This is a genomic window from Pseudomonas sp. PB101 (assembly GCF_009764265.1).
GTDB lineage: Bacteria > Pseudomonadota > Gammaproteobacteria > Pseudomonadales > Pseudomonadaceae > Aquipseudomonas.
The window spans coordinates 1-57671 of the sequence record NZ_RWIR01000020.1 but is presented as its reverse complement, the minus strand read 5'-3'; the positions used below and the strand labels follow the sequence as shown (position 1 = coordinate 57671).

The window sequence follows — 57671 nt, the reverse complement described above, 5'->3', positions numbered from 1 at the left end:
TCGAGGCTTTGGCCGACCGACCGGAATTGACCGACGTCGCCAGCGACTTGCAGGACAAGGGCTTGCAGGTCTATCTGGTGATCGACCGCGATGCGGCGTCGCGGGTCGGTGTGTCGGTGTCGAACATCACCGATGCACTGTATGACGCCTTCGGCCAGCGGCAGATTTCCACGATCTACACCCAGGCGAGCCAATACCGCGTGGTCCTGCAATCACAGTCCGGAGAGAAATTCGGCCCGGATGCGTTGAACCAGATTCACGTCAAGACCACCGATGGCGGGCAAGTGCGCCTGTCCAGCCTGGCACGCATCGAAGAGCGTCAGGCGCAACTGGCGATTACCCATATCGGCCAGTTCCCGGCGGTGATGATGTCTTTCAACCTGGCGCCCGGCGTGGCGCTGGGGCATGCAGTCGAGCTGATCGAGCAGGTGCAGAAGGACATCGGCATGCCGATTGGCGTGCAGACCCAGTTCCAGGGCGCCGCCGAGGCTTTCCAGGCATCGTTGTCGAGCACGCTGCTGCTGATCCTGGCGGCGGTGGTGACCATGTACATCGTGCTGGGCGTGCTCTACGAGAGCTACATCCATCCGATCACCATTCTTTCGACATTGCCGTCGGCGGCGGTGGGCGCCTTGCTGGCGTTGATCCTGAGCGGCAATGACCTGGGCATGATCGCGATCATCGGCATCATTCTGCTGATCGGTATCGTCAAGAAGAACGCGATCATGATGATCGACTTTGCCCTCGACGCCGAACGCAATCAGGGCATGGACCCGCAAACGGCAATCTATCAGGCGGCGCTGCTGCGTTTCCGGCCGATCCTGATGACCACCCTGGCGGCGCTCTTCGGTGCCGTGCCGTTGATGCTGGCCTCCGGTTCCGGTGCGGAACTGCGCCAGCCGCTGGGTCTGGTGATGGTTGGCGGTTTGCTGCTGAGCCAGGTGCTGACGCTGTTCACCACGCCGGTGATCTACCTGTATTTCGACCGTCTCGGTCGGCGCTGGGGTCGCAAGCCTGAGTCCGTGGAAGCGGTAGAGCAGCCATGAACCTTTCGGGACCTTTCATCAAGCGCCCGGTCGCGACCATGCTGCTGAGCTTGGCGATCATGCTGCTGGGCGGCGTGAGCTTCGGTTTGTTGCCGGTGTCGCCGCTGCCGCAAATGGACTTTCCGGTGATCGTGGTCCAGGCCAGCCTGCCCGGGGCCAGCCCCGAGGTCATGGCGTCGACCGTGGCCACGCCGCTGGAACGCTCCTTCGGCAGCATTGCCGGGGTCAACACCATGAGCAGCCGCTCCAGCCAGGGTTCGACCCGGGTGATCCTGCAATTCGACCTGGACCGCGACATCAACGGTGCGGCGCGGGAAGTGCAGGCGGCCATCAACGCTTCGCGCACCCTGCTGCCGAGCGGGATGCGCAGCATGCCGACCTACAAGAAGGTCAACCCGTCCCAGGCGCCGATCATGGTGCTGTCGCTGACCTCGGATGTGCTGGAAAAAGGCCAGCTCTATGACCTGGCCTCGACGATCCTGTCCCAGAGCCTGTCCCAGGTACAGGGCGTAGGCGAGGTGCAGATCGGCGGCAGTTCGCTGCCGGCGGTGCGTATCGAGCTCGAACCGCAGTCGCTGAACCAGTACGGCGTGGCCCTGGACGATGTGCGCAACACTATCGCCAATGCCAACGTGCGCCGGCCCAAGGGCTCGGTCGAAGATGACCAGCGGCTGTGGCAGGTCCAGGCCAACGACCAGTTGGAAAAAGCCAAGGACTACGAGTCGCTGATCATCCACTACAACGGCGGCGCGGCTCTGCGCCTGAAGGATGTGGCCAAGGTCAGCGACGGCGTCGAGGACCGCTACAACAGCGGTTTCTTCAACGACGACGCGGCGGTGCTGCTGGTGATCAACCGCCAGGCCGGTGCCAACATCATCGAGACGGTCAACGAGATCAAGGCACAGTTGCCGGCGTTGCAGGCGGTGCTGCCGGCCAGCGTCAAGCTCAACCTGGCCATGGACCGCTCGCCGGTGATCAAGGCCACGCTGCACGAGGCGGAAATGACCCTGCTGATCGCCGTGGCGCTGGTGATCCTGGTGGTGTTCCTGTTCCTTGGTAACTTCCGCGCTTCGCTGATCCCGACCCTGGCGGTGCCGGTGTCGCTGGTCGGCACCTTTGCCGTGATGTACCTCTACGGCTTTTCGCTGAACAACCTGTCGCTGATGGCGCTGATCCTGGCCACCGGGCTGGTGGTGGACGATGCCATCGTGGTGCTGGAGAACATTTCCCGGCACATCGACGCAGGCGTGCGCCCGATGAAGGCCGCGTACCTCGGCGCCGAGGAAGTCGGCTTTACCTTGCTGTCGATGAACGTGTCGCTGGTGGCGGTGTTCCTGTCGATCCTGTTCATGGGCGGGATCATCGAAAGCCTGTTCCGCGAATTCTCGATCACCCTGGCGGCGGCCATCGTGGTTTCGCTGGTAGTGTCGCTGACCCTGACCCCGATGCTTTGCGCCCGCTGGCTCAAGCCGCATACGCCGGGTCAGGAGAACCGCCTGCAACGCTGGAGCCAGCGGGCCAACGAATGGATGGTCGGCAAATATGCCACCAGCCTCGACTGGGTGCTGCGCCACAAGCGTCTGACGTTGCTCAGCCTATTCGTGACAATTGGCATTAACATTGCGCTGTATATTGTTGTTCCTAAAACATTTTTGCCTCAGCAGGATACGGGGCAGCTGATCGGTTTCGTACGTGGCGACGACGGTCTGTCGTTCAGTGTGATGCAGCCGAAGATGGAAATTTTCCGCCGCGCAGTGTTGAAGGACGAGGCGGTGGAAAGCGTCGCCGGCTTCATCGGCGGCAACAACGGCACCAACAACGCCTTCATGCTGGTGCGCCTCAAGCCAATCAAGGAACGCAGCCTTTCCGCGCAGAAAGTCATCGAGCGCCTGCGCAAGGAAATGCCCAAGGTTCCCGGGGCACAATTGATGCTCATGGCGGACCAGGACCTGCAGTTCGGTGGCGGCCGCGAGCAGACCACCTCGCAATATTCGTACATCCTGCAAAGCGGCGATCTGGGGGCGTTGCGCGAGTGGTATCCGAAAGTCGTCACCGCGCTCAAGGCCTTGCCGGAACTGACGGCGATCGACGCGCGCGAAGGCCGGGGCGCGCGGCAAGTGACCCTGATCGTCGACCGTGACCAGGCCAAGCGCCTGGGTGTCGACATGGACATGGTCACGGCGGTGCTGAACAACGCCTACAGCCAGCGGCAGATATCGACCATCTACGACAGCCTCAACCAGTATCAGGTGGTGATGGAGGTCAATCCGAAATACGCCCAGGACCCGATCACCCTCAAGCAGGTCCAGGTGATCACCGCCGATGGCGCGCGGATCCCGCTGTCGACCATCGCCCATTACGAAAACAGCCTGGAAAACGACCGGGTCAGCCACGAAGGCCAGTTCGCCTCGGAAAGCATTGCCTTCGACATGGCCGAAGGCGTGACCGTGGAGCAGGGTGGTGCCGCCATCGAGCGGGCGATTGCCAAGGTCGGCCTGCCGGAAGACGTGATCGCGAAAATGGCCGGCACAGCCGACGCTTTTGCGGCGACTCAAAAAAGTCAGCCGTGGATGATTCTGGGGGCGCTGGTGGCGGTGTATCTGGTGCTCGGCGTGTTGTACGAAAGCTACATTCACCCGCTGACGATTCTCTCGACCTTGCCGTCGGCCGGGGTCGGCGCGTTACTGTCGATCTATGCGCTTGGCGGAGAATTCAGCCTGATTTCGTTGCTGGGGCTGTTTCTGCTGATCGGCGTGGTGAAGAAAAACGCCATCCTGATGATCGACCTGGCGTTGCAGCTGGAGCGACATCAGGGCATGGCGCCGCTGGAATCGATTCGCAGTGCCTGCCTGCAGCGTTTGCGACCTATCCTGATGACCACGCTGGCGGCGATCCTCGGTGCCTTGCCGTTGCTGCTCAGTCGCGCCGAAGGGGCGGAAATGCGCCAGCCGCTGGGCCTGACCATCATCGGCGGACTGATCTTCAGCCAGGTGCTGACGCTTTACACCACCCCGGTGGTTTACCTCTATCTCGACAAACTGCGCCATCGCTTCAATAAATGGCGTGGGGTGCGTACCGATGCCGCTCTGGAAACTCCGCTATGACTGAACGTTCGCTTTTCAACCTGGCTGCACCGCTGATCACGGCTCGAGGCTCGTGTCTGTTGAGCCTGTCTCTGTGCGTGGCGATGCTCAGTGCCTGCGCCGTCGGCCCGGATTACCAGCGCCCGCAAACCGCCGAGCCTGTGCAGTACAAGGCCGCAGAAGGCTGGCGTCAGGCCAACCCGAGCGACGCCCTGGCACGCGGCGCATGGTGGGAGTTGTACGGTGACCGACAGCTCAATGGCCTGATCGACAAACTCAACAGCTCCAACCAGACCGTGGCCCAGTCCGAGGCCCAGTACCGTCAGGCCCAGGCCTTGGTGCGCAGTGCCCGTGGGGCGTTCTTTCCGACGGTCGACCTGACGGCCGGCAAGACCCGCTCCAGCCAAGGCACTGGCAGCAGCAGCTCCAGCCTCAGCAGCTCTTCCAGTGGTATCCGCGACACCTATACCGCCCAGGCCGGCGTCAGTTGGGAGGCCGACATCTGGGGCAAACTGCGGCGTGGCCTCGAAGCCGATACGGCCAATGCCCAGGCGAGCTTTGCCGACCTGGCGGCCATGCGCCTGAGCCAACAGTCGGAACTGGTGCAGAACTACCTGCAATTGCGGGTGATCGATGGCCAGAAGCGCTTGCTCCAGGACACGGTCGAGGCGTATCGGCGTTCGTTGAAGATGACCGAGAACCAGTACCGCGCAGGAGTCTCGGGCAAGGATGCTGTAGCCCAGGCCCAGACCCAGCTCAAAAGCACCGAAGCCGACATGATCGACCTGATCTGGCAACGTGCGCAGTTCGAGAACGCCATTGCCGTGCTGATCGGCCTGCCACCAGCCGAGTTCAGCCTGGCGGAAAGCACCGACATTCCGCAGTTGCCGCAAGTACCGCTGGCACTGCCGTCGCAGTTGCTGGAACGTCGCCCGGACATCGCTTCGGCCGAACGCTCGGTGATCGCCGCCAACGCCAACATCGGTGTGGCCAAGGCTGCCTATTACCCGGACCTGACCCTGAGTCTGAACGGTGGTTACAGCAGCAGTACCTCGAAAGACTTGTTCAGCCTGCCGAACCGCTTCTGGTCGGTCGGGCCGCAATTGGCCATGACCCTGTTCGACGGCGGCCAGCGCTCGGCGGAAGTCGACCGCAGTGAAGCGGCCTACGACGAAACGGTGGCCAAGTACCGCCAGACCGTGCTGGACGGATTCCGCGAAGTGGAAAACTTCCTGGTGCAGCTCAAGGTGCTCGAGGACGAAGCCGTCGTGCGCCAACAGGCACTGGACGCCGCCCGCGAATCGTTGCGCCTGACCCAGAACCAATACAAGGCCGGTTTGATCGCGTACATCGATGTGGTGGTGACCCAGGCGGCGGCGCTGAACAATGAACGCAGTAACCTTGACCTGTTGCAAAGCCGCCTGATCGCCAGCGTGCAGTTGATCGCCGCGCTGGGCGGTGGCTGGGACGGGCAGCTCGAGGTGAGCGAAAACCAGTAGCGCAATCTAACGCACGCTGCCATCCCAGTGGGAGCGAGCTTGCTCGCGATAGCGGTGGGTCAGGCAACATCTATGCTGAATGTGACGCAGCCATCGCGAGCAAGCTCGCTCCCACAGGTTTTGTGGCGCCAGCAGCTTGAAGCGAGTTAATGTAAAACCTTAAAACAGGCGTTTCATCGGCCTGATGGCCTTTTGCTCATTTTGTGAGTGCGTTCTCATTTGGAATCAGTACAATCCCCGCATTTGCCCCCCAGCGAGAATCAATACCATTAACAGGGGCATTCGCGAGAAGTCCCCATGCTCATCGGTAGCTATTCCCCCACCCTGGTTATCATTTCGCTCTGCGTAGCGATTCTCGCCTCATACACTGCACTCGACCTGACCGGACGCATTGCCACCGCCAAGGGCCGCGCCGTGCATTTGTGGACCGCGGGCGGGGCCATCGCCATGGGCGTCGGCATCTGGTCGATGCACTTTATCGGCATGCTTGCGTTCAAGCTGCCGATCGACCTGGGCTACGACGGCGCAATCACCCTGTTATCGCTGCTGATCGGCGTGCTCTCCAGCGGTTTTGCCCTGTGGCTGGTCAGCCAACCGCAACTGCCGGCCTGGCAACTGGCCTTTGGCGCGCTGGTCATGGGCGCCGGTATCAGCGCGATGCATTATACCGGCATGGCCGCCATGCGCATGCAACCGGGCATCGACTACGACCCGACGCTGTTCGGCGCTTCGCTGATGATCGCGGTCGGTGCATCGGGTGCGGCATTGTGGATCGCTTTCCATCTGCGCCAGCACACGCCTTATGTTCGTCTGATCCGTGGCGGTGCCGCGGTGATCATGGGCATCGCCATCGTCGGCATGCACTACACCGGCATGGCCGCCGCACGTTTTGCCGATGGCAGTTTTTGCGGTGCGGCGCTCGATGGCCTGAGCGGCAAGGGCCTGGACAACCTCGTTCTGATCACCACGCTGGCGGTGCTGAGCATCGCCTTGCTGACCTCTGTGCTCGATGCCCGCATGGAGGCCCGCACCGCGAGCCTGGCGCATTCGCTGACCGAGGCCAACCGTGAACTCACCCAACTGGCCCTGCATGACACCCTGACCGGGCTGCCGAACCGGACGCTGCTCGCCGATCGAATCGATCAGGCCATGTCGCGCGTCCGGGAAGAGGGGGGCTGCTTTGCCCTGATGTTCATCGACCTGGACGGCTTCAAACCGGTCAACGATGCCTTCGGCCACCACATGGGTGATCTGCTGTTGCGCGAAGTCGCCCAGCGTCTGCGCGAAGACCTGCGCAGCCAGGACACCCTCGCGCGGATCGGCGGCGATGAGTTCGTGTTGCTGGTGCAATTGAGCGAACAGAACGACGCCTTGAACCTCGCGGCCCGTCAGGTCGGGCTGATCGCGCGGGCGTTCCGGGTGACCGAACATGATTTGCACATTTCCGCCAGCGTCGGCATCGCGCTCTACCCGGGTAACGGCCAGTCCGCCCAGGAATTGCTGATGAACGCCGACGCGGCGATGTACCACGCCAAGGGCGCGGGTAAAAACGGCTACAGCTTTTTCGATGCCTCGATGAACAGCAACGCGCGCAAACAGCTGCAATTGCTCCAGGACCTGCGCAATGCCGTGGAGCATCAGGAATTCAGCCTGTATTACCAGCCCAAGTTCGACGCCGCCAATGGCCGGCCTGTGGGCGCCGAGGCCTTGTTACGCTGGGAACACCCGACGCAGGGAATGCTGCTGCCGGACAAATTCATCGAACTGGCGGAAAAGACCGGCCTGATCATTCCGATCGGCGAGTGGGTGCTCAACGAAGCATGCCGTCAGATGCGCGAGTGGTACGTGCTGGGCTACACCGATTGGCGCATCGCGGTGAACCTGTCGGCCATTCAGTTTTGCCATGCCGGACTGGTCCAGAGCGTCGCCAAGGCCTTGGCCACTCACCATCTTCCGGCCAACAGCCTGACCCTGGAAATCACCGAAACCACGGCCATGAGCGACGCCGATGCGAGCATGACGGTGCTTCAGGAACTCTCGGAAATGGGCGTCGACCTGTCCATCGACGATTTTGGCACCGGCTATTCGAGCCTGATGTACCTCAAGCGCCTGCCGGCCAACGAACTGAAGATCGATCGCGGTTTTGTCCGCGACCTGGAGCGCGACAGCGATGACGCCGCCATCGTTTCGGCCATCGTTGCCCTCGGCCAGGCGTTGGGGTTGCGCATCGTTGCCGAAGGCGTGGAGACGGACTCGCAGCAAGACTTCCTGACTCAACTCGGTTGCGACTCGTTGCAGGGTTACTTGCTGGGGCATCCGCTGCCGGCCGCAGGCTTCATGGTGGAGATCCATCGCGGTGAGCAATTGCTCGAGGAGTTGAAAGCCGGTGCCGGGCGCGAAATGTCGATGACATGACAGTTGATGTGAGTCCATGCAAAAACCGCCAATGACGGTTATTCTTGCCCCCGACCGCTTAAGCTTTGATTGGGGGAAAGCTCGCATGGACAAAGTCATCGTCATCACCGGCGGCAGCCGTGGCATTGGGGCCGCCACCGCGTTGTTGGCCGCCGCACAGGGCTATCGGATCTGCATCAACTTCCAGGCCGACGAACAGGCGGCGCTCGGCGTGCTGGAGCAAGTCCGCGCCCTCGGTGCGCAGGCCATTGCGGTACGCGCCGACGTCAGCATCGAAGACGAAGTCATCGCGCTGTTCCATCGGGTAGACAGTGAACTGGGCCGGGTCACTGCGCTGGTGAACAACGCCGGCACAGTCGGGCAAAAGTCCCGGGTCGACGAGATGTCCGAGTTCCGCATCCTCAAAATCATGAAAACCAACGTCCTGGCGCCGATCCTCTGCGCCAAGCACGCGATCCTGCGCATGTCGCCCAAACACGGCGGGCAGGGCGGCAGCATCGTCAACGTGTCGTCGGTGGCCTCCCGCTTGGGCTCGCCCAACGAATACGTCGACTACGCGGCCTCCAAAGGCGCGCTGGACTCGTTCACCATCGGCCTGTCCAAGGAAGTGGCGGGCGAGGGGATTCGGGTCAATGCGGTGCGCCCGGGCTACATCTACACCGATTTCCACGCCTTGAGCGGTGACCCGGACCGGGTCAGCAAACTGGAGTCGGCGATCCCGATGGCCCGTGGCGGGCGGCCGGATGAAGTGGCGGAGGCGATTGTCTGGTTGCTGTCGGACAAGGCTTCTTATGCGACGGGGACGTTTGTTGATCTTGGTGGTGGTCGCTAGGAAGAATACGTGGGTTGTCTACTGTCATTCCTGACAGTAGACGTTCGTTCCGGGAAGCGCCTAAATTCGCGGTAGTCTTTAAAGGGCCGCCTCGACTTGAACGCGCACACGCCATCGATCAGTGTTGTTGACCCACGCGGTTTAGCCGTTCGTGCGGTGGCGTATTTTCGGCAGGCGGTGGCTGAACCGGTTACGGCGCGAGTCACGCATCAGGTTTTCGATCCGCTTGGCCGCCTGGTTCAACAGCGCGATCCGCGATTGTTTGCCTTGCGTCAGAACGATGTCCAGGTGCCGGCGAACCTGACCACGATCCATAACCTGACGGGGCAGGCGCTGTGCAGCGACAGCGTCGATGCCGGTTGGCAACTCGGGTTGCCGGGTGCGGCGGGGCAGGCGCTTGAGGCATGGGACCAACGTGGCTGGCATCGTCGCAGCGAGCATGATCCATTGCTGCGGCCTGTTGCGGTGCATGAGCAGGTTTTGGATGAACCCGAGCGCTGCGTCGAGCGCATGACGTTCGGGGGCGTTTCGGACGATCACGCCCGGCATAACCTCTGTGGCCAACCCATCCACCAGGACGACCCGGCGGGTACTCGCTTGCTCAGTGACTACGGACTGTCGGCCGCGATCCTGGGCGATGTCCGGCATTTTCTGAGTGATCTCGATCCGGTCGACTGGCCCGTCGTTGAAGCTGCCCGTGACCAATTGCTGGAACCGGGTAATGGCGCCCAGACGTGGTGGACCTATGCGCCGTCGGGCGAACTGATCACGCAAACCGACACCAAAGGTCATCGCCAGCACTTTGCGCAAGATCGCGCCGGTCAGTTGCGCTCGGTGGGGCTGCAACGGTCCGGGCAGAGCCGCGTCGATACCCTGGTCAGTGCCATCCACTACAGCGCTTCAGGCCAGGTTGAACATGAGCTCGCCGGCAATGGCATGCGCACGACCTGCGCGTATGACCCAGCCAATGAACATTTGATTCTGCTCGCCACACAAGGCCCGGATCAGAGCTTTTTGCAGAAGTTGAGCTACGGTTACGACCCGGCCGGCAACATCACCGAAATCGCCGACGCCGCGTTGCCCATCCAGCATTTTGCCAATCAGCGCATCGAACCCGTGCGGCGCTTTACCTACGACACGCTGTACCAATTGAACAGCGCGACCGGTTGGGAAAGTGCCAAACCCTCATTGGGTCCCGCCTTGCCGGAGTGGCAGGCCTTCGGCCCGCCGGATGGCAGCCGCTGGTGCAACTACAGCGAAACCTACCAGTACGACGAAGCGGGCAATCTGTTGCAGCGCATTCATCAGGGCGCGGTGGGCGATACCTTGAGCATGCGCGTCGCCGCGCTGAGCAATCGCAGCGTCAGGGTCCACTCAACTCAATCCGACGTTGACGAGTCGTTCGACGCTCGTGGCAACCTCTTGGAACTGCAACCCGGGCAAGGTTTGCAGTGGAATGGGCGCAATCAGCTGGCCCAAGTCACACAGGTCGCTCGGGTCGATGGCGCTGACGACCTGGAACGCTATGTGTACGACAGCGAAGGCACGCGCCTGCGCAAAATCCGCAGGAGCGCAGCAAAGTCCATCGTCCACACCGCCGAGGTGCGTTATCTGCCGGGCCTCGAACTGCACAGCAACAGCGCCACCGGGGAACAGCTGCAAGTAGTCAGCATTCAGGCCGGCCGCTGCACCGTGCGTCTGTTGCATTGGGACAGCCCGCCACCGGCTGAACTGGACAATGACCAATTGCGGTTTTGCTTCGACGATCACCTGGGCTCGAGTGCCTTTGAAGTGGATGCCCAAGCGCAGGTGATCAGCCAGGAAGTGTATTACCCCTTCGGTGGCACGGCGTGGCTGGCCGGGCGGCATGAGGTGGAAACCGGGTACAAGACCATTCGTTATTCCGGCAAGGAGCGCGATGCCACGGGGCTTTATTATTACGGGGCGCGGTATTACGCGCCATGGTTGCAGCGCTGGTTGAGTCCGGATCCGGCGGGGGATGTGGATGGGTTGAATTTTTATCGGTTTGTAAGAAATGGTCCGGTAATTTTTGTAGATAAAAAAGGCTATTTACCGGGCTTTTTTGATTTTTTTATTGAATCGAAACAAGACCGTGGCAGAGTGGAGCAGCGAGGGTTGGATAACATAAAAATGCATTTGCCTGAAATTGCAGAAATTCTTGAGGCGTCATTTTTAGAGCTTAAAAAGATGTTGACCTACGCAATGGTCGAACTTGATAGCGGGCATATTGATATAAAAGTCGTTGAGAATTTTTTTGGCGTTGGGCAGGCTACCCCAGAAAATATCGAATATTTTCGTAATGGGTATCGCCAAATGTTGTTGGATATTGGGGATGTCAAAAACAATCAAGAAAGACTAGTTGCGATGTCAGACACAGAATTAAGTGCGTTTGTCATATTATCCGATATCAAAAGAAAAATTTATTTTGATATCGAGGCTCTTGAAGAGAAAACGACGGAGGAAAATGCATTTGTACTGGGGCATGAGCTGACTCACCTAAGCCCGGTTTTTGAATCACGTGATTATTGGTATTTTACAGGAGCGAGCCTTGATTTTATGGAGTCAACTTCTAGTAGTATAATGCATGATCAATTTGTACCCGTGAGCCGTTTTTATGCAGATAATGATGCGTTGGTGTCAAAGACAGGCACCAAGAGTAAGGCGGATGCGGTAGATAAATTTAACAAAAGTACAATATTAAGGCGCCAACTGGCTCTCCATAATGCGGATACCCTAATGGCTTTCGCGCTTGCGCTAAGCAGAGATGCGCAGTTACGAGTTTAATAATTGAAAACTCGAGCTGTCCGAGCAGACACGTATTTTGCTAATAGTTAAACGACCGCACAATCCGCCCCAACGTCTCCATCGCCTTCTCCGCAGCCTCATCCCACGGACTCCCATAATTCAATCGAATACAATTCCTGAACCGCTGCGCCGGCGAAAAGATCGGCCCCGGCGCGATGCTGATCCCCTGTGCCAACGCCATCTGAAACAACTTCAACGAATCCATCTGCGACGGTAATTCCAGCCACAGAAAATACCCACCTGCCGGCTGGCTGACGCGAGTCTCGGCGGGGAAATAGCGTGCAATGGCGGCGAGCATGGCGCTTTGCTGATCTTCCAGTGCATGGCGCAATTTGCGCAGGTGCCGATCATAACCCCCGTGTTGCAGGTAATCGGCGATGGCCGCCTGGGCCGGCATCGATGCACACAGCGAGGTCATGAGTTTCAGCCGTTCGATTTTCTGTGCATAACGCCCGGCGGCGACCCAGCCGATGCGGTAGCCGGGGGCCAGGCTTTTGGCGAACGAGCCGCAGTGCATCACCAACCCTTCGGTATCAAAAGCCTTGGCCGGTTTCGGTGCCTGCTGGCCGTAATACAGTTCGGCGTAGACATCGTCTTCGATCAGCGGCACCTGGTGGCGGCGCAGCAGTTCCACCAGCTGCTGTTTCCTGGCCTCGGGCACGGTCGCGCCCATGGGGTTCTGGAAGCTGGTCATGCACCAGCAGGCCTTGATCGGATGGCGCTCCAGAGTTTGCTCGAGCACACCGAGGTCGATGCCGTCTCGTGGGTGCACGGGGATTTCCACGGCTTTGAGTTTCAGGCGTTCGAGCACTTGCAGGCAGGCGTAGAACGCCGGGGCTTCGATGGCCACCAGGTCGCCTGGCTCCGTCACTGCTTGCAGGCACAGGTTGAGGGCTTCCAGCGCGCCGTTGGTAATCAGCAGTTCTTCCATGGGCAGCATCAGCCCGCCGACCATGTAGCGCAGGGCGATTTGCCGGCGCAGTTGCGGGTTGCCCGGCGACATGTCGGTGACGACCATGCGCGGGTCCATTTCGCGGCTGGCGCTGGCCAGGGAACGGGACAAGCGTTGCAACGGGAACAGCGTCGGGCTGGGGAACGCCGAGCCGAAGGGCACGGTGTTCGGGTCCTTGATCGAGTCGAGTACCGAGAACACCAGTTCACTGACGTCGACCTCGGTGGACTCGTTGACCTGCCTACTGATCACCGGCTCGGAAAACGGCCGTGGTGCATGGGCGTTGACGAAGTAGCCGGAGCGCGGACGGGCGCGGATCAGTCCGCGACGCTCCAGCAGGTAGTAGGCCTGGAACACCGTCGACGGGCTGACGCCGTAGGTCTGGCTGGCGTAGCGAACCGAAGGTACGCGCTGGCCCGGGCCGAGGACGCCGGAGCGGATCAGTTCTGCGATGTCGTCGGCGAATTTTTCGTAGCGTTTCATCGGTGTCCCGTCATGGAAATCATTCAATCAGCTTTTGTGGCACAGTGGATTGCATTGCCAAGCCAAGTCCGCATCCCGCAAAGGTCAGCATCTTAAAGGCTCAGCGATTCATCGGCGCAACAAACCGGCTCTTCGCCACGCTGAAGACGCCAGGCTCATCGCTGTCGATCACCTTGAAACCAATGCTCTGCGAACTGCTGGCGGGACGCTCCGTGAGCATCGCCACCGACACCGGCACATCGACAATTTCCCCCGGCGCCAGGCTCAACTCGGTCTTGCCTTGCAGCTCGAAATCATCGGCATCGACCAGGCTCAATCGATAGTCCTGACGCTGCTGGGTCTTGTTGATCACTTTCAGACTGTAGATGTTTTCGATCTGCCCCTGGCTGTTCTCGCGGAACAGGCCACGGTCCTTGCTGACGTCGAGCGAGACCATGGGGCGCTCCACCAGCGCCACCACCAGGGCGGCGATCATCACCAATAGCACGGCGGTGTAGCCGATCAGGCGCGGACGCAGCAGGTGTGTCTTGCCCCCCTGCAACTGATGCTCGGAGGTATAGCTGATCAACCCCGGGGCGTAGCCCATTTTGTCCATGATCGAATCGCAGGCGTCGATGCACGCGGCGCAACCGATGCACTCCATCTGCAAGCCATCGCGGATATCGATGCCGGTCGGGCAGACCTGGACGCAGAGCTGGCAATCGATGCAATCGCCCAGACCGACCTCGGCGGGCTTGACCTCGCGCTTGCGCGGGCCACGGTTTTCGCCCCGGGCCACGTCGTAGGAAATGGTCAGGGTGTCCTTGTCGAACATCACGCTCTGGAACCGCGCGTAGGGGCACATGTGCATGCACACCGCTTCTCGCAGCCAGCCGGCGTTGATGTAGGTGGCGCCGGTAAAAAACAGCACCCAGAACAGACTGACGCCGCTCATTTGCAAGCTCAGCAGTTCTTCGGCCAGCGGCCGGATCGGGGTGAAGTAGCCGACGAAGGTCAGGCCGGTCAACAGGCTGATGGCCAGCCACAAGGTGTGCTTGGCCGCGCGACGCATCAGTTTGTTCAGGCCCCACGGCGCGGCTTGCAGCTTGATCCGTTGGTTACGCTCGCCCTCGGTGATCTTCTCGCACCACATGAAGATCCAGGTCCACGAACTTTGCGGACAGGTGTAACCGCACCAGACCCGCCCTGCGAACACGGTGATCGCAAACAGGCCGAACGCGGCGATGATCAACAGCGCCGAGAGCAGAATGAAATCCTGCGGCCAGAACGTCGCGCCAAAGATATGGAATTTGCTTTCGGAAAGATCCCAGAGCACCGCCTGGCGGCCGCCCCAGTTCAGCCACACGGTGCCGAAGAACAGCAAAAACAGAAAACCCGCGCCGCTGATGCGCAGGGTGCGGAACAGCCCGGTGAAGCTGCGGGTGTGGATCAGGTTGTCGCTGGTTTTGGCCTTTGTCTTTGGGCGCAAAGGCTCGAAGGTTTCTACGGTTCGGACGGGGATTCTCTCGCTCATGGTCTATCGCTCATCAGCCTCCATCAGGCATGAGCACTATGAGCGGCGATCTGTTTGCATAACAGACTCAGGTATTGCATTAAAAAGCGGATCAGATGGGGCTGCCCGCAGCCTCTGCGACAAGTTGAAACACCCGCTGTAACAGGGTGCAAACACCGGTTCCAAACAGCGGCAGCGGATGCTGATCCAGGTCAGTCAAATCACCGAATCACTGTCGCTGGCTTTCAAGTGCCTGCGTCCATCCACCGCGCCCGCGACGGTCAAGGCATCGGCCTCGGCTTCGGTGATATAGATGCGGTGGTCTTCAATGTCCACCGCCGACATGGCTTTGGCACCGTCGGTGACGACGGTCACGTCGGGACACAGACGAATGTATTCGCCATTGTCAGTGGTGAAAAAGCAGGTCTGATTCTCGATGCGCACGGTCATGGCGGAATCCTTTTTTCAGTGGAGACTAGAGTTTCAGGCCACAACCGCCGGTCATCGTTCTGTGCAACCGATTAATGGTCGGCGCGGTCCACCTTCCATGGCCCCTTACAAGGAGGCCCCTTACAAGGACAACCTCATGAACGCCTGGTGGCACGAAGTCTGGGTGACCCTGCAAGCCGAGTTCGCCGACATCACCGATGCCTCGCAACTGACGCGAATGACCGTGCGACTGTTGATGGCCGCCCTGCTGGGCGGGATTCTCGGGTTCGAACGTGAGCACCAGGGCAAGGCCGCCGGCGTGCGCACGCATATGCTCGTGGCGATGGGGGCGGCGCTGTTCGTGCTGGTGCCGCAGATGTCCGGCTCGCAAGCCGATGCCATGAGCCGGGTGGTGCAGGGCGTGATCGCCGGGATCGGCTTCCTCGGCGCCGGCACCATCCTGAAAAACCAGGAGGGCGACGAAGGCCACGTCAAGGGCCTGACCACCGCCGCCGGCCTGTGGATGACCGCCGCCATCGGCGTCGCGGCCGGACTGGGCCGGGAGGCGACGGCGGTGCTCAGCACTTTGTTGGCGCTGGGGGTGTTCAGTGTGATGCCCAGTATCGTGAGGTTGATTGACAAGGATCGCGGGCCCTAAGAGGTATTCACCCGGTCTGCGTTGCTCGCTTCACAATCTGAATCCTGCTCGTCGCTCTTTGATTCCGAGAGTTCGTGCTGGCTGTAGTCCATCTCACCGTGCAGCAGATGATTTTCCAGATCCCTGATGATTGAACTTCTGGGTGAAGACTCAGAGGGGCTGCGTTTAGATTCGAAGCAAAGAAATTCGTAGTTGAATATTTTCAAGGGAAGGCCAGCCGTCGGTTGGTCGTTCACAGGTGGGCGCGGGGTGCCGTGCGCTGGTTCTGTTTGTGAATTCGCTGACGCTGGAAAAAAACGTGTTCATGGCTGACCACACTCGAGGCTGAAGGAGTGATGGCTATATAAGGGGAGGGGAACAAGTTTCGTAAAGTGGTGGACGGGCAGAATTGGCGCTTTAGGATCGGTACTACGCGATCTTGGGAAGTGTCATGCATTTTTGATGATCGCCCCTGGTGTCGAGCCAGGAACGATCAACTGTCTTCATTGCGGGTTCACAATCACCGGCGGCATCGTCGCTGGCGGTTCTTCCCTGGGCGGCGGCGTGGTGCCGGGCGGGTCCTGTTCGGGCACCGGTTGTGGCTCCGTCGGCGGGATCACCGGGTTATCGATATTCGGATCGGGGGTTTCAGCCGGGAATGGATTGTTCATTGGTCAAGCCTCCGGTGGCACATGGCGTGAGTCGTGCTTAAGTAGGTGGACTGCGGCGCGAAGGATTTGATTCCGTAAATTGCCGATGAACTTTTCCCGGCAGCCATCGCTCGGAACCTAAGTGACTCCATCCCGGGGCGGATGCCCCGACGGGATGGCGACCAGACACAAGCGCGTCCATGGGGCGTAAGGAGAGAGGCTCGATGACGGCTGAAAAACCGACTGAGTTGAGCTACAACCCGCACATGCCGCTGGCGCAGGCGTTGTTGCTGCCGCGTATCGTCATTGAGAACATCATGCCGACCCTGGAAGGCGGGCAGTTCGCGGTCAAGGCCGTGGTGGGGCAGGATGTGGCGGTGACGGCCAAGGTGTTTGCCGACGGGCATGACAAGCTGGCGGTGCGCGTGCGCTGGCGGGCTGAAGACGAGGACGTCTGGCAAAGCGCTGTCATGCTTGATGTGGGTAACAACGGTTGGCAAGGACGGTTCCGTGTCGACAGCCAGGGCCGTTATCTGTTCTGCATCGAAGCCTGGATCGATCAATTCGCCAGTTTTCGCTACGAACTGGAAAAGAAACATGCCGCAGCGGTGCCCGTCAGCCTCGAATTGCAGGAAGGGCGGATTCAGGTGCAACAAGCCGCCGAGCGCAGTGAAGGGCAACTCAGCGAGCAACTGGCGGCTTTGCACCATGAACTGTCAGGATTGCTCGAAACCGAGCAAGTCGCACTGTTTTTGCACCCGCGTAGCGCCGACCTCATGGCCCGCATCGATCATCGGGCGTACCTGAGCCTGAGCCCGGAGTACCCGGTGGATGTCGAGCGCGAGCTGGCGCAGTTCGCCAGTTGGTATGAATTGTTCCCGCGTTCGATCACCGACAGTCCGACGCGTCATGGCACCTTCAACGACGTGCATTCGCGGTTGGCGATGATCCAGGACATGGGCTTCGATGTGCTGTATTTCCCGCCGATCCACCCGATCGGGCGCAGCTACCGCAAAGGCCCGAACAACTCCCTGACGGCGGGCCCCGACGATCCGGGCAGCCCCTATGCGATCGGTAGCGAGGAGGGCGGGCATGAGGCGATTCACTCGCAGTTGGGTAGCCGCGACGACTTCCGCCGGCTGGTGACGGCTGCTGCCGCTCACGGCCTGGAAATCGCCCTCGACTTCGCCATCCAGTGTTCCCAGGACCACCCGTGGCTCAAGCAACATCCCGGCTGGTTCAACTGGCGGCCCGACGGCACGATCAAGTACGCGGAGAACCCGCCGAAAAAATACCAGGACATCGTCAACGTCGACTTCTATGCCCCCGAGGCGATTCCGAGCCTGTGGGTGGAACTGCGTGACATTGTGGTGGGCTGGGTCGAAGAGGGCGTGAAGATCTTTCGCGTCGATAACCCGCACACCAAGCCGTTGCCGTTCTGGCAATGGCTGATCGCCGATGTGCGGGCGTTGTACCCCGAGGTGATCTTCCTCGCCGAAGCCTTTACCACCCCGGCCATGATGGCGCGCCTGGGCAAGGTCGGTTATTCCCAGAGCTACACCTATTTCACCTGGCGCAACACCAAGGCCGAACTGGCGACCTACTTCAGCGAACTCAACGAATCGCCGTGGCGCGAATGCTACCGGCCGAACTTTTTCGTCAACACACCGGACATCAACCCGGCGTTCCTGCATGAATCCGGGCGTCCCGGGTTCCTCATCCGCGCCGTGCTGGCGACCATGGGCTCGGGCCTGTGGGGCATGTACTCGGGTTTCGAGTTGTGCGAGTCGGCGCCGGTGCCGGGCAAGGAGGAGTACCTCGATTCCGAGAAGTACGAGATCCGCCCGCGGGACTTCAATGCGCCGGGCAACATCATCGCCGAGATCGCCCAGCTCAACCGCATCCGCCGACAGAACCCGGCGTTGCACAGCCATCTGGGCCTGAAGGTCTACAACGCCTGGAACGACAACATCCTGTACTTCGGTAAACGCAGCTTTGACGGCAGCAACTTTATTCTGGTGGCGGTCAGTCTCGATCCGCACAACGTGCAGGAAGCGAACTTCGAGTTGCCGTTATGGGAAATGGGCTTGCCGGACCATGCCAGCACCCAGGGCGAAGACTTGATGAATGGCCATCGCTGGACCTGGCATGGCAAGCAGCAATTCATGCGGATCGACCCGGCGTATCAGCCGTTCGGGATCTGGCGCATCAGCGCCCCATAAATACATCACAGACACCCGTGGCGAGAGGGCAACGTAGACCTGTAGGAGCCGGCTTGCTGGCGATGGCTGCGCATCAATTTACATGGATGGCGCCTGTCACACCGCTATCGCCAGCAAGCCGGCTCCTACAGGCGGTAGGCGTCCCATCTAAAGTTTCCTGGCTCTGTGGTGGTTTTTTTGAATTGAACAGGAGTTTCCAATGGCGAAGAAACCCAAGGCAGCCACGTTCATCAAGGACCCGCTCTGGTACAAGGATGCGGTGATCTATCAAGTCCACGTCAAATCCTATTTCGATTCCAACAACGACGGGATCGGCGACTTTCCCGGCCTCATCGCCAAGCTCGACTACATTGCCGACCTTGGCGTCAACACCATCTGGTTGTTGCCGTTCTATCCATCGCCACGACGCGACGACGGCTATGACATCGCCGAGTACCGCGGCGTACACAGCGACTACGGCACCATGGCCGACGCCCGGCGTTTCATCGCCGAGGCGCACAAACGCGGCTTGCGGGTGATCACCGAGCTGGTCATCAACCACACCTCCGACCAGCACCCGTGGTTCCAGCGCGCCCGCAAGGCGAAAAAAGGTTCGGCAGCGAGGGACTTCTACGTATGGTCCGATGACGATCAGAAATACGACGGCACGCGCATCATTTTCCTCGACACCGAAAAGTCCAACTGGACCTGGGACCCGGTAGCCGGCCAATACTTCTGGCACCGCTTCTACTCCCACCAGCCGGACCTGAACTTCGATAATCCGCAAGTGATGAAAGCGGTGTTGTCGGTGATGCGCTACTGGCTCGACATGGGCATCGATGGCTTGCGCCTGGACGCCATTCCCTACCTGATCGAACGCGACGGCACCAACAACGAGAACCTGCCGGAAACCCACGACGTCCTGAAAAAGATCCGCGCGGAAATCGACGCCAATTACCCCGACCGCATGCTGCTGGCCGAAGCCAATCAATGGCCGGAGGACACCCAGCTGTACTTCGGCGACACCGATAAAAAGGGCCTCAATGGCGACGAATGCCACATGGCCTTCCACTTCCCGTTGATGCCGCGCATGTACATGGCGCTGGCCCAGGAAGATCGCTTCCCGATCACCGACATTTTGCGCCAGACCCCGGATATACCCGCCAACTGCCAATGGGCAATCTTCCTGCGCAACCACGATGAGCTGACCCTGGAGATGGTCACCGACAAGGAACGCGACTACCTGTGGAATTACTACGCCGCCGACCGCCGTGCGCGGATCAACCTGGGCATTCGCCGTCGCCTGGCGCCCTTGGTGGAGCGCGACCGCCGTCGCGTTGAACTGCTCAACAGCCTGCTGTTGTCGATGCCCGGCACGCCGACCCTGTATTACGGCGATGAAATCGGCATGGGCGACAACATCTACCTCGGCGACCGCGACGGGGTGCGTACTCCGATGCAGTGGTCCATCGACCGCAATGGCGGCTTCTCCCGCGCCGACCCGGCGAGCCTGGTTTTGCCACCGATCATGGACCCGCAATATGGCTACCTGTCGGTTAACGTCGAAACCCAGGCCGGCGATCCGCATTCGCTGCTGAACTGGACCCGGCGCATGCTTTCCGTGCGCAAGCACTCCAAGGCGTTCGGCCGCGGTACGTTGAAAATGCTGTCGCCGAGCAACCGGCGGATTCTGGCCTACACCCGCGAATACACCGGGGTGGACGGCAAACACGAAATCATTCTGTGCGTGGCCAACGTGTCGCGCAGCGCCCAGGCTGCCGAGCTGGATCTGTCGGCGTACGTCGGCATGGTGCCGGTGGAAATGCTCGGGGGTAATGCGTTTCCGCCCATTGGCCAGTTGAACTTCCTCCTGACGCTGGCACCCTACGGCTTCTACTGGTTCGGCCTCGCGGCGGAAAACCAGATGCCGAGCTGGCACGTGGAGCCCGCGCAAAGCCTGCCGGACTTCACCACGCTGGTGCTGAAAAAGCGCATGGAGGAATTGCTCGAAGCACCGTCACGCACCACGCTGGAGCAAAGCATCCTGCCCAACTGGCTGCAGAACCGCCGCTGGTTCGCGGGCAAGGACGCCGCCATCGAACAGGTCGATCTGGCCTATGGCGTGCGGTTCGGCGATGCGCAGCATCCGGTGCTGTTCAGTGAGATCAAGGTCACCAGCGGTGGCCAGAGCAGTCGCTACCAGTTGCCGTTCGGCTTTATCCCGGAGGACCAGGTCGGTACGCCGTTGCCGCAGCAATTGGCCCTGTCGCGGGTTCGGCGTGGCCGCCAGGTCGGCCTGATCACCGATGCCTTCAGCCTGGACACCTTTGTGCATGCCGTATTGCAGGGCATCCAGGCCGGTACCGTGTTGGCCTCCAGCGATGGCGACATTCGCTTCGAGTCCACCGCCGAGCTGGAAAAACTCGGCCTCAATGCCGAGTCGCCGGTGCGTTACCTGTCGGCCGAGCAGTCCAACAGCTCGGTGGTGATCGGCAACAGCCTGGTGCTCAAGCTGATCCGCAAGGTTGCCTCAGGTGTGCACCCGGAACTTGAAATGAGCGCGTACCTGACCGAAGCCGGGTTCAGCAATATTTCGCCCTTGCTCGGTGCCGTGGTGCGCCGGGATGCGCAGGGCGAGGACAACCTGCTGATGATCGCCCAAGGCTATCTGAACAATCAGGGCGACGCCTGGGAGTGGACGCAGAACAACCTCGAACGGGCGCTGCGCGATGAACTGGCCGACGCCATGTCCGAGCAGGAACAACACTACAACGCGCTCGGCGAACTGAAAGATTTTGCCGCTATGCTGGGCCGGCGCCTGGGGGAAATGCATCAGGTGCTGGCGGCGCCGAGCGCCAACCCGGACTTCCTGCCGCAAGTCACCACACAGAAAGAAGCGCAGGCCTCGGCCAGGGATGTGGCGGCACAAATCGAGCATGCGCTGAACTTGCTCAAGCAGCATAAAAATCAACTGAACCCGGCGGACCAGACCCTGGTCGGCCGGTTACTGGACAACAAAAAAGTCATTCTCGGTCATGTGCAAGCGTTGGGTAAAAAGACTGCAGGCGGCCTGCGCATTCGTGTGCACGGCGACCTGCACCTAGGGCAGGTGCTGGTGATCAAGGGCGATGCCTACCTGATCGACTTCGAAGGCGAACCGGCGCGGCCATTGCATGAACGACGTGGCAAGCACAGCCCGTACAAGGATGTCAGCGGTGTGCTGCGTTCCTTCGACTATGCGGCGGCGATGGCGATCAACGTGCAGAACGTCGACAACACTGCAGCGGCCGATGCTGCGCGCTTGCGGGTGACCGAGCGCTACTTGAGCGAGGCGCGACAAGCATTTGTCGACGCTTATCGGCTGGCGGCAGCTAGTCTTGCCCATGCATGGCAAGATCCCGAAGGCGAGGACGCTGCACTTGCGTTGTTCGGTCTGGAGAAGGCGGCGTATGAAGTGGCCTATGAGGCGGAAAACCGCCCCACCTGGTTGCCCGTGCCGTTGCACGGCTTATATGGATTATTGAGTGGGCTTAAACCCTTTTCCGGTCTTGGTGGAGAGTAGTCATGAGTGTCTCGAACAAGGAACAGGGTCATCACAAAGAAGCGCTGCTGCCCGGCGCGCGGGATATCGATGCATTGGTGCGCGCCGAGCACATCGATCCCTTCGCCATACTTGGCCCTCACGGCGATGGTGCCGGTGGGCAGTTCATTCGCGCTTATCTGCCGGGCGCCCTGAGCGTAGAAATCCTGGCCAGGGACTCGGGCGAAATGCTTGGGAGTCTTCAAGCCACAGAGACACCGGGGTTGTTCGTCGGGCATTTCCAGCGTGCGCAAGCGTATCTGCTGCGCACCCGGTGGGCCGGCGGCGAACAGACTGCCGAAGACCCTTACAGCTTCGGCCCCTTGCTAGGTGACATGGACTTGTACCTGTTTGCCGAAGGTAATCACCGCGATCTCAGTGCATGCCTCGGTGCGCAACTCCAGACCGTGGACGGCGTCGACGGCGTGCGTTTCGCCGTGTGGGCGCCGAACGCCCGGCGGGTGTCGGTGGTCGGGGATTTCAACGTCTGGGACGGGCGCCGGCATCCGATGCGCCTGCGTCATCCCACCGGTGTCTGGGAGTTGTTCATCCCGCGCCTGCAAGCGGGGGACGCCTACAAGTACGAGATTCTCGGCGCCCACGGCATTTTGCCGCTGAAGGCCGACCCGATGGCGCTGGCCACCAGCCTGCCGCCGGATACGGCCTCGAAAGTCGCCTCACCCCTGAAAGTCGACTGGCAGGATCAGGACTGGATGATGGCCCGGGGCGAGCGCCAGCGGGTCACGGCGCCGTTGTCGATCTACGAATTGCACGCCGGCTCGTGGCAATGCGAGCTGGACGATCTGGGTGAAGTGGCCCGCCAGTACACCTGGCCGGAACTGACCGAGCGACTGATTCCCTATGTCAAAGACCTGGGCTTCACCCACATCGAACTGATGCCGATCATGGAGCACCCGTTCGGCGGCTCCTGGGGCTATCAGTTGTTGTCGCAATTCGCGCCGAGTGCACGGTATGGCTCGCCGGACGAGTTTGCCGCGTTCGTCAACGCCTGCCACCAGGCCGAACTCGGGGTGATCCTCGATTGGGTGCCGGCGCATTTCCCCACCGACACCCACGGCCTGGCGCAGTTCGACGGCACGGCCCTGTACGAGTACGGCAACCCGCAGGAAGGCTTCCACCAGGACTGGGACACGCTGATCTACAACCTGGGGCGCACCGAAGTGCACGGCTACATGCTGGCGTCGGCGTTGCATTGGCTCAAGCATTTCCACGTCGACGGCCTGCGCGTCGATGCGGTGGCCTCGATGCTGTATCGCGACTATTCGCGCAAGGCCGGCGAATGGATACCGAATCGCCACGGCGGGCGCGAGAACCTGGAAGCCATCGACTTCCTGCGCCACCTCAACGACGTGGTCGCGCTGGAAGCGCCCGGTGCGCTGGTGATCGCCGAAGAATCCACCGCCTGGCCGGGCGTCAGCCAGGGCACGCAACAGGGCGGCCTGGGCTTTGCCTACAAATGGAACATGGGCTGGATGCACGATTCGCTGCACTACATCCAGCAGGACCCGGTGTACCGCGCCCATCACCACAACGAACTGAGTTTCGGCCTGGTGTACGCCTGGTCCGAGCGCTTCATCCTGCCGATCTCCCACGACGAAGTGGTACACGGCAAACACTCGCTGATCGACAAAATGCCTGGCGACCGCTGGCAGAAGTTCGCCAACCTGCGGGCCTACCTGAGTTTCATGTGGGCGCATCCGGGCAAGAAGCTGCTGTTCATGGGCTGCGAATTCGGCCAGTGGCGCGAGTGGAACCACGATCAGCAACTGGACTGGTACCTGCTGCAGTACTCCGAGCACAAGGGCGTGCAGAAACTGGTCGGCGACCTCAATCGCCTGTACCGCGAAGAGCCTGCACTGCATGACCAGGACGATGTGCCGCAAGGCTTCCAATGGTTGATCGGCGACGACGCGATCAACAGCGTTTATGCCTGGCTGCGCTGGAGCAAGGACGGCAAACCGGTGCTGGTGGTGGCCAACTTCACGCCGGTGCCGCGCGAGGCTTATCGGGTCGGGGTGCCGTTTGCCGGGCAGTGGAGCGAGGTGCTCAACAGTGATTCGTCGATTTATGCCGGTTCCAATTACGGCAATAGCGGCGGGGCGCTGGCCGAGGAAACGCCGAGCCATGGGCAGGCGTTGTCGTTGGTGTTGAATTTGCCGCCGTTGGCTGTGTTGATGTTAAGGCCGGAGTGAATCTGAGCCAGCGCCCATTCAGATTTCGCTTCCTCGATCTGCCTTGCTGATCGGGGTAAGCGATTTCGTTGCTTTGGACCATGTTTGAACTATTGTTTTATTGCGAACAAGTTACGTGCGCCGCCTTTGCCAGGGAGAGCTTTATGAAGCTGTGGCTCAACCAGGCTCTATCAATCCGGGCTGATGTGCGGGGCTATACGGTTGAACGCCTTTCACGGCGTCTAATCAGACTAGCTTGTCCGTCTCGGGGTTCGGTAGCAGTGAATGCAGTTGCTTGTTGGTAAGTGGGGATGGGTATGTAGACGTAAGTTAAGACTGACCTACTGAGGTGGTCCTCGACCGCTTCCCGGTCATCTGCTGCGGTCACTGCAATGGGGTCGATTGTTGAATACGTGGGCAGATTTGCCGCGACCATCGCGTAAGCAGGCGGGGGCGCAGAAGGTATACCGGGGGGACCTGCGTTCTCATCGAGAGCGTGCCAATATGATGGGGGAGCTTCTCTCAACCCAAAAGGAGAATTGAAGATCCTTGGTATATCCTCAAATGTACTGGCGGCCACCATATAATTATAAAAAATACCGTATGAATCAATTTGCTCTTGCGGTACTTCAGGAGCTTGATCAATTCTCTGTGGGTGAGCTATTAAGCTGATGAATGCACGCAGTCGTTGTTGAAAACTATGCTGGGAGCTTTCAGTGTCAATGCTTTCGAGTGAGAGTAACTCCAAAAAGTATTGATTTCCCCTTTCCTCCTCTTGCTCGCCTTCATCAATATAAAATATCCCATTCGGTGAGTAATGCATGATGGCTTGAAAGGAACTCAGATACTCATTGAAGTTGAAATTTTCTCGAATATTTCCGCTTGCGTCGAAATATGTGACGGTATTATTTCTGACCATCGAAAAAAGATTATGTCCGTCCACAGACCCTGCCGGATCCGGATTAATCCAGCGCTGCAACCACGGCGCGTAATAGCGGAATCCATAATAATAAAGCCCCGTCGCATCCCGCTCCTTGCCCGAATAACGCACCGTCTTGTACTTGGCCTCGGTGGCCGAGCGGGCCGCGAAACACGCTGTACCGCCGAACGGGTAATACCATTCCTGGCTGATCAGGTCGGCGTTCTGGTCCAATTCCATGGCGCTGGATTTCAAGTGGTCATTGAGGCTGTAGCGCACCTGGTCGTTGGTGATGTCTCCGGGAGGTTTGGCAGCCCAATGCAATACCTGCACGCTATTGCTGCCTGCGCTGGCGGTGATTACGTGCAGAATTTCACCTGTGCCGCTGTGACTACGGATTTCCACACCGGGCAGGTAGCGCACTTCGCTGATCAGCTTGCGGGCATTGGTTTGGGTGGCGCGTAGTTTGCGTACCCGTTGGCCGCCGCCGTCGTAGAGGTAGGTCTCGTAGTCATCATTGCCACCCTCGCGCACCACCGGGCGAACAGTGGACAGCTGATTGCGTAGATCCCAGTCCATCGCCTGGCCGGCTTGCAACTCGCTCAGGTTGCCATTGCCATCGAAACCGGCAGCCAGTTCGGCTTCGGTGGGTGGGCGGCCGTTGCGTTCGGGCAGGCAGCGGTTGCTGTATCGGGCGCGGGTCAAGGTTCGGCCATGGGCCTGAGCGCCGACATGCACCAGGTCCAGCAGATTGCCGCCAGCGTCGTAGTGGAAGGTCTGGGTGTACTGGGCAACCTGGTTAGGGTCGAGAGGCAAGGGTTGCAGGTCGGGCAGGGCGGGACCGCCGTGACCGGTCCTGGCCTCCCAACCCGTGGCTTTGATCAATTGATAGAGGGTGTCGTAGCAATAGTTCTTGATCGGTTCGATGCGCTGGTTGTTGAAGTAGCGGATCGGTTGCGCGGTGTCTTCGAGGCTTTGTACGTTGCCGGCGGCGTCGTAGCTGTATTTCAGGTTCTGCAATGGCGTGCCGTTGGCTTTGTGGGCACTCAACGCGATGAGGCGGCCATCCGCAGGATCGTAGCGGTGGCGGGTGATCACGCCGTTGCCGGCGGTTTCCGACTCGATCTGGCCGGAGGCGTTGTAGTAGAGATCGCTGACTAGCTTTTGTTCTCGCGGTTCATCACCGGCCAGAGTCAGGCGGGAGTCCTTCTGCTCGCCAGCAACGGTGTAGGTGAATCGCTGGGAGTTGCCCAGCGCATCGAGTTGCTGGAGCAGTTCTGTAGTGGGCGCATAGGCATGGGAGGTGGTCGCCCCCTCGCCGGGTTCGAGCAAGGCATCGCGTGCGGTCACGCTGTCGGGCCAGTTGGCCGGATCGGTTCCCAGTAAAAAATACCGGGTCTGTTGCAGCAGCGCGCCAGCGATGCCGAGTTCACGCAGGTGCAGCGTCCCGGCCGGGTCGTCGTGGCGGATCAACTGACCGCACAGATTGTGCGAAACAGCATCGCCATCGACTCCCGCATAGCTAAAACGCTCAAGCACATGCTCGGCGACGTCTTCCCCACGTTCATGCACGGCCACCGGCCGCAGCAGTTCATCGAACTCAGTCAGCGAGTGACTGCCTCGGCCATCCCACACCTCGATGCGCTGCCCGGCCGCACCCTGCAACGCCGCCCGCCAACCCGCATCCACGCTGTCACTCGCCAACGGCACGCCAGACAAACTGAACACCTGGCTAAGGTTGGCCGGCACCGATGCATCGTCCTGGGCCAACGCAAACAGATACGGATCACGACTGGCCACCGGCCGGCCAGCGCCATCGAAGCGTTGATGCGTCACCCGCAGTTCAACAGGATCGGCTGCCTGCCGCCGATGGTACTGAATGGCCCGGACCGCCAGCCCGCGCGGGTCTGCAACCGCAAGGGATGGCGTGTCGCGATGCACATTATTCAAAGACATCCGTGACGGCCTCGATCAGGGTGACTTGTCATCACAATGCATTACCGTCAATGCTGTGGATACTGTAAGAAATACCAGTTTCACCAGCATATCCGTCGATTTATGCCGGCCGAGGAGACGGAAAACCATGGGCAGGCGTTGTCGTTGGTGCTGAATTTGCCGCCGTTGGCGGTGTTGATGTTAAAGCCGGAGACTTAAAATTAAGTTCGGGAACCAAGATCGGGAGCGTGTTCTGCTGATTTAATCGACTCAGCCACGCTCCGCTGTTTTGCTTTCTGGTGATGTTTTTAATTCTAAATTGAATCGCGGCGTAAGTCCGACGGTTTTTTAGTGTAAGAAACTGCACTGGCATTAATGGGTTCGAAGTAGACGGGAGGCAGTTCATGGCCAATTACATTGCGCAACACCTCTGCCCACATGTCTGGCCCCGTGGCTTGCATTGTACTGCGAAGTCGAAATGAAGTTTTTGGAGCAGAATCGCCAAGCCCGCGGTCCATTGGGCTGATGTATGTTCGTTTGTTTTTCCACATGTCATCGTTGTTTTTTTCATAAGCAGAAATCATTTTTTTCATGGCGCTATTTAAATGTTTATTGCCTTTATCTGCCGCAATAATTCCATTGCCTCTTGATGTCCTCATGATTCCTTGGTGTGCTGTGAGTTGCTGTAAAGGCATGCCAAACTTCGAAATTACATCGGTATCCATATACACGCCGCCTTGCTGATAAAGAATAACAACACGTGCAATATCACTGGCGGCAGCATAGTTGTGTAGTGATCCGGAGCGTTCGCGCTCGAAGGCTGAGGTTAGCCTTATATCTGCAGATTCGAACGCTTCGTCTATATTTTTAACTATTACTCGGCTTGCGAGGTTTTCTAAAGCTGCTCGATGTTTTTCTGACCATGTTTTCTTACTTATCCAGAGTGTCGGTGTGTAGTCTGCGTTGATGTGGGAGAACTTATTGATGTTTCTGGAAAAATCCTTCGGTATCGGTTCGCCGATCCATACCCAATGAGCATTTTTTGGAATTTGCGAAGACAACCCGTTGGGATCAACTAGTGTCAGTGGACTGTTTTGTACAAAGTAATAGCGATTCGGCCCATCAACATTCCCTGCGGGATCCGGGTTAATCCACCGTTGCAGCCATGGCGCGTAGTACCTCAGCCCATAGTAATAAAGCCCCGTCGCATCTCGCTCCTTGCCCGAGTAGCGCACGGTTTTGTATTTGGCTTCTATGGCCGAGCGGGTCGCGAAACACGCCGTGCCACCATAGGGGTAATACCATTCCTGGCTGATCAGGTCGGCGTTCTGGTCCAGTTCCAGGGTGCTGGACTTCAAGTGGTCGTTGAGGCTGTAGCGAACCTGGTCATTGGTGATGTCTTCGGGAGGTTTGGTAGCCCAATGCAATACCTGCACGCTATTACTGCCCGCGCTGGCGGTGATTACGTGCAGAACTTCACCTGTGCCGCTGTGACTACGGATTTCCACACCGGGCAGGTAGCGTACATCGCTGATCAGCGTGCGGGTATTGGTTCTGGTTGCACGGAGCTTGCGAACCCGCTGGCCACTGCCGTCGTAGAGATAGTGTTCATAGTCGTCGTTGCCGTCTGCTCGGATCACCGGGCGCACGGTGGATAGCTGATTGCGCAGGTCCCAGTCCATCGACTGGCCCGCTTGCAGTTCACGCAGGTTGCCATTGCCATCGAAACCGGCGGCCAGTTCGGCTTCAGTCGGTGGACGGCCGTTGCGTTCAGGCAGGCAGCGGTTGCTGTATCGGGCGCGGGTCAAGGTGCGGCCATGGGCCTGGGCGCCGACATGCACCAGGTCCAGCAGATTGCCGCCAGCGTCGTAGTGGAAGGTCTGGGTGTACTGGGCAACCTGGTTAGGGTCGAGAGGCAAGGGTTGCAGGTCGGGCAGGGCGGGGCCGCCGTGGCCGGTCTTGGCCTCCCAACCCGTGGCTTTGATCAATTGATAGAGGGTGTCGTAGCAATAGTTCTTGATCGGTTCGATGCGCTGGTTGTTGAAGTAGCGGATCGGTTGCGCGGTATCTTCGAGGTCCTGCACGTTGCCGACTGCGTCGTAGCGATATTTCAGGTTCTGCAGTGGCGTGCCGTTGGATTTGTGGGTACTCAAGACGATGAGGCGGCCGTCCGCAGGGTCGTAGAGGTGGCGGGTGATCACGCCATTGCCGGCGGTTTCCGACTCGATCTGGCCGGAGGCGCTGTAGTGCAGTTCGCTGACCAGCGTCTGTTCCTGCGGGTCATCACCGGCCAGGGTCAGACGGGTGTGTTGCAGCTCGCCAGCGACGGTATAGGCAAAGCCCTGCAGGTGACCCAAGGCATCGATTTGCCGGAGCAGTTCCGTGGTAGGCGCGTAGCCGTGGGAGGTGGTCGCCCCCTCGCCGGGTTCGAGCAAGGCATCGCGTGCGACCATGCTATCGGGCCAGTTGACCGGATCGGTTGCCAGCAAAAAGTGCCGAGTCTGTTGCAGCAGCGCGCCAGTGATGCCGAGTTCGCGCAGGTGCAAGCTTCCGGCCGGGTCGTCGTGGCGAATCAACTGGCCGCACAGGTTGTGGGATGCGATGTCGGCATCGACTCCCGCATAGCTAAAACGCTCAAGCACATGCTCGGCGACGTCTTCCCCACGTTCATGCACGGCCACCGGTCGCAGCAGTTCATCGAACTCAGTCACCGAATGACTGCCACGCCCATCCCAGGTCTCGATGCCTTGCCCGGCAGCACCCGGCAACGCCCCCCGCCAACCGGCATCCACGCTGTCACTCGACAACGGTGCGCCAGACAAACTGAACACCTGGCGGAGGTTTGCCGGCACCGCCTCATCCTCCTGCGCCAAGGCAAACAGATACGGATCACGACTGGCCACCGGCCGGCCGGCGGCATCGAAGCGTTGATGCGTCACCCGCCTTTCAACAGGATCGGCAGCCTGCCGCCGATGGTACTGAACAGCCCTGACCGCCAGCCCCCGCGGGTCTGCAACCGCAAGGGCTGGTGTGCCGTGATGCGCATCGCCTACAGACATCCGTGACGGCCTCGATCAGGGTGGATTGCCCATCACAATGCATCACCGCCAATGCTTCGGATACTGTAAGAAATACCAGATTTCACCAGCGCATCCTTACACCCAGGCTGCCAATCAACCCGTTCAAATCATTGTCGTCCACGTCGCTGCTGTAGTCGGCGCTGACGTACAGGCTCACGGTGGGGGTGACCCTGGCGACCAGTCCCAGGCCCAGTTCGACGGTCGAGGACTTGCGGCTGCTGCTGATCTTGTCGACCTGGTCGAGGGTCACGGCGTTGCCGCTGTACACGGTGTGCCACAAGTTGGTCCGCACGTAAGGTTCGACGGGCATGCCGCTGATGTCGTAGCTGCCTTTCAAGCGCGCACCGACCCGGCCGCTCCACGAGGTCAGGTCGGTGGAAGACGCGTTGCCTGAACCTGCATACGGGGTGTCCAGGGTGATGCGCTGATTGATCAGTTGCGCCTGGGGTTCAATCACCCAGTTTTCGCCCAGACCTATTGGGAAGCCACCTTCCACCGACAGGGTCATCGCGCTGCCCTCGGTGGCTCTACGGGCCCCTTGTTCGTTGCGGCTGAAGCCGCTGACCCGGCCACCGCTGGCGGTCAGGTCGACGTACCAGCCTTGCGGCCCGGTCAGGCTCCAATAGGCGCCGAGGCTTTGCCCCTGGAGATTGAGTGTGTCGCGGTTGGGGGCGGACATCGCCGGTGTGACCTGTGCACCGTTGTTGTTGAGCTGGTACTGGTGCGTGCCGCTGATCAGGCCGACCCTTTGCGTATGGCCGCTGGCGCTTTGCAGGGTGACGATCGCCGGGCCCTTGAGTTGCTGGGTACCGGGGAAGGCCAGCCCCTGGGAAAGGTAATCGGTTTGTGCCTGGCGAGAGGGCTGACCGTAAATTTGGTCCCAGGCCGTGGGCGCGGCATCTTCTGTGGTCAGGCTGGAACTGCGCAGATCGGGATGGGCGCTGAATTGACCGGGCCAGGTTGGTGCAACGCCGGACAGACCGAGTGTCGGGATGTCCTGGCGATACCAGGGTGTTGTTTCCTGCTCGCCAGTGGCGGCTTGCATTTCCATGGAGGAACACAACAGGAGTGAACTCGATACAGTGCAAAAAGTGACTTTGATCTCTTGTGATATGTGGGAAGTATTCATGGAGGTCTACCTTGCAGTCGCATTAGGTATCTCGCTCTGGCGTCTCTCCTACCCCTGATGAGGGGCGACCGAATGGATCAGGGGCAGCACGGGCTGCCCGTTTTGACGGGGGGCTTGGGGCTGGTCCTGGTGGTGATTCCGGGGGTAGTACGGTGAAGTCAAGAAGACCGAAACAGTCGAGTCAAGAAGATGGCCGATAAGTGGTAAGGGTTTAAGTGACGGATTTATGGCGTGTCCATAACTGCTTGTTTGTTCGAGGGATCGTCAAAAAACAAACTTCGTGCCAGAGGGGTTTTCGACCATTACCAGTTCACTCGCCCCCCCCCCTACGTTACCGAATGTTCCCTGTTGTTTGATGGTGGCAAAGTAAAAAACTCCGCAAGGAAGAAAGTATTCCTGTTCTCCGATGTTTAAGTGGTAGGGCGTTGTTGGGTAAATTATAGGTAGAATTATTCACGGCATTTTTTTCAAAAGAGGGGGCGTGGGCTTTCGTCGGGTGGGTTGTTATGGGTTTTACGTGTATTAAGAAGTGCACCTTACCTTCGGAAGTAAATCGCTCTACTTTAGTGGCTTTTAATCCGAAGTCGTCAAGAATTTTTTGGGTGGATTTTCCATTGGGTGTCTCTCTCATGAAGGTGTAAAGCATTCTTTCAGTTCCGTTTTTAAGATATTTTGTTTTTTTAAGTGTCTCCATATTTACTACATTGTATCTAGTGATTTTAGAGGGTAGCTGCCCGAAAAAACCCTCATCTTGAGCTATTCTAGAATACTGATATCTTGCAACGTCGCTTGCGTAGTAATTGGGCTCCTTGGGGTCTCTGAAGTTGTATCTGAACTGCCAGTGATGTGGTTCGAATTTGTTGTTGAAGTTGGCTGTTGCAGATGTTGAGTTGATTGTGTATTGTAATAGTTTTTGGTGTGTTAGGTTTTTTTCTACGTGTGCAAACCTTGCTTTTGACTCTTCCGTCAGCGAGTCAAAGCGAGTGTTTAAGTTTGGGTCATGGTGAATGATGATCGGCTGTATGTTTTGTGTATTAACACTTGATGGCCCCTGCTTATAACCATGTATGGATCTACGACCAAGCCCATCGGCATCAAAAAACTCAACCGGATTGTTGTTCACCATCAAATACCGATTCAGCCCATCTACATTCCCTGCCGGATCCGGGCTCATCCACCGTTGCAACCACGGTGCGTAATATCGATATCCGTAATAGTAAAGCCCGGTGGCATCCCGCTCCTTGCCCGAATAACGACGAACCTTGTATCTCGATTCCAATGCACTATTACCCGCCCACCACGCCGTACCACCGAACGGATAAAAACCTTCCTGGTTCAATAGTCCGGCATTTTTATCCAGCTCCAGCGTGCAGGAGCCGAGCAGGTCGCTGAGGCTGAATCGCAGTTGATCATTGATTGCGTTCTTTGGTGGAGGTGATGCCCAGTGCATTATCCGTAACTGGCTACGTCCCGCGTCGGCTGTAATCACATGTCGTTCTTCACCGTGCACGGCGTCGATGTGAATTTCCAGCCCCGGCAAATAACGCGTTTCTGCGAGTAAGGTGCGACGGCCGGTATGGGTGATGCGCACCTTGCGCAGGCGTTGTCCGCGCGGGCCATAGATGTAGCGCTCATGGTCATCAGGCCCGTCCTCGCGCTTGACCATCGTGACTTCACTCAACTGCTGACGACCGTCCCAGTAGAGGTGTTGCCCTTGCTGTAGTTGTCGTTGATTACCGCAGGGATCAAACCCATTAATGATGTCCTCCTCGTCCTCTTTCAGCGCAAGGCTGCGGTTGCTTGTGCGGGAGGTTTTCATGCTCAAGGTCGGTGCGCCGGTATGGTGGCGGGTGAGCAGATTGCCGGCGGCATCGTAGTCGAAGGTTTGTGTGTAATGGGTCAGTTGATTCGGGTCCAGCGGAGTGGGCAGCAATGCCGGGAGTGCGGGACCGTAGGTGGCGGGTATTACTTGTCTGCCGCTGGTTTCGACCAGTTGGTACAGGCTGTCGTAACGATAACGGTTGATCGGTTCGACACGCTGGTTTTTGAAAAAAACAACGGGCTGTGCTGTTTCTTCCAGATGAAGGATGTTGCCGACCGGATCGTAACGGTAATGCAGATCCTGGAGTGGAGGCCTGCCGGGTACGGCGCTCACCAGTCGAATCGGACGGCCATCGTCGTCGGCAAAAATAACGCGGGTGATTACGCCATTGCCGACGGTTTCACTGTCCTGTTGTCCGGCAGCGTTGTAATGAATTTCGCTGACTAGAATGAAGGGTTCCTGGTCGTTTCCTGCAGGCTGTAGGCGGGTTTCCCTGAGCTGGCCGGCTACCGAGTAAGCAAATTTCCGGTAGTTGTCTTTGGCATCGGTCTGGCTTTGCGGATCGCCGGTGGCGGTGTAACGCCGGGTGGAAACAAAAGCCTCGCCAACTTCCAGCAACGCCTCGCGCAGTTGAATGTCGAGCGGCCAGTCCGGCGTATCAAGGCTGCCGAGAAACTGCCTGGTTTCAACCAGTATTTCGCCATGAACGGAAAACTCGTTGAAATGCTGACTGCCGGCTCCGTCATCGTGGCGTACCAACTGGCCGCATTGGTTATGTGCTGCACTTTCATGGCTCGCTATCCCGTAGGTGAATCGTTCGATGACACGAAGCGGTTCATTGACCCACTTTTCACCGAGGGCAACCGGACGCTGAAGTGGATCGAATTCCGTTTGATGCCAGGTGCCACGACTGTCCCAACGACACAGAGTGGATTGGGCGTCATTGGGCAAACTCAACTGCCAACCGGCATCGACACTGTCACTCAATAGCGTCAGTCCCGTAAGGCTGAAGATCGTCGCGAGGTTGGGGGAGGGGGCGTTGCCCCAAAGGCGCGGATCCCAATGCGCCACCAGCCGTTGGGCTGAGTCGAATACTTGAAGGGTGATCCGGGTATCAGCGGGCTGCTCCACGTGTTGTCGGCAGTACGCCACCTCGCGGACGGTCAAGCCACGCGCGTCCGTCACCGTCAAAGTTGGCGTGCCCTTGTGGTGAAGCGCCCGGTAAGTCATCGCGGTACTTCGCTACCTGCCCCTTGTCCGGAATCCAGCATGCCTGTCAATCGGGGAACCGGATACTGTAAGAACTAACAGGTTCACGACTTAAAGATGCACTTCCACCGCCAGCGGCAAATGGTCTGAAAGGTGCGTCCACGGCTTGTTCCCGAGTATTTTCGGCTCGTGGCTGCTGGCGTTGCGCAGGTAGATGCGGTCCAGGCGCAGCAAGGGAAACCGCGCGGGGTAGGTTTTGGCCGGGCGGCCGTGGTGGCGCTCGAAGGCTTCGTGCAGGTAGTCGCGGCGGGCAAGGGCGGCATTGCCTTGCATCTGCCAGTCATTGAAGTCGCCGGCGATGATCACCGGCGCCGCATCAGGCAGGGACTCAAGGAGCTGACAGAGCAACTGCAACTGCAGCTGCCGATGACTTTCCAGCAGGCTCAAGTGCACGCAGATGGCATGTACTTCGCTGTGCCCCGGTACGTCCAGCACGCAGTGCAGCAGGCCGCGGCGTTCCGGGCCGGTGATGGAGACGTCGAGATTGCGGTATTCGCGGATCGGGTATTTCGACAGCAGGGCATTGCCATGGTGGCCGTCGGGGTAGACGGCATTGCGGCCGTAGGCAAAGTCGCTCCACATGCTGTCGGCGAGGAATTCATACTGCGAGGTTTGTGGCCAATCGTTGTAGCGCGAGGAATGGCGGTCGTGCTCGCCGACGACTTCTTGCAGAAACACCAGGTCTGCCGACGTACTGCGCACCGCTTCACGCAACTCGGGGAGGATGAAGCGCCGGTTGAGCGCGGTAAAACCCTTGTGGGTGTTGACCGTCAGCACGCGCAGCCGATGAATCGCCGGGGGCGTGTTCAAGGGGGTTGATTCGGCTGCCTGCCTTTTTGAATGAATGGTCACATGCACTCCTCTGATTCAGGGTTGCTTATGTATGCGACTGATGCGACAGCAGGCAGTTCAGTCTGGTGAGGTGCGCTTTCAAACCAAGACGATTTCATAGGGCAAACGGATGCGTTCGAGCAGCGTGCGCGGCAGCGACGGCGCAAGGCCGATGGCCGGCTCGCCGTCGAGTTGGCTGGCGTAGGCGTGGGTGGCGTGGCTCTTGCGCGCGACGGTCCAGGTATCGAGGCGCACCTTGCGCGCGCGATGCCAGGGGATCAGCTCTCGGTCCCGTGCCGGCCAGTGCCAGGCCCAGAACGGCACGTCGTTATAGTGGGCCCCGACACTGGCCGCGGCCCTGGCGCTGGCGCGGCCGACGGTGTCGTGGTCGGCGTTGCCGTCCTCGCCCCAGGTGCTGAACACCACATCACCGGGGCGCAGGTAGCGCGTGATGAATCGGATGATCTGCTCTTCGTGTTCCACCAGTGCGTTGTCGGTAAACCCGCCACGAATCCACTTCAGGCTGTGCATCGGCAACCCGAGTCGGCGGATGGCTTCGACGCTTTCCTGAGGGCGAAACACGCTGAGGCGTTTTTCCGACCACTGCCGGGAGCCGGGATGGCTGGCGCTGCCGTCGGTAATCGAGATCAATTGCAGCGGGTGGCCCAGATTGCTGAGCAGTTGCAGCAGGCCGCCGCAGGTCACGACTTCATCGCCAGGGTGCGGGGCAATGAGCACCACGCGTGCGCCGGTGGGTACCAGGGACGCGGTGCTGATGATCGGAACGCTGTCCAGTTGCGGGGCACTGTTCCAGATCTGGGATGGCAGGCTGGCTTCGCTGACGGAAACGGATTTCATCGGTCATACGTCCTTGTTGTGCTTCGCCTTCAGTCGTGCGCGAGACAAGCCCGGCCGACCCTTGAGGGCTGGTGGATTGCGAGGTGCGACAAGCCCAACCCTGGAATGTCGCGCTTCGAGTATTGCTCATGTCAGGCTATTCGTCGCGTCGCCAACTCAAGCAAAATGAATTTTTCCGCTCTGCGGCAGTGATGCGCGCAAATGCCTGAGCCAGATGGTCATTCTTCTTCCTCATGCTGCAATTCGAACAACAGAAACGAGCGGCCGGTGACCGAGTACTCGTGGCCGAACTCGAAGCGCTCCTGGCCACGTATCGACGGCTGGTTGGTATCGATCATGCAGGTCCAGAAACCGCCGTCAGGCACTTGCGGCAGACGGAAATTGACGATGTCATGGTGTGCGTTGACCACCAGCATCAACGTCGCGTCGGCGCCTTTGCGGCGGATGCCGGTTTCCTGGGCGCGACCGTCGAGCAGCATGCCCAGGCAGCGATTGTGCGCATCGTGCCAATGCTTGGTGGTCATTTCCGTGCCGTCCGGCGCCAGCCAGGTCACGTCCTTGACGCCGATGTCTTCGTTGTAGTTACCCACCAGAAAACGCCCTCGGCGCAGGATCGGGTAGGTCAGGCGCAACTTGATCAGGCGCTTGACGAACTTGAGCAGGGCCTTGCCGTCTTCGCTGAGGTCCCAGTTGACCCAACCGATCTCGCTGTCCTGGCAGTAGGCATTGTTGTTGCCGTCCTGGGTGCGGGCGAACTCGTCGCCGGCCACCAGCATCGGCGTGCCCTGGGCCAGCAGCAGGGTGGCGAAGAAGTTGCGCATCTGCCGGTGGCGCAGCGCGTTGATCTCGGGGTCGTCGGTGGGGCCTTCGACACCGTGGTTCCACGACAGGTTGTTGTTGCTGCCGTCCTGATTGTTTTCGTCGTTGGCTTCGTTGTGCTTGTCGTTGTACGACACCAGGTCATTGAGGGTGAAGCCGTCATGGGCGGTGACGAAGTTCACCGAGGAACAGGGCCGGCGGCCACGTTGGTTGAACATCTCGCCCGAGGCGGTCAGGCGGCTGGCAAAGTCCGCCAGTTGCCCGTCGTCGCCTTTCCAGAAGGCGCGCACGGTGTCGCGGAATTTATCGTTCCACTCGACCCAGCCCGGCGGAAAATTGCCGACCTGATATCCGCCGGGACCGCAGTCCCAGGGTTCGGCAATCAGTTTGACCTGGCGCAGCACCGGGTCCTGGCGGCAGGCGACGAGGAAACTGTGGCGCTCGTCGAAACCGTCGTGATAACGCCCGAGAATGGTCGCAAGATCGAAGCGGAAACCGTCCACGTGCATTTCCGAGGCCCAGTAGCGCAGGGAGTCGGTGACCATTTGCAGCACGCAGGGGTGGCTCAGGTCCAGGGTGTTGCCGGTGCCGGAATCGTTGATGTAGAAGCGTTTGTCCTCCGGCATCAGGCGGTAGTAGGACGCGTTGTCGATGCCGCGCATGGACAGGGTCGGGCCTTGTTCGTTGCCCTCGGCGGTGTGGTTGTAGACCACGTCGAGGATCACCTCCAGATTGGCTTCGTGCAGGTGCGCGACCATTTCCTTGAATTCGGCGATCTTGCCGCTGGCCAGGTAACGCGGGTCGGGGGCGAAGAACGCGATGCTGTTGTAGCCCCAGTAATTGGTCATGCCCTTGTGCAACAAATGCTGGTCGTTGACGAACGCGTGGATCGGCAGCAACTCCACGGTCGACACGCCGAGCTTGCGGATGTGCTCGACCACGTCATCGACCATCAGCCCGGCAAACGTACCGCGCACGTTTTCGGGGACCGCGGGGTGGCGCATGGTGAAGCCGCGGACATGGGTTTCATAAATGATCGTCTTGTCCCACGGCACGCTGACGCGGTGGTCGTGGCCCCAGGTGTGCGCCGGGTCGATGACTTTGCACTTGGGCACGAAGGGCGCGCTGTCGCGTTCATCGAAGCTGAGGTCGGCGTCGGGATGGCCGATGGTGTAGCCGAACAGCGCTTCGGACCATTTCAACTTGCCGACCAGCTGTTTGGCATAGGGGTCGATCAGCAGTTTGTTGGGGTTGAAGCGATGACCGTTGGCCGGGTCGTACGGGCCGTAGACGCGATAGCCATAAATCAGCCCGGGATGAGCATCGGGCAAGTAGCCGTGATAGATCTCGTCGGTGTATTCGGGCAGTTCGATGCGTTCGAGCTCCACCTCGCCGGTGTCATCGAACAGGCACAGTTCAACCCGGGTGGCGTGGGCGGAGAACAGGGCGAAGTTGACGCCCAGCCCATCCCAGGTAGCACCCAACGGGAAGGGCAGGCCTTCACGGATTCGCGTGGCTTCAGCGCTGGGCGCTGGCGCGGCGGCTTTCTTCGGGCTGGTCATAAATTCTCCGGCAAACGTTCAACCTGTAGGAGCGAGCTTGCTCGCGATGGTGTGTCAGCCTGCACAGGTGCTGACGCGAGCAAGCTCGCTCCCACAGGTATGTTTTGGGCCTGATCAAACCGCCGGCGGTTTTCGCGGCGCCCGGGGTTTCTTCTCGACAGCCTTTTCCCCCGGCGGGATCACTTTCGAAGCCGCCGCCGGTTTGGCCTTGGCTTTCGGCGCGGCGGTCTTGCCGTTGAGGGTCTTGTCCGGGCCGGGTTTTGCGTCTGCGGTTTTCTTCGGGGCTGCCTTGCCGGTGGCGGCCTTCGCGGATTTTTTCGGGGCCAGGGCTTCGGCTTCGGCCAGTTTGCACGCCATCTCCCAGTGGCGGGCTTCCTGACCTTCGGGTTTTCCTTCGGACTCCCAGATCTGATAGGCAAATTCGCGGATGCGTTTATCGTCGGTACTCATCGTATTGCTCCTGAACTGAACTCAAGTGTGGGCAGTTTGAATAATGAGATTGACCGGGAAATCCCCCAGCGCGGCGCTGATCAGCAGCTCCCTGTGTTGTGTGACTGCGACGCCGGAAAAAAGTCCCTTCAGATGTTCGTCGGGGACGGTGAACGGCAATCGGACCCGGGTATCGCCCCACAGCGGCGCGTGGACCCGTGGTTCGGCACTGTTTTCCAGCAGTTCGGCACAACGTATCGGCACAATCACGATGGCGCGTTTTCCCTCCCGTTCACGGACAAAACCCAGCACTCGATGGGCCTCGCTGCCCAGCACTTCCAGGGGCTGGTAAGTGCCACGCCGAAACAGCTCGGCATGCTCGGCGCGCAGGCCCAGGGTGCGCGCAATCAAGGTCTGCTTGATGCGCCCGTCACGCCAGTTCGCCAGCAGCTCGGGTAGATCGTTGGGTTGCTGCAGCGCCTGCTGGCGACTGGCGTAATCCACGGGGCGACGGTTGTCCGGGTCGACCAGGCTGAAATCCCAGAAGTCGTTGCCCTGATACAGGTCCGGCACACCCGGCACGGTCATGCGCAGCAAGGTTTGCGCCAAGCCGTTGAGCGCACCGGGGACGGCAATCGAACGGGCCGCCTTGGCGAGGGCCGTTCGCAACAGTTCACCTTCGGGGCTGAGCAACAGGCGCCGGATGAAGTGTTCGCAGGCTTGCTCGTAAGCCTCGTTGGGCGCGCTCCAGCTGCTTTGCAGCTTGGCTTCGCGCACGGCCTTGCGTTGCCATTGCCAGAGGCGGTCGGCGTAGTCCTCCAGCGCCGCTGGATTATCGAAAGCCAGCTCGAGCGGCCAACTGCCTAGGATCACCTGGTACAGAATCAACTCATCGCCCGCTGACGGCATGTGATCGTCGTTGCGCAATGGCCGGGCGAGGGCGCGCCACAGGCCGATCTGGTCGGCGTACCAGGCGCTGCGTTCACTCAGTATCGCCAGGCGCGCGCGCGAATCTTCGCCGCGCTTGTGGTCGTGGGTGGCGCTGGCCAGCAGGTTGTCCGGGAAGCTCTCCAGGCGCTCGATGCAGGCCTGATGAAAGTCGGCAAGCGGCGCACTGAACTGCTCGGTACTGAACCCGACGTCGTTGCGCGAGAGCAGGACGGCCGAGCGATAGAACGCGGTGTCTTCCACCGCTTTCGCCGCGGCCGGCGAGGTCAGTTGCTGGAATCGTACGCAGGCGTGCTTCAGGCGTTTGCGCGCGCGACCGGCCGGACGCTGCCGCCAGGGCTCACCGCCGAGCCAGCCGGCGAGGCAGTCGAGCACCGGCCAGTCCGCTTCGCCCAGGGTTTGCCGGGCGCCGTCCATGGCCTGGCGGAAAAACACCTCGTCCCCGGCCGACCGGCCAAGGGGGCTGATGTAGGTGCGGTACACCGGGAAATGCACGATCAGCGCCTGCAGGGCCCGGCGAATGGCGCCGAGGGTCAGGTCGCGGGTCATCAGATTGTCCCGGGCCACCTGCAGCAAGGCCTGGGCGACGCTTTCGAAATCGCCGGCCAGGGAGCCGTTGAGGATTTGCTGGCGGGCCAGTTGCGCTTCCTGGTCGAAGTCGGCGGTGCGCTCGCTGTGGCGCTGCCAGCGTTCGGCCAGTGCCTGCGCACCCCGAGGGTCGGTTTGCAGCAGTGACAACTGGTTCATGAACTCGTAACCGGTGGTGCCGTCCACCGACCAATCGCGATGCAGGGTTTCGCCTGCGCCGAGGATCTTTTCGACATAGATGGGCAGATGACGGCCCGGCGCCAGGCTGTCCACCCGGCGCCGAAGTTTGCGGCAGTAGCCTCGCGGGTCGGCGAGGCCGTCGATATGGTCGATGCGCAACCCGTCGATCAGCCCTTCGGCCACCAGTTGGAAGATCTTTGCGTGGGTGGCTTCGAACACCGCGGGACGCTCGACGCGCAACCCGCCGAGTTCATTGATATCGAAAAAACGCCGCCAGTTGATGTCATCGGCGGCGGTGCGCCAACTGGCGAGGCGATAGCTTTGGCGTTCCAGCAGATTGTGCAGGCGCTGGAAGCCTTCGTCGGTCTGTGAGTCGTAGTTTTTCAGGTGCCGGTCGATGGCTTGGGCAATGGCCGGATCGCTGACCAGGTCACGCAATTCTGCCTTCAGTGGAATGGCCAGGCTGTGGGCGTCGGTCTGGTAGCTCAGGGTGCTGAAGCGATCGGCGATGTTTCTCAGTTGTTCGCTCTGTTGCGCATCGAGCGGCGCATCGGTCTTGAGCAGTTCGCCGTAATCGCTCGGGCAAATGGGAAAGCGGTGTTCGTAGTGCTCGACATGGAAGCTGCCGTGCCAGGCATCGAAACGCAGGGGCAGGGTGCCGTCCTGCAACGCGACGCCGTAGTCGCTGCCCAGGAAGGGCAGCAGCAACTGGCCTTCCATCAACGGGTCGGGCGAGTGCCACTGGATGTCGAAAAACTCGCCGTAAGGGCTCAGGCGCCCCCACTCCAACAAGTCCAGCCACCAGGGATTGTCACTGCCACCGACCGCCATGTGGTTTGAGACGATGTCGAGGATCAACCCCATGTCGTGCCCGTGCAGGGCACTGACCAGCTCGCGCAGCGCTGCTTCGCCGCCCAGTTCCGGGTTGACCCGGGTCGGGTCCACCACGTCATAGCCATGCATCGACCCGGCGCGGGCGCGCAACAGCGGGGAGGCGTAGACATGGCTGATGCCGAGGCGGGCGAAATACGGCACCAGCGGCACCGCATCCTCCAGCGTGAAGCCTTGGTGAAATTGCAGGCGCAGCGTGGCGCGCAGTGGTCGGCTCGGCACTTGGGTCATCGGTCACGCTCGGCCGCCTGGAGTCGCGCACAGGCGAGCAGTTCCAGTCGCCGCGCGGCATCCGCTCCATCGAGCAGGGCTTCGCTGTAGCCGGGCAAGCGCCGCGACCAGTTCGGGTGGGTATCGATGGTGCCGGGCAGGTTGGCTTGCTGTTCGACGCCAAGGGCATCTTCCAGCGGCAGCAGCACCAAGGGTGCCCGGGTATGGCCGAGAAAACGCACGCTGGCATCGAGCACCTGGTCGGTTTCGTGGGACTCTTCGCGAAAGTTCTGCGGGTCCTGGCTCAATGCCCGGCGCAGGCCTTCGCGTTCACGCTCGCGGTGCTGGCGCCATTCGATTTCACCGCTGGCATCGACCATGCCGAGCCGGGCGTTCCAGTCGATATCGCGGCCATGCCACCAGCCATTGAGGGTGGGCAGGTCATGGGTGCTGGTGGTCGCCAGGGCGTTGTCGGGCCAGTCGAGGATCGGCTTGAAGTGGGTGTTGTCCTGCTCGAACAGCAATACCCGCATGCCGAGCATCGAGCGGGCGATGAGTTTGTCCCGCAAGCCGTCCGGCACGGTACCGAGGTCCTCGCCGAGGACGATGGCCTGGTGGCGATGGGATTCCAGGGTGAGCAGGCGCAGCAGATCGTCCACCGGGTAATACAGGTAGGCGCCGTCGGCCGGCGGTGAGCCGTTGGGGATTACCCACAAACGCTGCAAGCCCATGACGTGATCGATGCGCAAGCCGCCGGAGTGAGCGAAATTGGCCCGCAGCATTTCGATGAAGGCGCGGAAGCCATTGCGTACCAGGCCCTCAGGGGAGAACGCGGAAATCCCCCAACCCTGGCCGCTGCGGTTGAGAATGTCCGGCGGGGCGCCGACGGTGAGGGCGGCGAGCAGTTCGTCCTGGCGGCTCCAGGCCTGGCTACCGCCGCCATCGGCACCGACGGCCAGGTCGGCGATCAGGCCAATGCTCATGCCGCTGGCGCGAGCGGCAGTTTGCGCGCGCTCCAGGCAACGTGTGATCAGCCACTGACAGAAGGCGAAAAAGCCGATGCGTCCGGCGTTCTCTTCGGCAAATGCCGCCAGTTCGGCGCTGCGCGGGTTGCGCCAGGCTTCGGGCCACTGCCGCCAGTCGAGGATTTCACCGCGGGCGGCGCGCGCTTCCTGGATGGCTTCGAAGCGACAGTGGTTTTCCAGCGCTTCGCCGGCAGCGTGACGAAAACTACTGAAGTCTTCGTGCAACGGGTGCTCGCCCTGGACGAAGCCTTCATACAGGGCCTGCAACAATCGATGCTTGGCTTCGGCGGCGGCCGGCCAGTCAATCAGCGGGCGCTCTTCCAGCGCCTTGAGTTCAATCGCCAGCCCGGTTGCATCAATGGCGGTACGCAGGGCGCGCTCGCCGAGAATGGTACCGGGGGCGCAGTAAAGGCTGTTGTGAAACAGTCGGCTGGAAGGGGAATACGGGCTGTAGCGTTGGCTGTCACTGGAAAACATCGCATGCAAGGGGCTGATCGCCAGCGCCTCGGCGCCACGTTCACCGGCGACCCGGGCGAGATCCTCCAGCGCCTGGGTGTCACCAAACCCGCCATCGCCGGGGCGGCGCAAGCCATACAGCTGCACGCTCAGGCCCCAGGCACGCGGGATCGGGTTGTCCACGGCATCCGCCACGCTGTAGCAACGGGCCGGGGCGACCGCCAGGGTGAAGGTTTGTCCGTCGATGCCGACCTGCTGATAGCCGACCGGTACCAGCCCTGGCAGCACCGCGCTGGCGTCCAGTTTCAGGTTGAGTCGGGAACCGTCTTCGAGGTGGATTTCGCAAGGGGTCCCGGGCTCGAAAAATCGCGCCAGGTCCAGGCCCTTCCCCGCATCGGCGGTGATCAGTGGCGGCAAGTGATGGGTCTGTTGCACCTCTTGCAGTTCCAGCAGGCTCGCATCGATTTCCTGGGCGCTGCCGGCCGGGTGGCCGAGGCCGGTCAGCACGTTGCGCAAGACTGACGGCGCGACTTTTTGCGGGCGCCCGTTGGCGTCGATCCAGTCGACCGCGAGGCCGGCACGGCTGGCCAGGATTTCCAGTTGCGCATCACTCATGGACGCTCTCCAGATAGCAAAGGGGTGGCGGCGGCGAGGCTGACCCGCGCGCAATACGGGGCAAGGGTGCTCTGCTGCGACAGGTCGGCGCCGCGAGGCGGGTATTCGAACAACCGCGCAGCATCGGCATGTGGGGTGTGGACTACGGGCCGGTCGCTGAGGTTCAGGTCAATACGCAACTGGCTGCCATCGCCCAAACGCCAGGTTGCACTCACCGCGCCTTCGCCCAGCACGGCGGCGCCCAGTGCCTGTGCGCCCGGCAAGCGTGGAATGATCAGCCGGTGGCGGATCTGCAACAGTCGGCAATACAGATCATGCATCTCATTGTGGCCGCTCGGGGGCAGGACCGGACGGGATGCGGCAAACGTCTGCGGATCGTTCGGGTCGGGAATGTGTTGGCGTTGACGCGGGTCGGCAAACGCGCTGAACGCCGCGAACTCGTTGCGCCGGCCATCGCGTACCCGCTGCGCCAGTTCACCGTGATGGCTGGTGAAAAACAGGAAGGGTTGTTCGACGGCAAACTCGTCGCCCATGAACAGCAGCGGAATCATCGGCGACAACAGCAGCAACACCGTGGCGGCGCGCAACGCTTGCGGGTGAGCGAGTTGATGCAGGCGTTCGCCGAAGGCCCGGTTGCCGATCTGGTCATGGTTCTGCAAAAACAGGATGAATGCGCCGGGTGGCAGATGCCCGCTGGGTTCGCCGCGCGCGACACCCTGGCGGTTGGCATGGCCCTGAAACACAAAGCCCTGGCTCAGGCAGCGCGCCAGTTGTTCGGTGGGGTTTTGCGCGTAGTCGGCGTAATAGGCCTCGGTTTCGCCGGTCAGCAGCACATGCAGGGCGTTGTGGCCGTCATCGTTCCACTGTGCGTCGAAATCGTGTTCGAGCAGGCTGGCCTGGTTGTGTTCGTTCTCGACCATCAGCCAGACATGCCGCGCCGGTCCCGTTTGCTGGCGCACCCGTTGCGCCAGTTCCCGGAGGAAATCCGGGTCTTCGATGGCATGCACCGCATCCAGGCGCAACCCGTCGAAGCGGTACTCCAGCAGCCACATCAAGGCGTTTTCGATGAAGAAGTCCCGTACTTCGCGACGGCGAAAATCGATGGCCGCGCCCCACGGCGTGTGTTGGTCTTCGCGAAAAAAGCCCTTGGCATAACGATGCAGGTAATTGCCGTGCGGGCCGAAGTGGTTGTAGACCACGTCGAGAATCACCGCCAGGCCGTGGCCATGGGCGGTGTCGATCAAATGCTTGAGCTGCTCGGGGGAGCCGTATGACGCTTGGGGCGCGAACGGCAGGACGCCGTCATATCCCCAATTGCGTTCACCGGGAAACTGCGCGATGGGCATCAGTTCGATCGCGGTGACACCCAGTTCGACCAAGCGCGCCAGATGCTGCTCGACGGCACTGAAACCGCCGAGCGCACCGACATGCAGTTCGTAGATCACCGCTTCGTTCCACGGCCGTCCCAGCCAGGCACTGTGTTGCCACGCATAGGCCAGCGGATCGACCACCACGCTGTGCCTGTCGATATCGCCGGCCTGGGCGCGGGAGGCCGGGTCGGGCACCTCCAGCTCGCCGTCGATGCTGTAGCGGTAGCGTGTACCCGCTGCGCATCGGGTGTTGATCACGAACCAACCGTCGGCCTGAGGCAGCAACGGCAAGGACTGTCCATTTTCCAGTTCGACACTGACGTAAAACGCATCTGGCGCCCACAACGCGAATCGCGTGTGCTCCGGGTCCAGCATGATTGCGCCGTGGGGCCAGGTCTCAAGGGTCCGTAACGGCATCTTGAAAGCCTCTTACTGTTTGTGCGATTTCCCCAACGCTTTAGCCACCAGCTGTTCATAAAGCTCGGCGTAGGGTTCGACCGCCTTGCACCAGTTGAACGGCGCAGCCATGGCCCGGCAGCGCATGGCGTGCAGCAGGTCGGGGAAGGCGAACACCTTGAATGCGCGGCTCAGGGCTTCCTGGTAGCTCTGCACCGTGGATTCATCGAACAGGAACCCGGTCACGCCGTTTTCGATGGTGTCGGCCAGGCCGCCGGTGTTGCGCGCCACCGGCAACGAACCGAAACGCTGGGCGTACATCTGGCTCAGGCCGCAGGGCTCGTAGCGCGAAGGCATCAGCAGGAAATCGCTGCCGGCGAACATGCGCCGGGCATCGGTTTCGTTAAAGCCGATGCGTACGCCGATCTGCCCGGGGAAACGCAGGGCCAGTTCGCGCATCGACTGTTCTTCTTCCGGTTCGCCACGGCCGATGATCGCGATCTGGCCGCCGTTTTTGACGATGTACTCAGACACCGCTTCGGTCAGGTCAAGGCCTTTCTGATAGACCAGGCGCGAAACCACGGCGAACAGCGGCCCTTTGGAGTCCTGCAGGCCGAACAGTTCGCGCACGTGGGCGGCGTTTACCGCCTTGCCATCCCAGTCGCCGATCTCGAACGGGCAGAACAGGTGCGGGTCGGTCGCCGCATCCCAGCTTTCATCGATGCCGTTGGGAATCCCGCTGAGCAGGCCTTGCTGGGTCTTGGCGGCGAGAAAACCGTCGAGACCGCAGCCGAAATCCGGGGTGGTGATTTCCTGGGCGTAGGTCGCGCTGACCGTGGTGATGTGGCTCGCATAGGCCATGCCGGCCTTGAGGAACGACATCTTGCCGTAGAACTCCATGCCTTCCTGTTGCAGCGCGTGATGGGGAATGCCCAGTTCGGGGCACGAGCCCAGGCTGGTCACGCCCTGGTAAGCCAGGTTGTGAATGGTGAACAGCGTCGGCGTGCGCTGCCCGCGCCAGTGCATGTAGGCGGGGGCCAGGCCGGCGGGCCAGTCGTGGGCGTGCACCAGGTCCGGGCACCAGTGGATTTGTGCGAGGTTGGCGGCAATATCGGCCGCCGCCAGGCCCAGGCGGGCGAAACGGATGTGGTTGTCCGGCCAGTCGCGGCCGTTGTTGGCGCCGTAGGGTGAACCTTCGCGCTCGTAGAGTTCGGGGCAGATCAACACATAAATGACCAGGCCATCGGGCATGTCCATGCGCCCGATCTTGCACGGTGGCAACGCAGCGTGACCGCCGAGTTCGCCGATGATATGGATCGGATTTTCACTGTGCAGCACCTGCGGGTAACCCGGGATCAGTACCCGCACATCGTGCAGATGAGCCATGGCCCGTGGCAGCGCCGCGGAAACGTCACCCAGGCCGCCGGTCTTCACCAGGTCGGCGATTTCCGAGGTGACGAACAAGACTTTCTTACGGTTCGGATTCTGGTTGGCTGCCGGGGTCAGTGTCCGGGTGCCGGGAACGCTGACGGGTTGGGTATTTGCGGCAGTTACGGCGCTGGATTCGCCGACCTGATGAGCACGCTCTCCCTGTATTTCCAAAGCCGTACCGATCATATGAATCTCCCGTGTTGTTGATCTAATTCTCAGGTCTGGCAAACGGTGTTTCATGGCCAATTGCTATGGCCGGGCGCAATCGCGCTACGCATCAGTGAGCAAGCGCTGCCCAATGCGTCGAAGCAAAAGGGGTGAATGAGCCGTTGCAAAGATTGCACCAGTCGCAACGCACCTTCTTGTCAGAGGACCGATCGTGATTGGAAAAAGTTTCGACTATTTTTCCCTTTTGTGACCGACCGGTTTCGCCTCGAGAAAATGAGTCTAGGCCAGAACTTAGAGCGGTAAAGGGCAGATGGCAAAATTGTTCGACAATCGGTTTATAACGGTACGGACGTGCCTGATAGAGGTGCAAACGCCCCGACGAAGTGCAGTTTTTTATGCATTTTTGCCGCAAAAAGTCACCGGTCAGTCATATAAGTGTGCAAGGGGATCGGGCGCTGACGCACCGTTGTAGTGCGTACGCTGAGTCCCGCATTTGGCTGAACCGCTGCCTTACTGCCCACCTTGATGCCTTGTTATAGTTCGGGCCTCGTTTTTGCCCGCAAAAGGATCACTGGCATGTCTCAATACACTGCGTTCAACGTCGAACTGGTCGATAAAATCGCCCATGTGCAGATCAACCGCCCGGAGAAGATCAACTCGATGAACGCTGCGTTCTGGAGCGAGATCGTCGAGATCTTCCAGTGGATCGACGATACCGATGAAGTGCGCGTGGTGGTCCTCAGCGGGGCCGGCAAGCATTTCTCCTCGGGCATCGACCTGATGATGTTGGCCGGCGTGGCCAATGAACTGGGCAAGGATGTCGGCCGCAATGCGCGCCTGTTGCGGCGCAAGATCCTCACCCTGCAAGCGTCGTTCAATGCCGTCGACAACTGCCGCAAGCCAGTGCTGGCGGCCATTCAGGGTTACTGTCTGGGTGGCGCCATCGACCTGATCGCCGCCTGCGACATGCGTTATGCCGCCGAGGATGCGCAGTTTTCGATCAAGGAAATCGACATCGGCATGGCCGCCGACGTCGGCACGCTGCAACGCTTGCCGTGGATCATCGGGGACGGCATGCTGCGTGAACTGGCTTACACTGGTCGCACCTTCGGCGCCGACGAAGCGCGGGGCATGGGCCTGGTCAATCGCGTCTACAGCGACACCGCCAGTCTCCTCGACGGCGTCATGGGCATTGCCCGGGAAATCGCCGGCAAGTCGCCGATCGCCGTCACCGGCACCAAAGAGATGATCAGCTACATGCGTGACCATCGCATCGATGACGGCCTCGAATACATCGCCACCTGGAACGCCGCCATGCTGCAATCCACCGATCTGCGCGTGGCCATGGCCGCCCATATGAGCAAACAGAAACCCGAATTTCTGGATTGATAAACCATGATTCCTCGCTGGACCACCGCAGTACTGGACACCGATCAACCTGGCGGCTGGGCCGTCGCGCGCAGCCCCGAAGGTTTTCTGTTCGATGACAACGGCGCACTGTTTGCGCGCGAATGGCTCAAGCGCCAGGACCTCTCGATCATCGCCGAGCATGGCATCGGTCATCTCGATGGCGAACCGGTCTATCTGCTGGAGCTGCGCAGTCACAGCGAGGTGCCGGGCTGCAGCTGGAAAGGCCTGCGGGCGTTCATGCTCGAAGGCGATCACACGGTCTACAAGGTGCTCGGGTACGCCGCGCAGATCGGCACCTGGGCCCGCGAGCACCGCTTTTGCGGCAATTGCGGGCAGGCGACGCATCAGGTGGTGCGTGAACGGGCGATGTACTGCGAGCCGTGCGACTTGCGCTATTACCCGCGCATTTCGCCGAGCATGATCGTGCTGGTGACCCGCGGCGACGAGATTCTGCTGGGGCGTTCACCGCGTTTTGTGCCGGGGGTCTACAGCACCCTGGCCGGGTTTGCCGAGCCGGGTGAATCGGCCGAGGACTGCCTGATTCGCGAGGTTCGCGAAGAGGTGAGCATCGAGGTCAGGAACATCCAGTACCTGGGCAGCCAGTGCTGGCCGTTCCCGCACTCGATGATGCTCGGCTTTCATGCCGAGTATGCCGGTGGCGAGATCGTCTGCCAGGAAGACGAGATCGAGGACGCCCAGTGGTTCAACGTGCACGCGCTGCCGCCGTTGCCGGCGTCGCGCTCGATTGCCCGTTACCTGATCGACGTCTACGTGGCGCGGCGTTTAGGCCACGCTGAACCAGTGCTGCCAGGCTAGGCGCACGGTCAGGCCGAGCACCACGGTGATGAACACCGGACGAATGAATTTCGCACCGCCGCTGATGGCGGTGCGGGCGCCGAAGAACGCGCCGACCATCAACGACGAGCCCATGCACAGGCCGATGATCCAGTCCACTTGACCTGAGAAGATGAAGATCGACAGCGCCGCCGCGTTGCTGACGAAGTTCATGCTGCGCGCCACGCCGCTGGCCTTCACCAGGTCGATGGGGTACAGCAGCAGGCTGCTCACGGTCCAGAACGCGCCCGTGCCGGGACCGGCCACGCCGTCATAGAATCCGAGGCTGAAGCCTTGGGTCGACTGCCACTTTTTCTTGATCGGTGCGTCGCTGTCCGTCGGCGCTTTCGGCGTGCCCCCGAACAACAGGTAAACGCCACAGGCGAAGACGATCACCGGGAGCATTTTGTTCAGCCATTCGGCCGGCAGGTAGTGGGCGACCACGGCACCGGTCAACGCGCCGACCAGGGTCCCGACGATGGCGTGCACCCATTGCGCGGGATGGAACAGCTTGCGGCGGTAGAAGGTAAAGCTGGCAATGGCCGAACCGAAGGTCGAACTGAGCTTGTTGGTGCCCAGCACCAGATGCGGCGGCAGGCCGGCCGTCAGCAAGGCCGGGGTGGTCAACAAACCGCCGCCACCGGCGATGGCGTCGATGAAACCGGCAACAAAAGCGACAAGGGCCAGGATGGCCAGGGTGGAGAGGTCAACGCTGAGTTCGAAGGGCATGGGATCGGCTTATTCGGCGGGTGCGGAAGAGGGTGCGGGGAAGGGGCGGTATGTTACCTCTAACCTTTGCATGATGCTTTGTGAACAACACAAAAACCTGTGGGAGCTGGCTTGCCAGCTCCTACAAAAGGACGTGTTTACAGGCCGAGGTCTGACAGCCCCGGATGATCATCCGGCCGGCGCCCCAGCGGCCAATGGTACTTGCGCTCGCTTTCCTTGATCGGCATGTCGTTGATGCAGGCGAAACGGCGGGCCATCAGGCCTTCCTCGTTGAACTCCCAGTTTTCGTTGCCGTATGAGCGAAACCAGTTGCCCGAGTCGTCGTGCCATTCATAGGCATACCGCACGGCGATGCGGTTGTCGGTAAAGGCCCAGAGTTCCTTGATCAGTCGATAATCCAGTTCCCTGGCCCATTTGCGGGTCAGGAAGGCTTTGGCTTCTTCGCGGTTGTGGGCGAACTCGGCGCGATTGCGCCACTGGGTGTCCAGGGTGTAGGCCAGGGACACTCGCTCGGGGTCGCGGGAGTTCCAGCCGTCCTCGGCCAGGCGAATCTTTTCAATGGCCGATTCACGGGTAAAGGGCGGCAATGGCGGACGAACTTCGGCATTAGACATTTCAATGTCTCCGTATCAAGTTAAAGTTCAAACAAAGTGTCGAGCTTGATCAAGTTGCTACAGGTCCAATAACTTTCGTGCCATGCATTGCGCATTATCGGCGGCACTGTGGTCACCCATGACAAGCGCCACGGTAATGGCACCGTCGATCAAGATCAGTAGCTGTCTGGCCAGCACCTGCGGATCCTCGGCACCATATTCGGTACACAGCTCGCACACGTAGTCGAGCAGCTTCTGTTTATGCTCTTTTGCGACCAGGCGCACCGGGTCTTGCGGGTCGCCGGTTTCGCCGCTGGTGTTGATGAACGCGCAGCCGCGAAAGCCTTCGCTGGCGAACCACGACGTGAGCACGGTAAACAGGTTGAGCAATCGCCCGGCCGGGGTCTGGGCCTGGCCGACTGCGCCTCTGTACCAGTGCATCCAGCGTTCGTCGCGGCGTTGCAGGGCGGCCACGACCAGTTCGTCCTTGTTGGCGAAATAGCGGTAGATGCTTTTCCTGGAGACGCCGGCGGTTTTCACCAGAAGATCCATGCCAGTGGCGGCTATGCCACTTTTGTAGATCAACTTTTCGGTGACATCCAGAATGATGTCGCGTGTGTCGTTGCTAGTGATTTCGTTCATGTTGCTAACAGTAGAACGATCGTTCTCCTTGGTCAATGGGTTTTTGTGGTGCCTGATAAATGGCCTTCGCGAGCAGGCTCGCTCCCACAGGGGAAATGCATTTCAATGTGGGAGCGAGCCTGCTCGCGAAGGGGACATTACAGACGGTAACAAGACCCGAACCCTTGCATGGTGTAAGCTCTCGGTTCTTCGGATTCGACCCATTGCGAGCCCTATGCCGTCGCTTTTCAAACGCTCCCTGCTGCCCAAACTGCGCAGTTTTCCGCTGAAGGCCGATGCCGTCGGCATCCTCTCCGGCGCTGCCGAATTCCGTCGTTGCCTGCTGGAGAAAATCGCCAGCGCAACCCGGCGCATCTACATCGTTGCGCTGTACCTGCAACAGGATGAAGCCGGCCAGGAAATTCTCGATGCCCTGCACGCGGCCAAGCTGGCGCGTCCGGAACTGGACGTGGTGGTGGTCGTCGACTGGCTGCGTGCCCAGCGCGGCCTGATCGGTGCCGGCAAGCAACCGGGCAACTCCGCCTGGTATCAGGAAATGACCCGCACCCACGCAAGTGAAGTGCCGATCTACGGCGTCCCGGTACAGACTCGCGAACTGTTCGGCGTGTTGCACCTTAAAGGTTTCGTGATCGATGACTGCGTGATCTACAGCGGCGCGAGCCTGAACAACGTCTATCTGCACAAGATCGACAAGTACCGCTACGACCGCTATCACCTGCTGCACAATCGTGATCTGGCCGATTCGATGCAGCATCTGGTGCAGCACGGTCTGGTGGCCTCCAAAGCGGTGCACCGCCTCGACCTGCCGAACCTGCCGACCACCCGCAGCCTGCGCAATGACATCGGCGACCTGCGCAGCCGCCTCAAGCACGCGGCCTATGACACCACGCAAGGCAGCACGGACAGGACTGGCTTGTCGGTCTGCCCGCTGCTCGGCGTCGGCAAGAACAATCCGCTGAACCGGGTGATTTGCGAGCTGATCGCCAGCGCTCAGAAACAACTGACCATCTGCACGCCGTACTTCAACCTGCCGCTGGCGATCATCCGCGAAATCAACCGCGCGCTGGCCCGTGGGGTGAAGATCGACATTGTGGTCGGCGACAAGACGGCCAACGACTTCTACATTCCGCCGAGCGAACCGTTCAAGGTCATTGCGGCGCTGCCGTACCTGTACGAAATCAGCTTGCGCCGGTTTGCCAAACGGCATCAGCGCAACATCGACAGCGGTCAGTTGAACCTGCACCTGTGGCGTGATGGCGACAACACCTATCACCTCAAGGGCATGTGGATCGATCAGCGTTATACCTTGCTGACCGGCAACAACCTCAACCCGCGGGCATTCCGCCTCGATCTGGAAAACGCCTTGCTGATCGATGATCCCCATGGCGAACTGCTGGAGCCGCGGGGCAAGGAGCTGGCGGAGATCTTCCAGCACACCCGGCGAATCGAGCACTTCCAGAACCTGGAAACCCTCGCCGAATACCCGGCGGGCGTGGCCAAGTTCCTCAAGCGTGTGAGTCGCGTGCGGATCGAACGGTTGCTTTACCGCATCCTCTGAACCCGCTGGACTTCCGATCTGCTGTTGCTCCTCTGTAGGAGCGAGCCTGCTCGCGATGGGCGCAAACGATAACGCGGGAAACCTGATTCACCTCGGCGTCCTCAGGTTTTTCGCGAGCAGGCTCGCTCCTACAGGTATGCGCGCCAGTCCCCGGATAAACGCCGCTTACGGTCGCTGTAAAACTCAGTTCAGACCGAGCTTCCCGCGCAATGTCGACAAGTCTTCAGCCAAAGTATTGACCGGCCCAACCAGAGCCTTGCGGTCTGCGTCCTTCACCTTGTCATAGGTCTCGAAACCGCCGTCACTGGTCTTGTACCTGGCCAGGATCTTGTCCACGGTCGCGAAGTTCTTGTCGACCTTGGCCACGAACGCGGCATCCTGTTTCTCGATCTGCGGACGGAACAGGTCGACGATTTTCTTCGCCCCGTCGATGTTGCCCTGGAAGTCATAGAGGTCGGTGTGGCTGTAGCGGTCTTCTTCACCGGAGACCTTGGTCGCCGCGACTTCTTCGAGCAAGGCTGCGGCGCCACCCACGACTTTCTCGGGCGGGAAGGTCAGGCCGGCGACGCGGGTTTGCAGGTCTTTCACGTCTTTGTTCAGGCCGTCAGCCAGCTCGCCAAGGTCCTTGGTGGTCTTTTCCGAGAACAGCGAATATTCGAGGCGGTGGAAACCGGTGAAGTCCTCGGCTTTCACGCCTTTTTCGTGATCGTCGACGCGCGAGTCGATGGACGCATCCAGGTCACTGAACAGCTCGGCAATTGGTTCGATCGACTCGTAGTAGACGCGAGTCGGTGCGTAGAGTTTTTGCGCGGTGGCCAGGTCGCCCTTTTTCACGGCGTCGGTGAATTGCTCGGTATGGCTGGCCAGCTCATCCAGTTGCTCGGTGACGTAAATCTTGTAGTCCGAAACCGGCCCCACCAGGTCCAGCGGCGCTGTCGCCGCGAAGGCCGACAGCGAAGTGTTGAGCAAGCCAAGGGTCAGCATTAACGCGAGGGGTGACTTCTTCATGGGACGGTTCCGTGAGGGTTGCGTTGGTTAGGCGGTTGTTTTTGGTTGTGTGGCATCGAGCAGCGAGCGACCGATGAAATCCTGGTCGCTGGTCACCCCGGGCAGCGTGAAGAAGTAACCGCCGCCGACCGGCTTGAGGTACTCCTCCAGCGGTTCGCCGTTGAGTCGGGTTTGCACGGCGATGAAGCCTTTCTCCAGGTCGGCCTGGTAGCAGATGAACAGCAGGCCCATGTCGAGCTGGCCGTTCTTGTTCACTCCGTTGGAGTAGTTGAACGGCCGGCGCAGGATCAAATTGGCCTGGGTTGCGGCGGTGCGCGGGTTGGCCAGGCGAATGTGCGCGTCGAGCCGGGTCAGCTTGCCTTGCGGGTCCTTGCCGTAGTCCGGCACTTCGCTTTCGTGGGCGCCGCCCAAGGGCGCACCGGTGCTTTTGACCCGGCCGAGAATGCTTTCCTGCTCCTGCAGCGGCGTGCGGTCCCAGCGCTCGACGAAGTTGCGGATGATCCGCACGGCCTGATAGCTGCCATTGGCGGCCCACGCCGGTTCATCGCTGCCGGTCTGCACCCAGACGATGCTGTCCATGGTCTTGGCGTCGTTGGAATCGGGGTTGGCCGAACCGTCGCGAAAACCCAGGAAATTACGCGCGCTCTGTGCCGGCACGCCGGGTTTTGCCGGGGCCTGGGGCGGTACGCTGCCTTCCTGTTTCCAGCGCACCAGCAGCAGGTCCGGCAGGTTTTTCACGATGTCGCGCAAGGCGTGGATGTTGGTGTCGGTGGTGTTGGCGCAGAACTGGATGCTCAAGTCGCCATGGCAGCAATCGGCTTCCAGCGCGTCGTTGGGGAAGCCGACCATGCGTATCAGGCGCTTGGGCCGGGCGTCGGCCAGGCCGAAACGCTCGTCGAACAACGATTCGCCCACCGACACGGTGATGGTCAGGTTATCCGGAGTGACGACCGGGCCGAGAATGCCCGAGTCCACGGGTGGCAACTTCGGGTCGACCTGGGTCACCGGGCCGCCCTTCATGAGGAATGCAATGCGCTGGTTCAGGGTGCGAAACAGCCGCTCGAGGTCTTCACGGTCGCTGGCCAGCACATCGAACGACACCAGCATCCCGGCCGCCGGGCGCGGGGTGACGATGCCGGCCTGGTGCAAACCGTGGAACGGGTGACGGTCACCGGTTTTGTCGCTGCTCGGTGCCTCGGTGACTTGCGCGGGACTGGCGGCCATGGCCGGGCAGCTGAGCGCTACACCTGCGGCGCCCATGCCCATCAGGACGCGGCGACGCTGGAGGTTGAATTGCTCTGGATCATTCATCGGTTGACGTCTTCTGCTGACAGGCCGGACAGGCCAAGGGCGGGATCGATTTCATCGAGGGCGGTGGCCAGTGCCTTGGCCTTGTCGGCGATCTGATTGCGTTGTTCGGCGCTGACACTGTCGTAACTGGCGTACCCGTCGCCGACCTTGAACGCATTGAGTTCGGCGTCGAAGGCGTAGAGGGCAGTGTCGATTTTCCCCAGCAGCCCGGCCGCGGACTTGCTCAGCAACGGTCGCAACAGGTCGACGACCTTGCGGGTGGCGTCGAGGTTGGCGGCGAAGCCGTTCAGGTCGCTGTGGCTGTAGCGTTCCTCTTCGCCGCTGCCGGCGCGCACATCGGCGATGCCGTTGAGGTTGCGCACCATGATGCTCACCAGTTGCTCCGGCGGCAGTGACTGGGCCAGCAACTGTTGCTTGAGGGTGCGCACGTCCGTCAGCAGGCGCTGGGCAACCGGCGCCATGCCGGAGAGGTCGCGTTGCTCAAACAATGCGTATTCGATGCGATGGAAACCCGTGAACCCTGGGTCCTGCTCGCGCTTTTCGAAATAGTCGGCGCGGGCATTGATCGCGTTGTCCAGTTGCGCCAGGCGTTGAGCGGCGGGCGCCACTCGTTGGTACGCCGTGCGCGCCGGCACATACAGGGCCTGCGCCTGACTCAGGTCACCGGACTCGATGGCTTGCTGCAGGGCGGTGACGGCCTTGATCAGCGCGCTGCCCTGGCTGTTGAGGTACACGCGGAACTCCGACAGCGGCCCGACAAACGCCACCATCGACGGCCTGGCCTTGGCCGCCGCATCGGACGCGGCTGTCGGCGTGACATGCAAGGTGCCACGCGGGTTGCTCAGCAGGCCGCACGTGATGCTGTAGTCACCGGGCGCCAGGTTGGCGTTGATCACCTGGCTCAGGCCGGGCGCAATATTTTCCCGTTCTTCGATCACCAGCACGCCGTCGAGGATTTCCCATTCCACGGCTCGGTCGGAGCGGTTGACGATGCGAAAGCTCGCGTGACCGGCCGGGACGGTGAGGGCATTGGGTTCGCAACTGTGCGGGTGGATGGTCACCAGCACTTCATCGTGGTTGGCGAGGCGCTTGGCCGCGGCCATTGTCGACGCGTAATAGAACAGGCCACCGGCCGCGATCATCACGATCACCGAGCCGGCCAGCGCCCAGCGCAACGCGCGGGGCGGGGAAGCCTGGAGGGGGGCTTGATTTGACATGGGCGCCCTTACTGGCTGGAAACGGAAGAGGATTGGCTGGCGGGTGCGACGGCCGGGGCGAAGAACATCACCAGCGCCACCAGCAGATAGATCAGATACGCACCCAGGGTGCTGACGGTCGGGGCATCCTGGTAACCGAACATGCCGGCCAGCACCGAACCCAGCGGCCCGTCCATCGGCAGCGTTGCGCTGAAGTCGAAAAGTACCGTTTGCAGGTGGTTCCAGAGCCCGGCTTCATGCAGCGCCTGCACCGAGTTGGCGAGAATGCCGGCCGCCACCACGAGGATGAACAGCCCGGTCCAGCGGAAAAACGCCGAGAGATTCAGGCGCATGCTGCCGCTATAAATCAGCCAGCCGATGATGATGGCCAGGACCAGGCCGAGCAGGGCGCCAACCGGTGCTGCCGGGCCTTGGCTCTGCTGGAATACCGCAAGCAGGAAGAACACCGTTTCCAGGCCTTCGCGGGCCACGGCGAAAAACACCATGGCGATCAAGGCAATCACCTGGTGTGCAGAACCGGTCAACGCGTGGTCGAGGGACTCGTGCAACGAATGCTTGATCGAACGCGCCACCTTGCGCATCCAGAACACCATCGAGCTGAGAATGCCGACGGAGACCAAGCCGACGATGCCTTCAAACAGCTCCTGTTGCTTTTGCGGAAACTCCGCACTGACCAGTTCCAGCCCGGCGCCCACCAGCAGCGCAAGCGTGACGGCAAGAAACACCCCGATCCACATCGCCGGCAGCCATTGGCCGCGACCGGTCTGCTTGAGGTAACTGGCGATGATGCCAACGATCAACGCAGCCTCGACACCTTCGCGCAGCATGATCAAAAAAGGAACAAGCATTCAGCGCCGTCTCGAATTTAGATAGGGAGCTAATTTGTAACATAATGACACTCATTCCCATATGCCATTGATTGCCAATTACCTGAACCTGAGCTGAACGATCCTGAAAATCACGCGTTGGCTTTGGCTTTGCTTTGGCTTTGCTTTGGCTTTTGATCTTCTTGCCCCATCGAGAGGCCGAGTGGAGGTTCTGCGCAGTGGGCAACCCGGCATGGATGCCGGGTTAGCCGCCCCCGGCCATGGATGGCCGATGGCGGCGGGCCCACGGAGCAG

The 57671-nt window shown here is 60.6% G+C and carries 36 protein-coding genes (1 of these 36 running past the window's edge); 13 read left to right on the top strand and 23 right to left on the bottom strand.

Annotation, left to right across the window (positions count from 1 at the left end; genetic code table 11):
- The 6 genes from EI969_RS06035 to EI969_RS06010 form a co-directional block, all read left to right on the top strand.
- Positions 1 to 1046, top strand: the 3' end of a protein-coding gene (locus tag EI969_RS06035; RefSeq protein WP_160386526.1) for an MdtB/MuxB family multidrug efflux RND transporter permease subunit. The gene continues 2059 nt to the left of window position 1, outside the view; the window shows 1046 of its 3105 coding nt (coding positions 2060–3105); its start codon lies off the left edge, out of view; it ends in the stop codon at positions 1044 to 1046.
- Entirely contained in the window at positions 1043 to 4150 is a 3108-nt protein-coding gene (locus EI969_RS06030) for an efflux RND transporter permease subunit (RefSeq protein WP_160386524.1), read from the top strand. The genes EI969_RS06035 and EI969_RS06030 overlap by 4 nt, the downstream gene beginning before the upstream one ends.
- Entirely contained in the window at positions 4147 to 5628 is a 1482-nt protein-coding gene (locus EI969_RS06025) for an efflux transporter outer membrane subunit (RefSeq protein ID WP_160386522.1), read from the top strand. Before EI969_RS06030 ends, EI969_RS06025 begins: the two co-directional genes overlap by 4 nt.
- Positions 5629 to 5925: 297 nt before the next feature.
- Positions 5926 to 8043: a bifunctional diguanylate cyclase/phosphodiesterase gene (locus EI969_RS06020; protein ID WP_160386520.1), complete on the top strand. Its 2118-nt coding sequence runs from the start codon at positions 5926 to 5928 to the stop codon at positions 8041 to 8043.
- An 85-nt stretch (positions 8044 to 8128) separates the two neighbouring features.
- The gene (locus tag EI969_RS06015; protein ID WP_160386518.1) at positions 8129 to 8875 is read left to right on the top strand and encodes an SDR family oxidoreductase; all 747 of its coding nucleotides are present in this window, start codon (positions 8129 to 8131) and stop codon (positions 8873 to 8875) included.
- Between the two features lie 96 nt (positions 8876 to 8971).
- Positions 8972 to 11680 carry an RHS repeat domain-containing protein gene (locus EI969_RS06010; protein ID WP_160386517.1) on the top strand — a complete coding sequence of 903 codons (2709 nt, stop codon included), beginning with the start codon at positions 8972 to 8974 and terminating at the stop codon, positions 11678 to 11680.
- A 40-nt stretch (positions 11681 to 11720) separates the two neighbouring features.
- Here the strand turns inward: EI969_RS06010 and mapR are convergent, their stop codons facing one another.
- The 3 genes from mapR to EI969_RS05995 form a co-directional block, all read right to left on the bottom strand.
- Positions 11721 to 13136 carry a GntR family transcriptional regulator MpaR gene (mapR, locus tag EI969_RS06005; RefSeq protein WP_160386515.1) on the bottom strand — a complete coding sequence of 472 codons (1416 nt, stop codon included), beginning with the start codon at positions 13134 to 13136 and terminating at the stop codon, positions 11721 to 11723.
- 100 nt (positions 13137 to 13236) lie between these two features.
- Complete coding sequence (gene ccoG, locus EI969_RS06000; protein ID WP_160386513.1) at positions 13237 to 14649, bottom strand: cytochrome c oxidase accessory protein CcoG; 1413 nt, start codon at positions 14647 to 14649, stop codon at positions 13237 to 13239.
- 195 nt (positions 14650 to 14844) lie between these two features.
- Positions 14845 to 15078: a DUF3203 family protein gene (locus EI969_RS05995; protein ID WP_160386510.1), complete on the bottom strand. Its 234-nt coding sequence runs from the start codon at positions 15076 to 15078 to the stop codon at positions 14845 to 14847.
- 136 nt (positions 15079 to 15214) lie between these two features.
- Between EI969_RS05995 and EI969_RS05990 the strand changes: the two genes are divergently transcribed.
- On the top strand, positions 15215 to 15715 hold the full coding sequence (locus tag EI969_RS05990) for an MgtC/SapB family protein (protein WP_160386509.1): 501 nt from the start codon (positions 15215 to 15217) through the stop codon (positions 15713 to 15715).
- 482 nt (positions 15716 to 16197) lie between these two features.
- Here EI969_RS05990 and EI969_RS30230 read toward each other — a convergent pair whose 3' ends face one another.
- Complete coding sequence (locus EI969_RS30230; protein ID WP_178120571.1) at positions 16198 to 16365, bottom strand: hypothetical protein; 168 nt, start codon at positions 16363 to 16365, stop codon at positions 16198 to 16200.
- Positions 16366 to 16568: 203 nt separating this feature from the next.
- On the opposite strand from EI969_RS30230, the gene EI969_RS05985 reads away from it, so the two are divergent.
- The 3 genes from EI969_RS05985 (at position 16569) to glgB (ending at position 24338) form a co-directional block, all read left to right on the top strand.
- Positions 16569 to 18566: an alpha-1,4-glucan--maltose-1-phosphate maltosyltransferase gene (locus EI969_RS05985; protein ID WP_160386507.1), complete on the top strand. Its 1998-nt coding sequence runs from the start codon at positions 16569 to 16571 to the stop codon at positions 18564 to 18566.
- Positions 18567 to 18765: 199 nt separating this feature from the next.
- Positions 18766 to 22107 carry a maltose alpha-D-glucosyltransferase gene (gene treS, locus EI969_RS05980; RefSeq protein ID WP_160386505.1) on the top strand — a complete coding sequence of 1114 codons (3342 nt, stop codon included), beginning with the start codon at positions 18766 to 18768 and terminating at the stop codon, positions 22105 to 22107.
- A 2-nt stretch (positions 22108 to 22109) separates the two neighbouring features.
- Positions 22110 to 24338 carry a 1,4-alpha-glucan branching protein GlgB gene (gene glgB / locus EI969_RS05975; RefSeq protein WP_160386503.1) on the top strand — a complete coding sequence of 743 codons (2229 nt, stop codon included), beginning with the start codon at positions 22110 to 22112 and terminating at the stop codon, positions 24336 to 24338.
- A 193-nt stretch (positions 24339 to 24531) separates the two neighbouring features.
- Here glgB and EI969_RS05970 read toward each other — a convergent pair whose 3' ends face one another.
- The 12 genes from EI969_RS05970 to glgA all read right to left on the bottom strand — a co-directional run bounded on the left by EI969_RS05970 (position 24532) and on the right by glgA (position 47266).
- Positions 24532 to 27192, bottom strand: coding sequence for an RHS repeat-associated core domain-containing protein (locus EI969_RS05970; protein WP_256678242.1), 2661 nt, complete (start codon positions 27190 to 27192; stop codon positions 24532 to 24534).
- A gap of 293 nt (positions 27193 to 27485) precedes the next feature.
- Positions 27486 to 30230: an RHS repeat-associated core domain-containing protein gene (locus EI969_RS05965; protein ID WP_160386501.1), complete on the bottom strand. Its 2745-nt coding sequence runs from the start codon at positions 30228 to 30230 to the stop codon at positions 27486 to 27488.
- Between the two features lie 82 nt (positions 30231 to 30312).
- Complete coding sequence (locus EI969_RS05960; RefSeq protein ID WP_160386499.1) at positions 30313 to 31380, bottom strand: autotransporter outer membrane beta-barrel domain-containing protein; 1068 nt, start codon at positions 31378 to 31380, stop codon at positions 30313 to 30315.
- A gap of 331 nt (positions 31381 to 31711) precedes the next feature.
- Positions 31712 to 34432, bottom strand: a complete 2721-nt coding sequence (locus EI969_RS05955) for an RHS repeat domain-containing protein (protein ID WP_160386497.1) — start codon at positions 34430 to 34432, stop codon at positions 31712 to 31714.
- 90 nt (positions 34433 to 34522) lie between these two features.
- Entirely contained in the window at positions 34523 to 35323 is an 801-nt protein-coding gene (locus EI969_RS05950) for an endonuclease/exonuclease/phosphatase family protein (protein ID WP_160386495.1), read from the bottom strand.
- A gap of 78 nt (positions 35324 to 35401) precedes the next feature.
- A complete protein-coding gene (locus tag EI969_RS05945; protein ID WP_160386493.1) occupies positions 35402 to 36160 on the bottom strand; it encodes a PIG-L deacetylase family protein in 759 nt (252 codons plus the stop codon).
- A 218-nt stretch (positions 36161 to 36378) separates the two neighbouring features.
- Complete coding sequence (gene glgX, locus EI969_RS05940; RefSeq protein ID WP_160386491.1) at positions 36379 to 38541, bottom strand: glycogen debranching protein GlgX; 2163 nt, start codon at positions 38539 to 38541, stop codon at positions 36379 to 36381.
- 114 nt (positions 38542 to 38655) lie between these two features.
- Positions 38656 to 38991, bottom strand: a complete 336-nt coding sequence (locus EI969_RS05935; protein WP_160386489.1) for a DUF2934 domain-containing protein — start codon at positions 38989 to 38991, stop codon at positions 38656 to 38658.
- A gap of 21 nt (positions 38992 to 39012) precedes the next feature.
- Positions 39013 to 41808, bottom strand: coding sequence for a malto-oligosyltrehalose synthase (locus tag EI969_RS05930; protein WP_160386487.1), 2796 nt, complete (start codon positions 41806 to 41808; stop codon positions 39013 to 39015).
- The gene (gene malQ / locus EI969_RS05925; protein ID WP_160386485.1) at positions 41805 to 43883 is read right to left on the bottom strand and encodes a 4-alpha-glucanotransferase; all 2079 of its coding nucleotides are present in this window, start codon (positions 43881 to 43883) and stop codon (positions 41805 to 41807) included. The genes EI969_RS05930 and malQ overlap by 4 nt, the downstream gene beginning before the upstream one ends.
- A complete protein-coding gene (treZ, locus tag EI969_RS05920; RefSeq protein ID WP_160386483.1) occupies positions 43880 to 45670 on the bottom strand; it encodes a malto-oligosyltrehalose trehalohydrolase in 1791 nt (596 codons plus the stop codon). Before treZ ends, malQ begins: the two co-directional genes overlap by 4 nt.
- 12 nt (positions 45671 to 45682) lie before the next feature.
- A complete protein-coding gene (glgA, locus tag EI969_RS05915) occupies positions 45683 to 47266 on the bottom strand; it encodes a glycogen synthase GlgA (protein ID WP_160386481.1) in 1584 nt (527 codons plus the stop codon).
- Between the two features lie 558 nt (positions 47267 to 47824).
- Between glgA and EI969_RS05910 the strand changes: the two genes are divergently transcribed.
- Together EI969_RS05910 and nudC are read left to right on the top strand one after the other, a co-directional pair.
- On the top strand, positions 47825 to 48637 hold the full coding sequence (locus EI969_RS05910) for a crotonase/enoyl-CoA hydratase family protein (RefSeq protein WP_160386479.1): 813 nt from the start codon (positions 47825 to 47827) through the stop codon (positions 48635 to 48637).
- A gap of 6 nt (positions 48638 to 48643) precedes the next feature.
- Positions 48644 to 49474 carry an NAD(+) diphosphatase gene (gene nudC, locus EI969_RS05905; RefSeq protein ID WP_160386477.1) on the top strand — a complete coding sequence of 277 codons (831 nt, stop codon included), beginning with the start codon at positions 48644 to 48646 and terminating at the stop codon, positions 49472 to 49474.
- Here the strand turns inward: nudC and EI969_RS05900 are convergent.
- From EI969_RS05900 to EI969_RS05890, 3 genes are all read right to left on the bottom strand, one after another.
- Positions 49442 to 50221 carry a TSUP family transporter gene (locus tag EI969_RS05900; protein WP_104448285.1) on the bottom strand — a complete coding sequence of 260 codons (780 nt, stop codon included), beginning with the start codon at positions 50219 to 50221 and terminating at the stop codon, positions 49442 to 49444. The genes nudC and EI969_RS05900 overlap by 33 nt on opposite strands.
- Before the next feature lie 137 nt (positions 50222 to 50358).
- On the bottom strand, positions 50359 to 50835 hold the full coding sequence (locus EI969_RS05895; protein WP_160386475.1) for a nuclear transport factor 2 family protein: 477 nt from the start codon (positions 50833 to 50835) through the stop codon (positions 50359 to 50361).
- A gap of 57 nt (positions 50836 to 50892) precedes the next feature.
- Entirely contained in the window at positions 50893 to 51456 is a 564-nt protein-coding gene (locus EI969_RS05890) for a TetR/AcrR family transcriptional regulator (protein ID WP_160386473.1), read from the bottom strand.
- Between the two features lie 214 nt (positions 51457 to 51670).
- On the opposite strand from EI969_RS05890, the gene pssA reads away from it, so the two are divergent.
- Positions 51671 to 53014 carry a CDP-diacylglycerol--serine O-phosphatidyltransferase gene (gene pssA, locus EI969_RS05885; protein ID WP_160386471.1) on the top strand — a complete coding sequence of 448 codons (1344 nt, stop codon included), beginning with the start codon at positions 51671 to 51673 and terminating at the stop codon, positions 53012 to 53014.
- Between the two features lie 183 nt (positions 53015 to 53197).
- Here pssA and efeO (EI969_RS05880) read toward each other — a convergent pair whose 3' ends face one another.
- The 4 genes from efeO (EI969_RS05880) to efeU are packed head-to-tail and all read right to left on the bottom strand — an operon-like array spanning position 53198 to position 57398.
- Positions 53198 to 54022 carry an iron uptake system protein EfeO gene (gene efeO / locus EI969_RS05880; RefSeq protein WP_160386469.1) on the bottom strand — a complete coding sequence of 275 codons (825 nt, stop codon included), beginning with the start codon at positions 54020 to 54022 and terminating at the stop codon, positions 53198 to 53200.
- Positions 54023 to 54049: 27 nt separating this feature from the next.
- Positions 54050 to 55333, bottom strand: a complete 1284-nt coding sequence (efeB, locus tag EI969_RS05875; protein ID WP_160386467.1) for an iron uptake transporter deferrochelatase/peroxidase subunit — start codon at positions 55331 to 55333, stop codon at positions 54050 to 54052.
- Positions 55330 to 56550, bottom strand: coding sequence for an iron uptake system protein EfeO (efeO, locus tag EI969_RS05870; RefSeq protein ID WP_160386466.1), 1221 nt, complete (start codon positions 56548 to 56550; stop codon positions 55330 to 55332). Before efeO (EI969_RS05870) ends, efeB begins: the two co-directional genes overlap by 4 nt.
- 8 nt (positions 56551 to 56558) lie before the next feature.
- On the bottom strand, positions 56559 to 57398 hold the full coding sequence (efeU, locus tag EI969_RS05865; protein ID WP_160386464.1) for an iron uptake transporter permease EfeU: 840 nt from the start codon (positions 57396 to 57398) through the stop codon (positions 56559 to 56561).
- Between the last annotated feature and the right edge of the window lie 273 nt (positions 57399 to 57671).

Excerpts from the sequence above, each read along its gene's own strand:
- EI969_RS06030 (WP_160386524.1), top strand. The coding sequence starts at position 1,043 with ATGAACCTTTCGGGACCTTTCATCAAGCGCCCGGTCGCGACCATGCTG.
- EI969_RS06025 (WP_160386522.1), top strand. The coding sequence starts at position 4,147 with ATGACTGAACGTTCGCTTTTCAACCTGGCTGCACCGCTGATCACGGCT.
- EI969_RS06020 (WP_160386520.1), top strand. The coding sequence starts at position 5,926 with ATGCTCATCGGTAGCTATTCCCCCACCCTGGTTATCATTTCGCTCTGC.
- EI969_RS06015 (WP_160386518.1), top strand. The coding sequence starts at position 8,129 with ATGGACAAAGTCATCGTCATCACCGGCGGCAGCCGTGGCATTGGGGCC.
- mapR (WP_160386515.1), bottom strand. The coding sequence starts at position 13,136 with ATGAAACGCTACGAAAAATTCGCCGACGACATCGCAGAACTGATCCGC.
- ccoG (WP_160386513.1), bottom strand. The coding sequence starts at position 14,649 with ATGAGCGAGAGAATCCCCGTCCGAACCGTAGAAACCTTCGAGCCTTTG.
- EI969_RS05995 (WP_160386510.1), bottom strand. The coding sequence starts at position 15,078 with ATGACCGTGCGCATCGAGAATCAGACCTGCTTTTTCACCACTGACAAT.
- EI969_RS05990 (WP_160386509.1), top strand. The coding sequence starts at position 15,215 with ATGAACGCCTGGTGGCACGAAGTCTGGGTGACCCTGCAAGCCGAGTTC.
- EI969_RS30230 (WP_178120571.1), bottom strand. The coding sequence starts at position 16,365 with ATGAACAATCCATTCCCGGCTGAAACCCCCGATCCGAATATCGATAAC.
- EI969_RS05985 (WP_160386507.1), top strand. The coding sequence starts at position 16,569 with ATGACGGCTGAAAAACCGACTGAGTTGAGCTACAACCCGCACATGCCG.
- treS (WP_160386505.1), top strand. The coding sequence starts at position 18,766 with ATGGCGAAGAAACCCAAGGCAGCCACGTTCATCAAGGACCCGCTCTGG.
- glgB (WP_160386503.1), top strand. The coding sequence starts at position 22,110 with ATGAGTGTCTCGAACAAGGAACAGGGTCATCACAAAGAAGCGCTGCTG.
- EI969_RS05970 (WP_256678242.1), bottom strand. The coding sequence starts at position 27,192 with ATGTCTTTGAATAATGTGCATCGCGACACGCCATCCCTTGCGGTTGCA.
- EI969_RS05965 (WP_160386501.1), bottom strand. The coding sequence starts at position 30,230 with ATGTCTGTAGGCGATGCGCATCACGGCACACCAGCCCTTGCGGTTGCA.
- EI969_RS05960 (WP_160386499.1), bottom strand. The coding sequence starts at position 31,380 with ATGAATACTTCCCACATATCACAAGAGATCAAAGTCACTTTTTGCACT.
- EI969_RS05955 (WP_160386497.1), bottom strand. The coding sequence starts at position 34,432 with ATGACTTACCGGGCGCTTCACCACAAGGGCACGCCAACTTTGACGGTG.
- EI969_RS05945 (WP_160386493.1), bottom strand. The coding sequence starts at position 36,160 with ATGAAATCCGTTTCCGTCAGCGAAGCCAGCCTGCCATCCCAGATCTGG.
- glgX (WP_160386491.1), bottom strand. The coding sequence starts at position 38,541 with ATGACCAGCCCGAAGAAAGCCGCCGCGCCAGCGCCCAGCGCTGAAGCC.
- EI969_RS05935 (WP_160386489.1), bottom strand. The coding sequence starts at position 38,991 with ATGAGTACCGACGATAAACGCATCCGCGAATTTGCCTATCAGATCTGG.
- EI969_RS05930 (WP_160386487.1), bottom strand. The coding sequence starts at position 41,808 with ATGACCCAAGTGCCGAGCCGACCACTGCGCGCCACGCTGCGCCTGCAA.
- malQ (WP_160386485.1), bottom strand. The coding sequence starts at position 43,883 with ATGAGTGATGCGCAACTGGAAATCCTGGCCAGCCGTGCCGGCCTCGCG.
- treZ (WP_160386483.1), bottom strand. The coding sequence starts at position 45,670 with ATGCCGTTACGGACCCTTGAGACCTGGCCCCACGGCGCAATCATGCTG.
- glgA (WP_160386481.1), bottom strand. The coding sequence starts at position 47,266 with ATGATCGGTACGGCTTTGGAAATACAGGGAGAGCGTGCTCATCAGGTC.
- EI969_RS05910 (WP_160386479.1), top strand. The coding sequence starts at position 47,825 with ATGTCTCAATACACTGCGTTCAACGTCGAACTGGTCGATAAAATCGCC.
- nudC (WP_160386477.1), top strand. The coding sequence starts at position 48,644 with ATGATTCCTCGCTGGACCACCGCAGTACTGGACACCGATCAACCTGGC.
- EI969_RS05900 (WP_104448285.1), bottom strand. The coding sequence starts at position 50,221 with ATGCCCTTCGAACTCAGCGTTGACCTCTCCACCCTGGCCATCCTGGCC.
- EI969_RS05895 (WP_160386475.1), bottom strand. The coding sequence starts at position 50,835 with ATGTCTAATGCCGAAGTTCGTCCGCCATTGCCGCCCTTTACCCGTGAA.
- EI969_RS05890 (WP_160386473.1), bottom strand. The coding sequence starts at position 51,456 with ATGAACGAAATCACTAGCAACGACACACGCGACATCATTCTGGATGTC.
- pssA (WP_160386471.1), top strand. The coding sequence starts at position 51,671 with ATGCCGTCGCTTTTCAAACGCTCCCTGCTGCCCAAACTGCGCAGTTTT.
- efeO (WP_160386469.1), bottom strand. The coding sequence starts at position 54,022 with ATGAAGAAGTCACCCCTCGCGTTAATGCTGACCCTTGGCTTGCTCAAC.
- efeB (WP_160386467.1), bottom strand. The coding sequence starts at position 55,333 with ATGAATGATCCAGAGCAATTCAACCTCCAGCGTCGCCGCGTCCTGATG.
- efeO (WP_160386466.1), bottom strand. The coding sequence starts at position 56,550 with ATGTCAAATCAAGCCCCCCTCCAGGCTTCCCCGCCCCGCGCGTTGCGC.
- efeU (WP_160386464.1), bottom strand. The coding sequence starts at position 57,398 with ATGCTTGTTCCTTTTTTGATCATGCTGCGCGAAGGTGTCGAGGCTGCG.